35 protein-coding genes and 2 pseudogenes (1 of these 37 running past the window's edge) are annotated in these 57,671 nt (G+C 63.7%); 26 read left to right on the top strand and 11 right to left on the bottom strand.

Going from position 1 to position 57,671, the window contains the following annotated elements:
- Together serS and IT41_RS12385 are read right to left on the bottom strand one after the other, a co-directional pair.
- Positions 1-1,097: the 5' portion of a serine--tRNA ligase gene (serS, locus tag IT41_RS12390; protein ID WP_036741805.1), read on the bottom strand. 196 nt of this gene lie to the left of the window's left edge; only the first 1,097 of its 1,293 coding nucleotides appear in the window; its start codon is at positions 1,095-1,097; its stop codon lies off the left edge, out of view.
- Between the two features lie 67 nt (positions 1,098-1,164).
- Positions 1,165-1,530 (bottom strand): thioredoxin domain-containing protein, encoded by a 366-nt coding sequence (locus tag IT41_RS12385; protein ID WP_036741858.1) that lies wholly within the window; start codon positions 1,528-1,530, stop codon positions 1,165-1,167.
- Positions 1,531-1,680: 150 nt separating this feature from the next.
- Between IT41_RS12385 and meaB the strand changes: the two genes are divergently transcribed.
- Both meaB and IT41_RS12375 read left to right on the top strand, forming a co-directional pair.
- Positions 1,681-2,661, top strand: coding sequence for a methylmalonyl Co-A mutase-associated GTPase MeaB (gene meaB / locus IT41_RS12380; RefSeq protein ID WP_036741803.1), 981 nt, complete (start codon positions 1,681-1,683; stop codon positions 2,659-2,661).
- Positions 2,662-3,227: 566 nt separating this feature from the next.
- Positions 3,228-4,595: a glycosyltransferase 61 family protein gene (locus IT41_RS12375; RefSeq protein ID WP_036741800.1), complete on the top strand. Its 1,368-nt coding sequence runs from the start codon at positions 3,228-3,230 to the stop codon at positions 4,593-4,595.
- Here IT41_RS12375 and mutS read toward each other — a convergent pair.
- Positions 4,584-7,220, bottom strand: coding sequence for a DNA mismatch repair protein MutS (mutS, locus tag IT41_RS12370; RefSeq protein WP_036741797.1), 2,637 nt, complete (start codon positions 7,218-7,220; stop codon positions 4,584-4,586). The two genes, IT41_RS12375 and mutS, sit on opposite strands and share 12 nt — an antisense overlap.
- Positions 7,221-7,377: 157 nt before the next feature.
- Between mutS and IT41_RS12365 the strand changes: the two genes are divergently transcribed.
- The 6 genes from IT41_RS12365 (at position 7,378) to IT41_RS12335 (ending at position 14,437) form a co-directional block, all read left to right on the top strand.
- A complete protein-coding gene (locus tag IT41_RS12365) occupies positions 7,378-8,190 on the top strand; it encodes a 2-keto-4-pentenoate hydratase (RefSeq protein WP_231564743.1) in 813 nt (270 codons plus the stop codon).
- Positions 8,191-8,327: 137 nt separating this feature from the next.
- Positions 8,328-9,434, top strand: a complete 1,107-nt coding sequence (locus IT41_RS12360; protein ID WP_036741791.1) for an ABC transporter substrate-binding protein — start codon at positions 8,328-8,330, stop codon at positions 9,432-9,434.
- Between the two features lie 55 nt (positions 9,435-9,489).
- Complete coding sequence (locus IT41_RS12355) at positions 9,490-10,338, top strand: ABC transporter permease (protein WP_036741789.1); 849 nt, start codon at positions 9,490-9,492, stop codon at positions 10,336-10,338.
- Complete coding sequence (locus tag IT41_RS12350; RefSeq protein ID WP_036741786.1) at positions 10,335-11,117, top strand: ABC transporter permease; 783 nt, start codon at positions 10,335-10,337, stop codon at positions 11,115-11,117. The genes IT41_RS12355 and IT41_RS12350 overlap by 4 nt, the downstream gene beginning before the upstream one ends.
- Positions 11,114-12,148 (top strand): ABC transporter ATP-binding protein, encoded by a 1,035-nt coding sequence (locus IT41_RS12345; RefSeq protein ID WP_036741783.1) that lies wholly within the window; start codon positions 11,114-11,116, stop codon positions 12,146-12,148. The genes IT41_RS12350 and IT41_RS12345 overlap by 4 nt, the downstream gene beginning before the upstream one ends.
- A 720-nt stretch (positions 12,149-12,868) precedes the next feature.
- Positions 12,869-14,437, top strand: a complete 1,569-nt coding sequence (locus IT41_RS12335; protein WP_074948121.1) for a calcium-binding protein — start codon at positions 12,869-12,871, stop codon at positions 14,435-14,437.
- An 82-nt stretch (positions 14,438-14,519) separates the two neighbouring features.
- Here the strand turns inward: IT41_RS12335 and IT41_RS12330 are convergent, their stop codons facing one another.
- Complete coding sequence (locus tag IT41_RS12330; protein WP_036741778.1) at positions 14,520-15,293, bottom strand: WecB/TagA/CpsF family glycosyltransferase; 774 nt, start codon at positions 15,291-15,293, stop codon at positions 14,520-14,522.
- Positions 15,294-15,412: 119 nt separating this feature from the next.
- Here IT41_RS12330 and IT41_RS12325 point away from each other — a divergent pair, with 119 nt between their 5' ends.
- The 5 genes from IT41_RS12325 (at position 15,413) to IT41_RS12305 (ending at position 29,514) form a co-directional block, all read left to right on the top strand.
- Positions 15,413-16,837 carry a hypothetical protein gene (locus IT41_RS12325; protein WP_036741775.1) on the top strand — a complete coding sequence of 475 codons (1,425 nt, stop codon included), beginning with the start codon at positions 15,413-15,415 and terminating at the stop codon, positions 16,835-16,837.
- Positions 16,838-16,935: 98 nt separating this feature from the next.
- On the top strand, positions 16,936-23,232 hold the full coding sequence (locus tag IT41_RS12320; protein WP_036741771.1) for a type I polyketide synthase: 6,297 nt from the start codon (positions 16,936-16,938) through the stop codon (positions 23,230-23,232).
- On the top strand, positions 23,229-24,224 hold the full coding sequence (locus IT41_RS12315) for a glycosyltransferase family 2 protein (RefSeq protein WP_052081493.1): 996 nt from the start codon (positions 23,229-23,231) through the stop codon (positions 24,222-24,224). Before IT41_RS12320 ends, IT41_RS12315 begins: the two co-directional genes overlap by 4 nt.
- On the top strand, positions 24,221-28,888 hold the full coding sequence (locus tag IT41_RS12310) for a MupA/Atu3671 family FMN-dependent luciferase-like monooxygenase (RefSeq protein WP_036741768.1): 4,668 nt from the start codon (positions 24,221-24,223) through the stop codon (positions 28,886-28,888). Before IT41_RS12315 ends, IT41_RS12310 begins: the two co-directional genes overlap by 4 nt.
- On the top strand, positions 28,885-29,514 hold the full coding sequence (locus IT41_RS12305; RefSeq protein ID WP_052081491.1) for a 4'-phosphopantetheinyl transferase family protein: 630 nt from the start codon (positions 28,885-28,887) through the stop codon (positions 29,512-29,514). Before IT41_RS12310 ends, IT41_RS12305 begins: the two co-directional genes overlap by 4 nt.
- Here IT41_RS12305 and IT41_RS12300 read toward each other — a convergent pair.
- From IT41_RS12300 to IT41_RS12275, 6 genes and pseudogenes are all read right to left on the bottom strand, one after another.
- Positions 29,495-30,700: a glycosyltransferase gene (locus IT41_RS12300; RefSeq protein ID WP_036741766.1), complete on the bottom strand. Its 1,206-nt coding sequence runs from the start codon at positions 30,698-30,700 to the stop codon at positions 29,495-29,497. The genes IT41_RS12305 and IT41_RS12300 overlap by 20 nt on opposite strands.
- 393 nt (positions 30,701-31,093) lie before the next feature.
- Positions 31,094-31,753 (bottom strand): sugar transferase, encoded by a 660-nt coding sequence (locus IT41_RS12295; protein ID WP_331435314.1) that lies wholly within the window; start codon positions 31,751-31,753, stop codon positions 31,094-31,096.
- Between the two features lie 666 nt (positions 31,754-32,419).
- Positions 32,420-33,306: pseudogene (locus IT41_RS12290) on the bottom strand (transposase family protein); the annotation flags it as partial.
- A gap of 57 nt (positions 33,307-33,363) precedes the next feature.
- On the bottom strand, positions 33,364-33,825 hold the full coding sequence (locus tag IT41_RS12285) for a redoxin family protein (RefSeq protein WP_197055991.1): 462 nt from the start codon (positions 33,823-33,825) through the stop codon (positions 33,364-33,366).
- A 78-nt stretch (positions 33,826-33,903) separates the two neighbouring features.
- On the bottom strand, positions 33,904-34,599 hold the full coding sequence (locus tag IT41_RS12280; protein ID WP_036741758.1) for a cytochrome c biogenesis CcdA family protein: 696 nt from the start codon (positions 34,597-34,599) through the stop codon (positions 33,904-33,906).
- A gap of 42 nt (positions 34,600-34,641) precedes the next feature.
- On the bottom strand, positions 34,642-35,238 hold the full coding sequence (locus tag IT41_RS12275) for a hypothetical protein (protein WP_139221696.1): 597 nt from the start codon (positions 35,236-35,238) through the stop codon (positions 34,642-34,644).
- 679 nt (positions 35,239-35,917) lie between these two features.
- On the opposite strand from IT41_RS12275, the gene IT41_RS22050 reads away from it, so the two are divergent.
- The 13 genes from IT41_RS22050 to IT41_RS12215 all read left to right on the top strand — a co-directional run bounded on the left by IT41_RS22050 (position 35,918) and on the right by IT41_RS12215 (position 57,545).
- On the top strand, positions 35,918-36,250 hold the full coding sequence (locus tag IT41_RS22050; protein WP_074948119.1) for a PadR family transcriptional regulator: 333 nt from the start codon (positions 35,918-35,920) through the stop codon (positions 36,248-36,250).
- Positions 36,181-36,948: a hypothetical protein gene (locus tag IT41_RS19980; RefSeq protein ID WP_036741753.1), complete on the top strand. Its 768-nt coding sequence runs from the start codon at positions 36,181-36,183 to the stop codon at positions 36,946-36,948. Before IT41_RS22050 ends, IT41_RS19980 begins: the two co-directional genes overlap by 70 nt.
- A 195-nt stretch (positions 36,949-37,143) precedes the next feature.
- Entirely contained in the window at positions 37,144-43,452 is a 6,309-nt protein-coding gene (locus IT41_RS19495; protein ID WP_081967548.1) for a type I polyketide synthase, read from the top strand.
- Positions 43,453-43,454: 2 nt separating this feature from the next.
- Positions 43,455-47,585, top strand: a complete 4,131-nt coding sequence (locus IT41_RS12260; protein WP_052081487.1) for a non-ribosomal peptide synthetase — start codon at positions 43,455-43,457, stop codon at positions 47,583-47,585.
- 62 nt (positions 47,586-47,647) lie between these two features.
- Positions 47,648-48,544, top strand: coding sequence for an SGNH/GDSL hydrolase family protein (locus IT41_RS12255; protein ID WP_074948116.1), 897 nt, complete (start codon positions 47,648-47,650; stop codon positions 48,542-48,544).
- Positions 48,544-49,269, top strand: a complete 726-nt coding sequence (locus tag IT41_RS12250; RefSeq protein WP_074948115.1) for an outer membrane protein — start codon at positions 48,544-48,546, stop codon at positions 49,267-49,269. Before IT41_RS12255 ends, IT41_RS12250 begins: the two co-directional genes overlap by 1 nt.
- Before the next feature lie 66 nt (positions 49,270-49,335).
- Positions 49,336-50,112: an MBL fold metallo-hydrolase gene (locus IT41_RS19975; RefSeq protein WP_081967547.1), complete on the top strand. Its 777-nt coding sequence runs from the start codon at positions 49,336-49,338 to the stop codon at positions 50,110-50,112.
- 672 nt (positions 50,113-50,784) lie between these two features.
- The gene (locus IT41_RS12240) at positions 50,785-51,210 is read left to right on the top strand and encodes a hypothetical protein (protein ID WP_036741742.1); all 426 of its coding nucleotides are present in this window, start codon (positions 50,785-50,787) and stop codon (positions 51,208-51,210) included.
- Positions 51,211-51,219: 9 nt separating this feature from the next.
- Positions 51,220-52,230 carry a type VI immunity family protein gene (locus tag IT41_RS12235; RefSeq protein ID WP_036741739.1) on the top strand — a complete coding sequence of 337 codons (1,011 nt, stop codon included), beginning with the start codon at positions 51,220-51,222 and terminating at the stop codon, positions 52,228-52,230.
- 89 nt (positions 52,231-52,319) lie between these two features.
- Positions 52,320-52,514 (top strand): WGR domain-containing protein, encoded by a 195-nt coding sequence (locus IT41_RS12230; protein WP_331435312.1) that lies wholly within the window; start codon positions 52,320-52,322, stop codon positions 52,512-52,514.
- A 670-nt stretch (positions 52,515-53,184) separates the two neighbouring features.
- A complete protein-coding gene (locus tag IT41_RS12225; RefSeq protein ID WP_036741736.1) occupies positions 53,185-54,522 on the top strand; it encodes a malonyl-CoA decarboxylase domain-containing protein in 1,338 nt (445 codons plus the stop codon).
- A 4-nt stretch (positions 54,523-54,526) separates the two neighbouring features.
- Complete coding sequence (locus tag IT41_RS12220; RefSeq protein WP_036741733.1) at positions 54,527-56,050, top strand: malonate--CoA ligase; 1,524 nt, start codon at positions 54,527-54,529, stop codon at positions 56,048-56,050.
- Positions 56,051-56,111: 61 nt separating this feature from the next.
- Positions 56,112-57,545 carry an amidase gene (locus tag IT41_RS12215; RefSeq protein ID WP_036741731.1) on the top strand — a complete coding sequence of 478 codons (1,434 nt, stop codon included), beginning with the start codon at positions 56,112-56,114 and terminating at the stop codon, positions 57,543-57,545.
- A 29-nt stretch (positions 57,546-57,574) separates the two neighbouring features.
- Here IT41_RS12215 and IT41_RS20740 read toward each other — a convergent pair.
- Positions 57,575-57,671: pseudogene (locus IT41_RS20740) on the bottom strand (IS5/IS1182 family transposase); the annotation flags it as partial.

Raw genomic sequence — 57,671 nt, 5'->3', positions numbered from 1 at the left:
GCGTTCATCCGCCGGGCCTGGAAATCGCCGCAATAGCTGACGCTCGAGATTTCGCGATACTTGCCCTGACCGGGCAGCCAGACCTCGAGGTCATGGGTGATGCGGGCGCCAAAGCCCATATCGCCACCGCACAGGACCATGGTGCGATAGGGCAGGCCCAGCCGTTCCAGCACGGTTTCGGCGCAGCGTGTCATGCGGGCATGTTCCGCCACGCCCGAGGCCGCATCGGTGATCGAGACCATCTCGACCTTTTCGAACTGGTGCTGGCGCAGCATGCCGGCGGTGTCACGCCCGGCGCTGCCCGCCTCGGAGCGGAAACACTGGCTATGGGCGACATAGCGGCGCGGCAGGTAATCGTGTTCGATCAGGCTGCCATTGACGATATTGGTCAGCGTGACCTCGGCGGTGGGGATCAGCCACCAGCCCTCGCGGGTCTGATAGCTGTCCTCGCCGAATTTCGGCAACTGCCCGGTGCCCTCCATCATCTCGGAGAGGACCAGAACCGGGGTCCAGGTCTCGGTCAGGTCGTGCTCAAGCGTGTGCAGGTCCAGCATGAACTGCGCCAGCGCCCGGTGGATGCGCGCGACCCCGCCCGACAGCAGCACGAAGCGCGAGCCCGACAGCTTGGCGGCGGTCTCGAAATCCATGCCCGGGCGGGCGCCCTCGATCTCGTAATGCTCGCGCGGGGTGAAATCGAAGGCACGCGGCGCGCCCCAGCGGCGGATCTCGACATTGTCGTTCTCATCCGCGCCCGGGGGTACGCTGTCCAGCGGCAGGTTCGGGAGGCCCAGCAGCAGATCGCGCAGCCGGGCGTCAAGCGCGGCGGCCTCGGCCTGCATCTGGCCGGTCTCATCCTTCTTGGCGGTGACCAGTTCGCGCAGGCGCTGGAACTCGGCCTCGTCGCCGCGCCCCTTGGCGGCGCCGGCCTCCTTGCTGGCCTTGTTCTGCTCGGCCTGGGCGGCCTCGGCGGCGGCGATGCGGGCGCGGCGATCGGCATCCAGCGACAGGATCTCGGACGAAACCGGCGGCAGGTTGCGCAGCGCCAGGGCTGCGTCGAAAGCGGCGGGGTTTTCGCGAATGGCGCGGATGTCGTGCATGGCTGACCTGTTTCGGTAAGTGCTTACTGGCGCCCCAGATAACCCATGCCCGCCCGGGGCGAAAGCCTCAGCCCGCCTGCCGCGCCTGATCCAGCATCGCCCGCAGGACGCCAAAGAACCTGTCGGCACCGGGATAGCCCTCGAAGCGGGCCATTTCGCGGCCGCCGCGCAGCAGGATGAAGGTGGGCGACAGCCAGGGCCGGCGGGCCAGCGCCAGCCCGTCGGGATAGGGGCCGTCCATATCGACCATGAAGACCGGCGCCGCCCGCCCCTCGGGCCTTGCGCCATAGACGGGGCCGATCTCGCGATCCCATTGGGCGCAATAGACGCAGCCTTTCGCGCGCACCATCATCAGGCGCAGATCCGAGGTTGCCCGCGCCGGCGTGCCCGCCAGGGCCGCCAGCCCGCCCATCACAAAGCCCCGTCTCAGCATGCCGCGCTCCGTCCTGCGTCCCGCCCCGACATAGGCCGCGCGGTCCCCGGCCACAACCGCCCGGCGTTTACATGTCCGTCATGTGCACCTATCCACGGGTTGCGGGGGCGGACGGCCCCCGTGTTACGAACCTGCCATTCCAGAGGCCGCATGGACGACCTGACGCAGCCCCTTGTTCACGGCAATCGCCGCGCCCTGTCGCGGGCGATCACGCTGATCGAAAGCACGCGCGGCGATGACCGCCTGCGCGCCACCGCGCTGCTGGCCGAACTTCCCCACCGGCAGGCGCTGCGCATCGGCCTGTCCGGCACGCCGGGGGTCGGGAAATCGACCTTTATCGAAAGCTTCGGACAGATCCTGACCGCGCAGGGCCTGAAGGTCGCGGTCCTGGCGGTGGATCCCAGTTCGGCCCGGTCGGGTGGCTCGATCCTGGGCGACAAGACCCGGATGGAGATGCTGGCCCGCGATCCCAACGCCTTCATCCGGCCCTCGCCCTCGCGCGCCGAATTGGGCGGCGTCGCGCGCCGCACCCGCGAAACCATCCGCCTGTGCGAGGCGGCGGGCTTCGATACCGTGCTGGTGGAAACCGTGGGCGTCGGCCAGTCCGAGACCCTGGTGGCCGATATGACCGATCTCTTCGTGCTGCTGCTGGCGCCGGCGGGGGGCGACGAATTGCAGGGCGTCAAGCGCGGAATCATGGAAATCGCCGATCTGATCCTGGTCAACAAGGCCGATGGCGCGCTGCGCGACACCGCCTTGCGCACGGTTGCCGATTACGCGGGTGCGCTGCGGCTGTTGCGCAAGCGCCCGCAGGATCCGCCGGGCTATCCCCGGGCGCTGCCGGTTTCCGCCACCACCGGCGAAGGGCTGGACAAGGCCTGGGCGCAGATGACGGAACTGGCCGAATGGCGCCGCGAGCACGGGCATCTTGCCACCCGCAGGGCCGAACAGGCGCGGCAATGGTTCCTGTCCGAACTGCGCGCCGGACTGCTGGCCCGGCTGGATCGGCCCGAGGTGCGGGCGTGCCTGCGCCAAACCGGCGACGAGGTGGCGCGGGGCGCGCTCGATCCGGCGGCGGCGGCGGCGCAGATGCTCGACTGGCTCGCCGCGGCCAGGGCCGCCGATTCCTAGACAGCGGCGCCGCGCGCGACGACAGCGAAAACGATTCGGTCATGCGCGCCGGACGCTTTGCGCGTCGCGGCGCGGATCGACGGAACGCTGACCCGGCCCGGCGGAATATCGCCCAGAACTGCCGCGACCCGCGCCGGCGGTATCGGCGCCGGCGGGGCCGCGCGCAAAGGGCGTCATGCGCCTGCTATCGACCTGTCCCAAAGGCGATCCCAAGGCGCCGAGATGTGACAGGTCTTTCGTGCAACGGCGTGAACATAAATGCCGAAAACCGATTCCGGACCGTGTTGTCAGGTCCCGAACCGGCCCTGCGGATGCGCGGAACCCGGGGCGGTTGTCGATGGGCGCCATGTCGTGCCAGACGCAACCGGCGGCCATGGCGCGGGGCTTTCCCGTCGGCGGAAAGCGGCGAAGGCCGGACCGGCCGGGCGCATGGAATTCTGGACGGACCCCCCGCCTTCATGGCAATCTTGGAGGCGTGTTCCGGTCCGCCAGGCGATAGTTTTGTAAAAGTTTCGATCCGGGCGGCCGCATTTGCCGCGGTCGGGAAGGTTCAGGAGGTTAACGAGATGAAATTGAACTTCACCCGGGCCCCGATGGACATGTTTCATATGCTGGGCATTCATCCGGGGGTGCATTACGTGCCGCCGCGTCCCGGATGGGTGATGCGGCCCGCCGAGCGCGCGAGGATACGCGGATTCGCCGCCAGCGAAAACAACGCCATGCGCGCCATGCAGCAGGAAAGCATCGAAAATCTCGAAGACCGGCTGATGGACGATGTGATGGAAATCAACACCGCGCCGGTCGTGCTGGAGGATGCGCGATTCGTCAAGGACGGCATCCTGATCGCCGGCCGCGCGCTGCTGAACGGCGCCTCGGGCGACCGGCTGCGGCGCAAATACGACCTGCGCAATCCGGGCCAGAAAAAGCAGGACCGGCTCGCCGACGCGTTTCGCCGCGCCAAGCGCCAGGGCGAAAAGCAGCTGCCGGTCTGGAAGGATCCCTGCGACCGGTTCGATATCGCGATAGATGTGAAAAACGGCTTCAACTACTATCACTTCACCCAGGAATCGCTGGGGTCTCTGGCGCATTTCGCGACCGATGACAGCGGCCGGCCGATCAACCTGCATTTCCCCCCGGGCGATGTCCGCAGCTTCGTGATGAACTTTGTCACGACGATATTTCCGCAGCTGGCCGACCGGGTGCGGATCCTGTCCAGGACCAAGCGCTACGATCATGTGCGCTCGGTCTTTTCGCACCGGCATTACCTGTATCAGGTCGCCGATGAGCGTATCCCCAGGGCCGCCGCCGTATCCGGGGAAGGCCGCTGGCAGCGGCTCCGCCACGAGATCATCAGCCGCCGCAAGGTGATGCTGTCCTCTTATGATTCCAACCTGCGGCTGCTGCGCGAACACGCGCTGCGGCATGTGTCGCAATCGCTGGTCTCGTCGATGCCGCGGCTGGTCTGGATGGGGCGCGACGAAAGCGGCGACGCCCGCGCGCGCGGGATCAGCGGGCATCAGGCGCTGCTGGAGGAACTGACCGCGCGCGGCTTCGAGACGGTGGTGTTCGAGCATCTTACCCCGGCCGAGCAGATCGCCGCCATGCAGGCCGCCGATATCGTCATCGCGCCGCATGGGGCGGGGCTGGTCAATATGGTCTACGCGCGTCCCGACACCCTGGTGATCGAGATCGGTTCGCGTCAGTCGCAGCTGCATCGCTGGGGCGTCTTCCATTCCGCCGCGCATGTATCGCGATGCCGCTATGACGCGGTTTTCGCCGACAGCATGGGCGATACCGACCCCGAGCGCGTGCCGCCCATCTCGCAGGGATTGCTGGGCGTGCAGCTTGGCCCGCGCGCCATCGGGCAGATCCTGCAGATCCTGGATCAGGCGATGGAGCCGGCCGTGCTGCAGGCCGCGCATTCAGCCGCCTGAACTCTCCAGCATGGCGCGCAGATCATAGACCAGATCCAGCGCGGCGCGCGCGGTCATCTCGTCGGGGTTCAGCGCGCGCAGCCTGTCCTCGACCGCCGAGACCCGTGGCGCGGCGGGGGGCGGCGCGGGGGCGGCGCGAAACAGCGGCAGATCGTCGAGCAGCGCGGCGGGGCGGCCGGCGCCCTTGTCCTCGCCGCTTTCGAGCTGGTGCAGGATCTCGCGGGCGCGTTCCACCACCACCGTCGGCAGTCCCGCCAGCCGCGCCACCTGCACGCCGTAGGAACGATCCGCCGCGCCCTTGCGCACCTCGTGCAGAAAGATCACCTCGCCCTCCCATTCGCGGACGGCGACGGTGGCGTTCTCGACGCCGGGCAGACGGGCGGAGAGCGATGTCATCTCGTGGTAATGGGTGGCAAACAGCGCCCGGCAGCGGTTCGCGCCGTGCAGATGCTCCATCACCGCCCAGGCGATGGATAGCCCGTCCCAGGTCGCGGTGCCGCGCCCGATCTCATCGAGGATCACCAGCGCATGATCGTCGGCCTGGTTCAGGATCGCGGCTGTCTCGACCATCTCGACCATGAAGGTCGAGCGTCCCCGCGCCAGATCGTCGGCCGCGCCCACGCGGCTGAACAGCTGGCTGACCATGCCGATATGGGCGCGCGTCGCGGGGACATAGCCGCCCGCCTGCGCCAGAATCGCGATCAGCGCGTTCTGGCGCAGGAATGTCGATTTGCCGGCCATGTTCGGCCCGGTCAGCAGCCAGATCGCCGGGGTTTCGCCCAAGGTCAGGGCGCAGTCATTGGCGACGAAAGCCTGACCCTTGCGTTTCAGCGCGCGTTCGACGACCGGGTGGCGGCCGCCCTCGATCAGAAAGGCGCGGCTGTCATCGACCTGCGGGCGCACCCAGCCCTCGCCATTGGCCAGATCGGCGAATGCGGCGGTCAGATCGATCTCGGCCAGCGCGCGGGCCGCCTGTCCGATGGGGCCGGCGCGGTCGAGGACGGCGGCGGACAGGCGGGCGAAAATCCCGCGCTCGATGTCCAGCGCGCGGTCGCGGGCATTGAGGATGCGGGTCTCAAGCTCAGACAGTTCCACGGTGGTAAAGCGGATCTGGTTGGCCGTCGTCTGGCGATGGATGAAGCGTTCGTTCAGCGGCGCGGCCAGCATCTTTTCGGCATGGGTCGAGGTGGTCTCGATGAAGTAGCCCAGCACGTTGTTGTGCTTGATCTTCAGGCTGGAGACGCCGGTTTCGGCGATGTAATCGGCCTGCATGCGGGCGATGACGCCGCGGCCCTCGTCGCGAAGGCGGCGGGTTTCGTCCAGTTCGGGGTCAAAATCGGGGGCGGTGAAACCGCCGTCGCGGGTCAGCAGCGGCGGCTCGGCGACCAGCGCCTGATCCAGCAGGTCGATCAATTCGTCATGGCCGGTCAGGTCGCGCGCGGCATCGGCCAGCACGCGGATATCGTCATCGCCCAGCATGGCGGCGATGGCCGCGCCCTGCGTCAGCCCGGCGCGGATCGCCGCCAGATCGCGCGGCCCGCCGCGTTCCAGCGCCAGCCGCGACAGCGCGCGGTCCATGTCGGGCGCGCGGAACAGGGCTTCGCGCAGATCGGCGGTCAGGCGCGTGTCCTCGACCAGATGCGCGACCGCCGCCTGCCGGGCATGGATTTCGGCCAGATCGCGGGACGGCGCGCCGATCCGACGTTCCAGCAGGCGCGCGCCGCCCGCCGTCACGCTGCGGTCTATGGCGGCCAGCAGCGAGCCCTCGCGCCCGCCCGACAGCGCCTGCGTCAGTTCCAGATTGCGCCGGGTCGCGGCGTCGATCTGCATGGCGCCGCCCAGAGCCTCGGGCACGGGGGGGCGGATCAGCGGCATCCGGCCCTTCTGGGTCAGGTCCAGATAATCGGCGATCGCCCCCATGGCCGACAGCTCGGCGCGGCTGAAATTGCCGAAACCGTCCAGCGTTTCCACCCCGAACATGGCGCAAAGCCGGCGCTTGGCGGCGGTCGAGTCGAAGCTGTTCGCGGGCAGTTCGGTCAGCGCCGCCCCTGCCTCGGCGGCCAGATCGTCAAGCTTTGAGCCCTCGGCCGCCAGCAATTCGCGCGGGGCGTGGCGGGCGAGTTCCGGGGCCAGCCTTGCGGGCGGGCAGGTCATGACGCGAAATGCCCCGGTCGAGATATCGACCCAGGCCAGCGCGGACTCGTCGCGCACACTGGCGAAACTGGCCAGGAAATTGTGGCGCCGCGCCTCCAGAAGCGATTCCTCGGTCAGCGTGCCGGGGGTGACAAGGCGCACCACGTCGCGCGCGACGACCGATTTGCTGCCGCGCTTCTTGGCCTCGGCCGGGTCCTCCATCTGCTCGGCGATGGCGACGCGGAAGCCCTTGCGGATCAGGGTCAACAGATAGCTTTCGGCGGCATGGACCGGCACGCCGCACATCGGGATCGGCTGGCCCTGATGGGTGCCGCGCCTGGTCAGCGCGATGTCCAGCGCCGCGGCCGCGGCCACCGCGTCGTCAAAGAACATCTCGTAGAAATCGCCCATGCGATAGAACAGCAGCGCGCCGGGATTGGCCTCGCGGATCGCCAGGTACTGGGCCATCATCGGGGTCGGTTGGTCGCTCATGCCTGCCCTTGTCGCTTGGGGTCGGACCCTTCTAGGGGATGGCGCGGGCGATGCAAACACGGGTCGCAGAATCCATGTGACAGCCGCCCCGCGTTGCGGCATCGTCAAACTCCGGAACAGGCGAGGCTCGGTTATGAAAATTCTGGCTTTGGCCGCAATGTTGTTGCCGCTTGCGGGGGCCGCCACGGCCGCCTGCCCGGACGCGTCGCTGATGCGCAATGCCGCGCGGGGATGGATCGCCGGACAGCGCCTGCCCGACCCTCTGGTCAAGACGGTGCCGGACGGCGAATGCGCCTATGCCCTGTTCCGCAGCGTGCTCGAGGCGGAGCTGGGCGCGCCGGTGGGCGTCAAGGTCGGATTTACCTCGCGCCCCGCGCAGGAGAAATTCGGCATCGACGCGCCGGTCGCGGGCGCGCTCTTCGCGCCGATGCTGCTGCCCGATGGCGCGCGGGTCAGCATGAAAGGCAGCCGCAACCCGTTCTACGAGGCCGATCTGATCGTCACCGTGGGTGATTCGGCGATCATGCGGGCGACGAGCCGCGAAGAGGTCGCGGCGGCGCTCAGCGATCTGCGCCCGTTCATCGAATTGCCGGATCTGGCCCTGCAACAGGGGGTGGTGCCGACCGGGCCGCTGATGGCGGCCTATGGCGTGACGCCCTGGCGCGGCGTGCTGGGCAGCGGCATCCGGATCGCCGATCTGGAAGACCCGGTGGCCGATCTTGCCGCCCTGACGGTCGAGCTGCGCGCCGATGGCGCAAGCGTCGACAGCGGCACCGGCAAGATGCTGTTGGGCCATCCGCTGGACGTGGTGCTGTGGCTGGTCGAAAAGGGCGGCTATGACCTGAAGCCCGGCTCGGTGATCTCGCTGGGTTCGCTCAGTGCGCTGCACCCGGCGGCGGGGCAGCGGATCGAGGCGCGCTATCGCGTCGGGGGCCGCTCGATGCAGGTTGGTGCCATGCTTGTGCCCTAGCCGCGCGGCCCCTGACCGTTTCGGCAGGTCGCGAGAAAACCTTTGCCGGACCGTGGCATGTGTCGCAGAAATGACATTGGGCGCCGCTAGTTGGCATTCAGCCGCGACGCGGCTTGTTCTGGAACGGAGTTGACCAAATGACCATTCAACCGACCGCCGCCGGCCTTGCCGCCCTGGTCGCTCTGGCCGCCTCGGGCGCGGCGCAGGCGCAGGATCTGGCCGCCCTGGAAGAGGCCGCCCGGGCCGAGGGCGTGCTGACCACCATCGCGCTGCCGCATGACTGGTGCGGCTATGGCGATGTGATTGCCGGCTTCAAGGCGAAATACCCCGAAATCACGGTCAATGAGCTGAACCCCGATGCCGGATCGGCCGATGAGCTTGAGGCGATCCGCGCCAACAAGGACAATACCGGCCCGCAGGCGCCCGACGTGATCGATGTCGGCCTGTCCTTCGGCCCGCAGGCCAAGGAAGAAGGCCTGATCCAGCCCTACAAGGTTTCGACCTGGGACACGATCCCCGCCGATGCCAAGGATGCGGACGGCTATTGGTATGGCGACTATTACGGGGTGATGGCATTCGGCGTGAACAGCGACCTGATCGACGCGGCGCCGACAAGCTGGAAGGACCTGACCAAGCCGGAATATGCCAATGCCTTTGCGCTGGCCGGCGATCCGCGCGCCTCGGCGCAGGCGATCATCTCGGTCATGGCGGCGGGCATCGCCAATGGCGGCGAGCCGGGCGAAGCCTCGGGGCAGAAGGGCATGGAGTTGATGGCCGAGGTGAACAAGGCCGGGAATTTCGTGCCCGTCATCGGCAAATCCGCGACCATCGCCCAGGGCGCGACGCCGATCGTCACCGCCTGGGACTATAACCTGCTGTCCTGGCGCGACGGGTTGAACGGCAACCCGCCGGTCGAGGTCATCATCCCCGAGGATGCCGTTGTCGCGGGTGTCTATGTGCAGGCGATCTCGGCCTATGCGCCGCATCCGAATGCCGCGAAGCTGTGGATGGAATACCTGTATTCCGACGAGGGGCAGCTGGGCTGGCTGAAGGGCTATTGCCACCCGATCCGCTTCAACGATCTGGTCGCCGCCGGCAAGGTGCCGCAGGACATGCTCGACGCGCTGCCCGAGGCCTCGGCCTATGAAAAGGCGATCTTCCCTTCGCTTGAGCAGCAAGAGGCCAACAAGAAGGTCGTGACCGAGGGCTGGGACAGCGTCGTCGGCGCGGCGGTGGCCGAATAACCGACAAGAACCGGGCCCCGCCGCGAAAGGGCGGGGCCATTTGCATGGGGCAGGCATGAAGCAGATCGGCTGGAACTGGCTGGGCGTGGTGCCCTTTTTCGCCTTTGCCCTGCTGTTTCTCGTTCTGCCGACAATGAATATCGTCATCGGTGCATTCCAGAACCCGCAGGGCGAATTCACCCTGCGGAACCTTGCCGGGCTGTCCTCGCCCCGGATCGTGGACAGTTTCGCCATTTCGATCAAGGTGTCGCTGGCCACGGCGATCCTGGGCTGCCTGATCGGTTTCGCCATGGCGGCGGCCGTGGTGATGGGCGGGCTGCCGGGCTGGGTCAAGGCGCCCCTGATGACGTTTTCGGGCGTCGCCTCGAATTTCGCGGGCGTGCCGCTGGCATTCGCATTCATCGCCACGCTGGGCCGCATCGGGCTGGTGACCATGCTGCTGCGGCAATGGTTCGGCATCAACATCTATGCGATGGGGTTCAACCTGCTCAGCTTCTGGGGGCTGACGCTGACCTATCTGTTCTTTCAGATCCCGCTGATGATCCTGATCATCACCCCGGCGCTTGAGGGGCTGAAGCGCGAATGGCGCGAGGCGGCCGAGGTTCTGGGCGCCAGCACCGGGCAATACTGGCGCATGGTGGCGCTGCCGATCCTGTTCCCGTCGCTGCTGGGGACATTCGCGCTGCTCTTTGCCAACAGTTTCGGGGCGGTGGCGACGGCCTATGCGCTGACCGGATCGTCGCTGTCCATCGTGCCGATCATGCTGTTCGCGCAGATCCGGGGCGATGTGTTGCAGGACCCGCATCTGGGCTATGCCATGGCATTCGGCATGATCGTCGTGACCGGGCTTGCCAATCTGGCCTATGTGATCATGCGCAGCCGCGCCGAGCGGTGGATGCGATGAAGCGGTTCTGGTCCTGGGCCGCGATTGCCTTCGGCGCGATCTATTTCCTGCTGCCGCTGATCGGCACCATTGAGTTTTCGCTGCGGATGCGGCGCGGGGAATATTCGCTGGATGCCTATGCCTCGGTGCTGGCGGATCCGAATTTCCGCGCGACCTTTGGCTATTCGGTGGTGATGGCGCTGCTGACCATCCTGCTGGGCGTGCTGATCGTGGTGCCCACCGCCTATTGGGTGCGGCTGCGCCTGCCGCGCCTGCGCCCGGTGATCGAGTTCATCACCCTGCTGCCGCTGGTCATCCCGGCCATTGTCGTCGTCTTTGGCTATATCCGGCTTTACAATACCTCGTCGGTGCTGCCGCTGACCGGCACGGCGACGGGCACCAATATCCTGCTGCTTTGCGGCTATGCCATGCTGGCGCTGCCCTATATGTACCGCGCCGTCGATACCGGCCTGTCCACGCTGGACGTGCGCGCGCTGACCGAGGCGGCGCAATCGCTGGGCGCCGGCTGGGTGGGCATCATCGGCCGGCTGATCCTGCCCAATGTGCTGGGCGCGGTGATGTCGGGGGCGTTCCTGTCCTTCGCCATCGTGATCGGCGAATTCACCATGGCCGCGCTGCTGAACCGTCCGGCCTTTGGCCCCTATATGCAACTGCTCGGCGCCAATCGCGCCTATGAGCCGGCGGCGCTCGCGGTCATCGCCTTTGGCGTGACCTGGGGCTGCATGGGGTTGCTGCAACTGATCTCCCGCCTGCTTGGCGTCAGAAAGACCGCGACATGAGTTTTCTCGTCCTCGACCATCTGCGGAAATCCTTTGGCCCGACCAGGGTTGTCGATGACTTCAGCCTGTCGGTGGACAAGGGCGAGTTCATCTCGTTCCTGGGGCCGTCGGGCTGCGGCAAGACCACGGTGCTGCGCATGGTGGCGGGGTTCGAGGCCCCAAGCGACGGCCGTATCCTGATCGACGGCCAGGACGTGACGCGCCTGCGCCCCAACCAGCGCCAGATCGGCATGGTGTTTCAGGCCTATGCGCTGTTTCCCAACCTGACCGTGGCCGGGAATGTGGGCTTCGGCCTGCGCGTGGCCGGTGTGCCGCGCGCCGCGCGTGCCGATCGCGTGGCCGAGATGCTGGCCCTGATCGGCCTGCCCGATCTGGGCGGGCGTTACCCGTGGCAGCTTTCGGGCGGGCAGCAGCAGCGGGTGGCGCTGGCCCGGGCGCTGGCGCCAAGCCCGCGCGTGCTGCTGCTCGACGAGCCGCTTTCCGCGCTGGACGCCAAGATCCGCCTGTCGCTGCGCAACCAGATCCGCGACATCCAGCAGCAGCTGGGCATCACCACGATCTTCGTGACCCATGACCAGGAAGAGGCGCTGTCGATTTCCGACCGCATCGTGGTCATGCACCGGGGCATTGCCGATCAGACCGGGACGCCCTCGGATATCTACAATCATCCGGCCACGGGGTTTGTCGCCGGCTTTGTCGGCACGCTGAACCGCTTCAGCGCCGAGGTGGTCGATCCGGTGGCCGGTCATGTTCGCGTCGAGGGGGCGGATATCGCGCTTGGCCGCCTGCTGCCGCCGGGCCGCGTCACCCTGGCGGCCCGTCCCGAAAGCCTGAAAGTCGCGCCCGAGGGCATCCCCGCGCGGATCACGGGGGTCGAGTTTCTTGGCTCGGTCCATCGCCTGCGGGCGCGGGCGGGCGGGGCAGAGCTGGTTCTGGACCGGTTCAACGCGCCCGGGGAAGCGCTGCCGCGGCCGGGCGATCATGTCCGCATTTCCGCCGCTCCGGCGGCCTGGCTGGTGCTGCCCGAGTGATTCGGCCCCGCATCACCGCCCTGAACCTGCCGAAAAGGACAGCTGACGCCTAACCGCTTGTTTCGGTTATATCGGCAATATCCCGCTTGTTTTTTGCGCGGGATGTGCGAAGTTTCGCGCGTGTTCATGTGGCTGTTTCATTCGAGGGTCATACAGGTGCTGATTGCCGCCACGACAGGCAGCGACGTTCCGTCTGGAAGGCTACCCCCCGGTCCGGCCGAGGGTGGTGCTGCCGTCGATCGGGTTTTCTTCGTGCATGACCTGCTGAGTTTCCGCTTCCGCGGATCGGCCTTGATCGGCCCGGATCCCTGTCGGGTCCGGGTTGAGCAACTCAGGGTTTGTCATCCTGTGGCGAGGCAGGGCCGGGGGTTGCGTCGGCTCCACTGGTCCGGTCGTCATCGGCAGGGTGCTGTCGGGCGCCTTCGCACCCTGTTCCCCGCGCCGCGCGACGGGTCCCAAAGGACTGTCCGGGTTCCGATTTCCGGCCCGCGCGCGCCGCAATTGATGCCCCGCCACGCCCAGAGCAGAGAGGATCTTGTCGGCTGAATTGAGCAACCATAGGTAGAATTCGATAGGATTTACCCCGCATTTTCCTGCCCGAAAGGACAGGTAACGGATTTTTAGTGCTTTCTCTCTAATCCCGTCCGAGCGAATGTGATTCGGGCGGAGGGTTTCTGCTGTCCCCCGAAATTAACCGAGATTGTAATTCGAGGGACATCTATGGCCGTGCTTTCTGGCAATTCAGCCGCGAACTCCATGTTCGGGACTGCGAATCGCGACAAGATCGCGGGATATTCAGGCAATGACCGGATCAACCCGGGTGCGGGTTCCGATACCGCGATCGGCGGACCGGGCGCCGATGTGTTCTACTGGGACGAGGTCAAGGGCTCGACCCGCAGCATCGACAACTATAGCGGCGGGGACTGGCAGGAAGGTTACGACCCGAACCCCTATGGCACCCTGTCCGGCGGTGACCGCCTGATCATCGGCAGCGAATCCGGCGATGGCGGCTTTCGCGTGGTGTTTCACGACACCGAGGGCGGCCGCGCCCGCGACGCCTATGGCAACCTGCTGAACTTCAAGGGGATCGAACGGATCGAGACCGGCGCCGGCAACGACACGATCATTGGCACGAATGCCGTGATCCTGCCGGGCCGGAATCCCGGCGGGTCCGAAAACCACACGCCGGTCCATGGCCTGACCATCCTGGCGGGCGCCGGCAACGACCTCATCCGTGGCAGCAACGCCGATGATGTCCTGGACGGCGGCGAAGGCAATGACCGCTATTACGGTGGCGATGGCAATGACTTCCTGATGGCCTCGGCCGGCAATGATTACGGCCATGGCGGCGGCGGCGATGACAACATCCGCTGGGGCAATAACGGCGGCACCGGTCCGATCCACGATATCGGCCGCGACACGCTGATCGGTGGCGAAGGCTCGGATCTGCTGAACCTGTGGGCCACGAGCGAAAGCCGTGACAACAGCATCGGGACCGTCGTGACGCTGACCGGCAGCGGTTCGGGCCATGCGACCTTCGCACGCGACAACGGCACTGTCGTGTTCCGGGAGTTCGAGCAGTTCTGGACCCATCAGGGGCAGGACACGGTTTCGGCGGCGAATGCCGATATCGAGCTGAATGGCCGGGGCATCATGTTCAACACCCGCTGGGGTGACGACATGCTGACCGGCAGCGACGGTCGCGACACGCTGGAGGGCGGTGAAGGCGCTGACACGGTCAATGGCGGCCGCGGCAATGACAATATCTCGCTTTACGATTCGATCCATATCTCGAACGGCGCATCCGTGGCGCCCGACGCATCGCGCGACGTTCTGGTGATCGAGGATGATGCCGGCGTGGACCGGGTGCGCGCCTTTCAGGTGGGCGGCCCGAATGGCGACCGTCTGGATGTCTCGCGGCTGCATGACGCGGACGGCAATCTTGTCAATATCAACGATGTCCGCGTCACCGAGCAGAACGGCAGTGCCGTCCTGATCTTCTCGAACGGCGAGCAGGTGATATTCGAGGGGGTCGACTCGTCCAGCCTGACCCGCGATGTGCTGATCGAGATTGGCATTCCGGCCTCGGTCGCGCAGGAGCCGCTGGACCGCGGCCTCTCGCCCGCGCCGGAGAAGCAGGCGGATGACCTTCTGGTTCCGATCAGCGCCGAGATCGACCCTGCCGACGGCCCGGAGCCGGTCGCGGATCAGGCGGGCTACGAGGACGTGCCGGAGGCGGTGCCCGGGGCGTTCTTTTCCGCCGACGCGCTCGAGTTCTTCTGGGGCTGAGCAAGGCGCCCTGTCGCCCGTGATCCAAGGCCGGCGTCCGCGATCTGCGGGCGCCGGTTTTCCATTGCCGGGGTCTGCGCGCTCAGCGCCCGGTCTGGCGGTCCCGGGCGCGGATCGCCCTGGCCTGACGGATATGCCCCGGCAGAATCGTGAAGCCCCTGGCATAGCGCATGAACAGGCGGCGCGGGTTCGACAGCATCCGCCACGCCCATTCCATCTTGATCCGCCGCACCAGCCGCGGCGCGCGGCGCTGATGGCCCGACAGGAAATCCAGCCCCGCCCCGATCGAGGCGAAACCCACATTCTTCAGCGCATCGCGGGCATGGATCGCGAACCGCTCCTGCCGCGGCGCGCCTAGCGCGAGAAAGCACAGCCGGGCGCCGGTCTCGCGGATGCGGGCGATGATCTGCGCCGCCTCCGCGCCTTCCGGGTCGAAGGGAAAGCCGGGGGCATGGGTCAGCGCGATCCGCAGCCCCGGCACGGCGGTGCGCATGCGCTCGGCCGCCAGCGCCAGCGATTCGTCGCTGCTGCCGATCAGCGCCACCGGCAGATCCAGCGCGGCCGCCCGTGCGGCCAGCGGCAGGACCAGATCCGACCCCGGCGCCAGCCTGACCGGGCGGCCCGCGATCCTGGACAGCCAGACGATCGGATTGCCGTCGGCGCAGACCAGATCATGCGCGGCATAGGCCCGGCGAAAGGCGCCATCCTCGGCAAGCCGCTGCAGGTGATCGACATTGATCGTGGCGATCGCGAAGCCCTTGTCAGCCGTTAGCCGCTGCCCGACCTCGCGCAGCAATTCGGCAGAATCGTAACAATTGATCCGAACATCATTGCCGTCGGGAAAGCTGAAATGCATGATAGGTCTCGGGTCCGGCCGGGTTTGCGGCAGGATGTGTTGACTGCCCGGGGAATGCAACGTCCTTCCCGAGCCAAGGTTAAAGGGCGGCATCCGCCGCCAGACGGGAGACTGGATCCTTGCCCATACTGGCGCTGGCGGTGCTGTTGTCCTGGCCCATCGTGGTTGCGATCCTGTTCTCGCGGCAAGAGCGGGCCCAGGCACTGATCTGGTCGATCCTGATCGGCTATCTGATCCTGCCGCCGCTGATCGAGATCGATCTGCCGGCCTTTCCGGGGCTGAACAAGCATATGGTGCCGGCGCTGGCGGCCGGGTTCATGGTCTATTTCGCGGCGCGCGACAGGGCCGCGCCCGAAGAACGGCCGCCGCCCATGGGCGGCTTCGTTGTCCTGCTGCTGGCGATGAATTTCATATCGCCGCTGATGACCGCGCTCACCAATCCCGATCCGCTGATCGACGGCATCAACTATCGCCCCGCGATGACCATCAGCCAGGGCGTCGCCAGCCAGCTGCTGCTGTTCATGCAGTTTCTGCCGTTCTTCATGGGCTACAAGCTGCTGTGGAATGCCCGGGGGGCGCAGCTCTGGCTTCGCAGCCTGATTCTGGCCGTGCTGTGGTACACGATCCCGATGCTGATCGAATTGCGCCTGAGCCCGCAGATAAACGTCTGGGTCTACGGTTTTTTCCAGCATGATTTCATCCAGACGATCCGCTATGGCGGGTTTCGCCCGATCGTGTTCCTGCAGCATCCGCTATGGGTTGCGCTGATGACCATGACCGCCTTTCTGTCGGCCATCGCCATCGCCCGCAACAACCGGACCAGGCGCAATATCCTGATCGCGCTCTACCTTGGCGTCATGGTCGTGCTGTGCAAATCGGCGGGGGCGCTGTTGCAGGCGATGATGGCGGCGCCGCTGGTCGCATTCGCCCGGCCGCGGATGATGGTTCTGGCCTCGGTCATGATTGCCGGACTGGCATTTTCCTATCCGACGCTGCGCACGACCTCGTGGATGCCGCTGCAGGGGATCGTGGACCTGGCCATGTCGATCTCGCCCGACCGGGGGCGCTCGCTGGAATTTCGCCTGATGAACGAAGAGGAACTTCTGGGGCGCGCCATGGAGCGGCCCCTCTTCGGCTGGGGCAGCTGGGGCAGGTCGCTCTATTACGATCCCTATAGCGGCCGACTGACTGCGATTCCCGACGGGCTATGGGTGATCTGGATCGGCTCGAACGGGATTTTCGGCTATCTCGCCCAGTTCCTGCTGCTGCTGACACCGATCTTTGCCATGTACCGGGCCATGCCGCGCGGCAGTCCAGGTGGCAACCAGGCGGAACTGGTGGTTCTGGGCACCGTCTCGCTGATGCTGGCGATGAATCTGCTCGACCTGATCCCGAATGCGACCTTGACGCCCTTGACCTGGCTCACCGCGGGGGCGCTGCTGGGCAATGCCAATCGGCTGCGCCAGGGGATCCCGCAGGCGGACAGCCTGGCCGGGAGCGAACGGATTCTGCCTAAAAAGGCAGGCATCCAGACGGTTTTATAACTTGGTCCCGGACGGCGGATCCGCTATCCCGGATACGCCTGCAAGTTGTTAAAATATTTGGCCCAATCGGGTATTGTTTAAGGTGAAGGAGGGTTGTCATGACCTTCGATCTGACCGACGTCGAAGACAGCGACATTGCCATCGTGGGCATGGCCGCGCAATTGCCCGGTGCTGCCGGCGTGCGCGAATACTGGGACAATCTGTGCAACGGCGTCGAGTCGATCCAGCGCGTCCCGCAGGCCGATCTTATCGCGCGCGGCGAATCGCGGGCGCGGCTGTCGGATCCGAACTATGTGCCCTCGGCGGTGATTCTCGACCAGTATGATGCGTTCGACGCGGAATTCTTTGGCCTCTCACCCAAGGAAGCCGCGATCATGGACCCGCAGCATCGCAAGTTTCTGGAAACCTGCTGGCATGCGCTTGAGGATGCCGCCCATGTGCCGGGGCGGTTCGACGGCAATATCGGCGTCTGGGCCGGCTGCGGCATGGGCAGCTATTTCTACTGGAACGTCTGCTCGAACCGTGATCTGGTCGATGGCGTCGGCCATTTCCTGCTGCGCCATACCGGCAATGACAAGGATTTCCTCTCCACCCGCGCCAGCCATGTCTTCGACCTGAAAGGGCCCAGCGTCAATGTGCAGACGGCCTGCTCGACCTCGCTGGTGGCGATCCACATGGCGTGCCAGTCGCTGCAATCGGGCGAATGCGACATGGCGCTGGCCGGCGGCGTCACCATCGAGATGCCGCATGGCGTGGGCTACCTGTACAAGGAAAACGAGATCCTGTCGCCCGACGGCCATTGCCATGCCTTCGACCATCGCGCGCAGGGCACGGTCTTTGGCAGCGGCTCGGCGGTGGTCACGCTGCGCCGGCTCAAGGACGCGCTGGCCGATGGCGACCATATCTGGGCGGTCATCAAGGGCTCGGCGATCAACAACGACGGCGCGGCCAAGGCCGGCTATCTGGCCCCCAGCGTCGAGGGGCAGGCCCAGGCCGTGGCCGAGGCGCTGGTCATGTCCGGCGTCAGTTCCGACAGCATCGGCTATGTCGAATGTCACGGCACCGGCACCGCGCTTGGCGATCCGATCGAGGTCGCGGCGCTGAATCAGGCCTATGCGCGCGTCTCGGACGGCACCCGGCAGGGGCCGTGCCAGATCGGCTCGGTCAAGACCAATATCGGGCATCTGGACACGGCGGCGGGCAGCGCCGGGCTGATCAAATCGGCGCTGGCCGTGCATCACGGGCGCATTCCGCCCAGCCTTGGCTACGAAAAACCGAACCCGGCGATCGATTTCGACGGCGGGCCGTTCCGCGTCAACGACAGGCTGGGCGACTGGCCGATCCCGGGGTTGCGCCGCGCCGGCGTCAACTCGCTGGGGGTGGGCGGGACGAACGCGCATATCATCCTGCAAGAGCCGCCCGCGCCGCAGGCTTCGGGCGAATCCGACTGGCCGTTTCACATCCTGACTGTCTCGGGCCGCAGCAAGGCGGCGCTGGATGCAAACAGCGCCGCGCTGGCCGAATGGCTGGCGGCGAACCCGGATACGAACATGGCCGATCTGTCCTGGACCCTGACGCAGGGCCGGCGCCATTTCGACCGCCGCCGCGTGCTGATCGCCCATGATGCTGCGGAGGCCGCGGCATTGCTGGCCAATCCCGATGCGCGGGTGGTATTCGATCACCAGCCCGTTGCCGACGCGGCCGAGGCGGTGTTCATGCTGCCCGGCGGCGGCGCGCAATATGCCGGCATGGCGCGCGGGCTTTACGAGACCGAGCCGGTCTTCCGCGAATGGATGGATCGCGGCCTCGATCACATGGCGCAGGCGCATGGCACCGATCTGCGCGCGCTGTGGCTGCCCGAGCCGGGCGCCGAGGCCGAGGCGGACCGGCGGCTCCTGCAGCCCTCGCTGCAACTGCCGCTGCTGATGATCACCGAATATGCGCTGGCGCAGCTGTGGATGGGCTGGGGCGTGCGGCCCGCCGCGCTGATCGGTCATTCCATGGGCGAAAACACCGCCGCCTGCATCGCCGGCGTGATGTCCTTTGAGGATTGCATCGGGCTGGTGCGGCTGCGCGGCCTCGTGATGGATCGGGTGCCGGCAGGCGGCATGCTGTCGGTCCCGCTGGAGCCGCATGAATTCCAGACCGAACTGGAGGAACTGGCGCTGGACCTGGCGGCGGTGAACGGGCCGGCCATGTCCGTGGTCTCGGGGCCCGATGCGGCGCTGGACCGCTTTGCCGAACGCATGGCCGCGCGTGAAATCGAATGCCAGCGCATCGCCATTTCCATTGCCGCGCATTCGCGGCTGCTGGACGGGATCATGCCGGAATTCCGCGCCTATCTGGCCGGCATTCAACTGAACCCGCCGCAGATCCCCATCGTCTCGAACCGCAGCGGGATCGAGATGACGGCCGAACAGGCGACCAGCCCGGATTACTGGACCGCCCATCTGCGCGGCACGGTGCATTTCGCCGATGGCATCACCCATCTGGCGCAGGTGCCGGGGCGGGTGTTTCTTGAGGTCGGGCCGGGCCGCGCCATGCAGGCCATGGCCAAGGCGAATGCGGCGGTCGCGGCCGGGCAGGTCGTCTCGACCCTGCGGCACCGCGACCACGCGACCGGGGACGACACCTATTTCATGGCGGCGCTGGCACGGTTCTGGGCCTGTGGCGGCTCTATCGACTGGGAGCAGATCTGGGGCGGCGCGCGCCGCCAGCGCCTGTCGCTGCCCGGCTATGTCTTTCAGCGCAAACGCTATTTCATCGAACGTTCCTCGGGGCTGGTTCCCGAGGCGGCCGAGGAACTGGCCCGGATCGAGACGCCCGAGGAATGGGGCTGGCGCCCCGCCTGGAAGCTTGCCTCGCCCAATATCGAGATCGGGCCGGACGGGCCGGTGGCGCATGGCGCGCAGACCTGGCTGGTCTTTGCCGATGAGCTGGGGCTGGGCGCGCGGCTGGTCGAAAACCTGCGCGGGCGCGGCCAGCGCGTGGCCGTGGTCACGCCCGGCGATACATTCGCCGACAAGGGCGACGGGCAGTTCGCGCTGCCGCTGGAATCCGACCGCGAAGGGTACGAGATGCTGCTGGCCGGGCTGGCCGGTCAGGATATGGTCCCGACCCGCATCCTGCATCTGTGGTCGGTGACCCAGGGCGCGCATTTCCGCGCCGGCTCAAGCCTGCTCAACAGCCAGCTGGAGCGCGGCTTTTTCGGCCTGTTGCATCTGGCGCAGGCCATTGGGGCGGAACTTCCCGATGCGAAACTGGACCTGATCGCGGTCTGCAACGATGCGCTGCGCGTGGCGGACGAAGCTGCGCCGGTGCCGGAAAAATCGACCGCCGCCGGCCCGATCCGCGTCATGCCGCATGAGATGCCCAATATTTCGGCCCGGCTGGTCGATATCCGCGTCCCCGAGGGGCGGGCGAAGAACCTCGACGCGCTGGCCGGCCAGCTGCTGGAGGAAGCGCTGTCGCCCTCGGGCGCCGCCGTCGCCGCATGGCGCGATGGCCGCCGGTTCGAGCAGCGGCTGGAGCCGGTGGCGCTGGATGACGACGGCATGGCCGCGATCCCGCAGGGGGCAAGCTGCCTGATCACCGGCGGTTTTGGCGGTATCGGTCAGGCGATTGCCCGCGAACTGGCGCAGCGCGGCGGCGCGAAACTGGCGCTGACCACGCGCGGGCGGGTGGATTCGCCCGCTGTCCAGGCCTCGGTCAAACAGCTTGAGGCGATGGGGGCCGAGGTGCTGGCCCTGCGCGCCGATGTCACCTCGCCCGAGGAAATGGCCCGCGCCGTGGCCGAGACGCGGGCGCGTTTCGGCGGCGTCGATGTGGTGCTGCATGCGGCGGGCACGATCCGCGACAGCCTGATCGCGGCCAAGACCGATGACGATGCCTGGGACGTGCTCGCGCCCAAGATGCTGGGCACGCGCGCGCTGATCCAGGCGCTGGCCGAACAGCCCGCCGGGCTGACGGTTCTGTTCGCCTCGACCTCATCGGTGATCGCGCCGGCGGGGCAGGCGGATTACGTCGCCGCCAACGAATATCTGAATGCCGTGGCGCGCAGCGCGCCGCCCGCGCTTGGCCGCGTGGTGGCGGTGAACTGGGGCGTCTGGGCCGATGCCGGGATGGCGGCGCGGGCGATGGGGCTGGACACGGCCTCGGCCGTCGCCGCGCCGGACAAGCGACCGCTGCTGGACGAAAGCCTGCCCATGCCGGGCGGGCGCGAATTCCGCAGCGCCCTGCGGATCGAGGACTGGATCATCGGCGGCCACAAGACCGCCGCCGGTCAGGCACTGATGCCCGGCACCGGCTGGATCGAACTGATCGCCGAGGCGGCGATGGAATCGGGCCTGACCATGCCATTCGTCATCCGCGAGCTGGAATTCCAGCGCCCGGTTCTGGTCAGCGACACCGCCCTTGTCACCACCCGGGTCGAGCCCGAGGGTGACGCGATGCGCGTCCAGATCCTTGAGGATCCGCAGGGCGATCCGAATGTGACGGCCCTGATCGCGCCCCTGCAAGAGGCCGCCCCCGCGCCGCTGGAAGTCGCGGGCGGCTGGGACCATGACGGGCAGGGCGCGGCGCTGGAGTCTGCGCAGGAAACCCAGATGGCCTTTGGCCCGCGCTGGAAGGTGCTGCGCCGCTATCGCCTGAACGGCGACGAAGGCGTAGCCGAACTTTCGCTGCCGCCGGAATTCGCCGGTGACGCGGAACAGGGCTGGCTGATGCATCCGGCGCTTTTGGATATCGCGACCGGCTGGGCCATGGGGCTGATCGGGGGCTGGAAGCCCGATCACCTCTGGGTGCCGATGGGCTATGACGCGATCCGCCTTTACGCGCCCTTGCCGGCGCAGGTGACCAGCCGCATCCGCAATGCCGGCGAGAACAGCGATGCCCAGGGCATGGCGCAGTTCGACATCACGCTGGCCGCGCCCGATGGCACGGTCTGCGCCGAAATTCGCGGTTTCGCCTTGCGCAAGCTGCAATCGGCGATTTCGGCCCAGCCGCAGCGCCGCCAGCAGACCGCCCGCAGCCTGTCGCCCGCCGAACGCCGGCTGCATCACAATATCAGCCAGGGCATTCCCGCCGATATCGGGCCCGCGATGCTGAGCCGGGCGATCTCGACCGGGCTTTCGCAGGTCTATGTCTCGTCGCTGGACCTGCCCTCGCTGATCGCCGAGGCCGGCGTGACCGAGGATGCGGGCCCCTCCGAAGGCGGGTTCGAGCGGCCCGATCTGGACAGCGATTTCATCGAGCCCGCGCCCGGCACCCAGGCCGAGCTGGCCGAAATCTGGTCCGGGCTTCTGGGTATCGCCCAGGTCGGCGCGGCGGACAGTTTCTTTGACCTTGGCGGGCATTCGCTGATCGCGGTGCGCATGTTCGGGCAGGTGCGCAAGAAATTCGGCGCCGACCTGCCGATCTCGACCCTGTTCGAGGCGCCGACCATCGCCGATCTGGCCGCGCTGATCGAGGAACGCACCGGCCCGCGCGAGATTGCCAGCGCCGAGAATGTCAGCGCTTTGCCCGGCGCAGACCGGCCCAAGCGGCGCTTTATCGTCGATATGGGCGGGCGCGGCGACGGGACGCCGTTTTTCATGGTGGCCGGCATGTTCGGCAATGTCATGAACCTGCGCCAGCTTGCGCAGCGCCTTGGCGGCGACCGGCGCTTTTACGGCATCCAGGCGCGCGGACTCCTGGGCGACGACAAGCCGCACGAGACATTTGCCGATGCCGCCCGCGACTATATCGAGGAGTTGCGCGAGGTTCAGCCCGAGGGCCCCTATCTTCTGGGCGGTTTCTCGGGCGGCGGGCTGACCGCCTATGAGATGGCGCGGCAGTTGCGCGCCGCCGGGCAGGAGGTCGCGATGCTGGTCATGCTGGACACGCCGCTGCCGCTGCGCGAGCCGGTCAGCCGTCAGGATCGGCTGATGATCCGGCTGGGCGAATTGCGCGAGGGCGGGCCGGGCTTTGTCTGGAAATGGCTGCGCGACCGCGTGGCCTATGAGTTCCGGCGCCGCAGCAAGGCCCGGGCGGTCGAGGCCGAGGTGGCCTCCGAGGCGACCGGCGCCTTTCACGATCTGGCGATCGAGGCGGCCTTCTATGCCGCGCTGCCGACGCTGCAACTCTCGGTCTGGGACGGCCCGGTGGCGATGTTCCGGCCGCCGCTCGACAAGCGCTGGAAGGCGACCGGCGGGCGCTGGATCAATTCCGGCCGCGACTATGTCATTGAGGATAACGGCTGGACGCCGTGGATGCCCAATCTGCGGGTGATCGAGGTGCCGGGCGACCATGATTCCATGGTGCTTGAGCCCAATGTGCGGCGCCTGACCACGATCCTGCGGGAAATTCTGCGCGAGGCGGATGGCGACGCCCCGGCCCGCGCGAAGGCGGCCGAATGATGGCGACCCCGACCGCAGCCACTGTTCATGTCGTGGTGCTGAACTGGCGCACGCCCGAAATGTCGCTGGACGCCGCCGATGCCGCGATGCGGGAGATCCAGGATATCGACGGTGGCATGACCATCGTTGACAACGATTCCGGCGATGGCTCGTTCGAGAAGCTTCAGGCCGGCGCGCAGGCGCGCGGCTGGCTGGGCACCGGCCGCGTGGCGGTGGTGCAATCGGGCTGGAACGGCGGCTTCGGGGCCGGCAACAATCACGGCATCCGCCAGAACCTGCCCGACGGGCGTCGCGCCGATCTGGTCTATCTGCTGAATTCGGACGCGCTGCCGCAGCCCGGATCGATCCGGGCGCTGGTCGATTATCTGGCCGCGAACCCACGGGCCGGCATCGCCTGTTCGCGTCTGCGCGGCACCGATGATGTGCCGCATGACACCGCCTTCCGCTTTCCCACTGCTGCCGGAGAGTTCGAGGATGCCAGCCGGACCGGCCCGATCTCGCGCCTGTTGCGCCATCGGATCGTCTCCATGCCGCAGCCCGTGACATCGGGTCGCGTGGACTGGTCGGCAGGGGCGTCCATGATGATCCGCATGGATGTGCTGGATCAGATCGGGTTGTTCGACGAGGGTTTCTTTCTTTACTTTGAGGAAACCGACCTGTGCCGCCGCGCCGCCGATGCCGGCTGGGAAACGCATTACGTCGTCGAAAGCCTGGTCCTGCATATCGGCTCGGTCAGCACCGGGATGAAGACCTGGAAGCGCGCGCCGGATTACTGGTATGACAGCCGCCGGCGCTATTTCGAAAAGCATCACGGCCGGCTGGGCGCGCTTTGGGCGACGGCGGCGCATCTGGCGGGGACCGGGATCTACCGGCTGCGCTGCCTGCTGGCGCGGCGCAGGCCCGACACGCCACCCGGCCATCTGGGATACCTTCTGCGCCACGCCCTGCGGGCGCAGCCAAGGCCCGTACATGTCGAAAAGGGTAAGCCATGACGCAGTTTTCCGCGATTCTGGTCGGTAACGAATCTCTCATGCGCCACGCGGCCGAGACGCTGATCTCGCGCGGGCACCGCATTGCCGCCATCGTCACCCGCAACCCCGATCTGCAGGGCTGGGCGCAGGGCGCCGGCCTCACGGTCGAGGATCAGGATGCGCCGATGCCCGCCGATGCGCCGGCGGCCGACTGGCTGTTCAGCGTCGCCAACCTGTCGATCCTGCGCCCGGAAATGCTGGCGCGTGGGCAAAAGGGCGCGATCAATTTCCATGACGGTCCGCTGCCGAAACTGGCCGGGCTGAACGCGCCGGTCTGGGCGATCATCGGGCAGGAGCCGCAGCACGGCATCACCTGGCACATGATCGAGGGCGGCGTGGACGAAGGCGATATGCTGACCCAGGCGCTGTTCGATCTGCGCCCCGACGATACCGCGCTGACGGTCAATGCCCGCTGTTTCGCGCGCGGCGCCGAAAGCTTTGCCGAGGTCGTCTCGCAGCTTGAGGCCGGCGGACCGCAGCGGGTGAAGCAGGATCTGAGCCAGCGCAGCTATGTCGGCAGGGACAAGCGCCCCGAGGGGGCCTCGGTCCTGGATTTCTCGCAATCCGCGGCGCAGATCGGCGCGCTGGTCCGGGGCCTCGATCACGGCGGTTACTGGAACCCGCTGGCCGCGGCCAAGGTCCGGCTGGCGGATCGCGTATTGATCGTGACCTCGTTCATGGGGCAAGAGGCGGCAAGCGCCGCGCCGGGCACGGTGTTGTCCCATGATGGCGATGCGGCGGTGATCGCGGCGGCAGACGGCGCGGTCAGGCTGCAATTCGCGGATGAATTGCCGCCGGTGGGGACGGTGGTCCCGGCCCTGACGGCCGAAGAGCGTGCGCGCCTGACCGAACTGGCCGATGGTGCCGCGAAACATGACGGCTGGTGGCGCAAGCGTCTGGCGGCGATGAGCCCGGCCGTTCTGCCGGGCGAGGGTGCGGGCGCGAGTCAGCGCGTGCAGTTGATGCCCGGCGCCGCGCCGGAACGGATCGCGCTGGCAGCGGCGCTCATGGCGCGGCTGGCGGGGCAGGCTGCATGCGATCTGGCCCTGCGCCCGGCCGATCACCCCGATATGACGGGGCCGGCGGCGGGGATCGTCGCCGACTGGCAGCCTCTCGCGGTTCAGGCGCAGCCCGATCTGACGCTTGCCGATCTTGGGGCAACCCTGGCGCAGCAGATCGCGGATCAGGCGAAACGCGGCTGGTTCATGGCCGATCTGCTGCATCGCGCCCCGGAATTGCGCGCGGCTGCCACCCCGGATATGGCGATCAGCCTGACCGCGCGCGGCCCGGTTCAGGGCGCGGCGCTGACTGTGACCCTGACCGAGGACGGCGCCTGGCTGGACCATGACCCGACGCGGATCGCACCTGCGCAGGCGCAGCGTCTGGCGCGCGCGCTGGATGCCGGGCTGGCGCTGCCCGGCACGACCGCCCTGCGCGACATTCCCCTGATGGACGAGGCCGAGCGTCAGGACCTGCTGATCGCCCGCAACGCCACGCAGGCCGATTTCCCGCAGGCCTGCATTCACGATCTGATCTCGGGCATGGCAGAGGCCGATCCCGATTCGGTGGCGCTCGCGTTCGAGGATCGCAGCCTGACCCGCAGCCAGCTTGAACGCGCCTCGGACGCGCTGGCGGCGAAGCTGGTGCAGATGGGCGTGGGGCCCGATCAGCCGGTGGGGCTGTTTTCCAGACGCGCGCCGGAACTGGTGATCGGCGCGCTGGCGATCTGGAAGGCGGGCGGCGCCTATGTGCCGCTGGACCCCGATTACCCCGCCGAGCGGATCGAGCTTTATATCCAGGACAGCGGCGCGAAGGTGCTGCTGGTGCAGGACGGTCTGGCCGAGCGCCTGCCGCAACACGACGCGCAGGTGGTGACCATCCCGGCCAGCGTGCCGCATGGCATGGTCGCCGGGCCGGATGGCCGGGCTGGGCCGGAAAACCTGGCCTATCTCATCTATACCTCGGGTTCGACCGGGCGGCCCAAGGGGGTGATGGTCGAACATCGCAATGTCGCCAATTTCTTTGCCGGCATGGATGCGGTCATCCCGCACCGTCAGGGCGATGCCTGGCTGGCGGTCACCAGCCTGTCCTTCGACATCTCGGTGCTTGAGATTTTCTGGTCGCTGGCGCGCGGCCTGAAACTGGTCATCGCGGGCGAGGAATCGCGGCTGGCCGTGTCCTCGGCCCCCACGAACGCGCCGCGCCGCGAGGTGCAGGGGGGCATGGAGTTCAGCCTGTTCTACTGGGGCAATGACGATGGCCCCGGCCCCAAGAAATACGAGCTTTTGCTGGAAGGCGCGCGTTTCGCCGATCAGAACGGCTTTGTCGCCGTCTATACGCCCGAACGCCATTTCCACGCATTCGGCGGCCCCTATCCGAACCCTGCGGTCACCGGCGCGGCCGTGGCTGCGGTGACCCGGAATATCGCCGTGCGCGCCGGCAGTTGCGTCTTGCCGCTGCACCATCCCGCCCGCGTGGCCGAGGAATGGTCGGTGATCGACAATCTGACCGCCGGGCGTGCGGGGCTGGCCATTGCCTCGGGCTGGCAGCCGGATGATTTCGTGCTGCGCCCCGAAAACGCCCCGCCGGAAAACAAGACCGCCATGATCGAGGGGATCGGCCAGTTGCGGCGCCTGTGGCGCGGCGAGGCGGTGGAATTCCCGCGCAAGGATGGCGGCATGTTCGGCGTGGTGACGCAGCCGCGCCCGGTGCAGAAGGACTTGCCGCTGTGGATGACCGTCGCCGGCAACCCCGATACCTGGGCCGAGGCCGGACGTCTGGGCATGAACGTGCTGACCCATCTGCTGGGCCAAAGCATCGATACGGTGGAACAGCGGATCCAGGAATATCACGCGGCGCTGCGCTCGGTCGGGCATGACCCGGCGAATTTCACCGTCACGCTGATGCTACATACCTGCCTGGCCGAGGACCGCGAGACGGCGCGCGAAATCGCCCGCGAGCCGATGAAGAACTACCTCGCCAGTGCCGCCGCGCTGGTCAAGCAATATGCTTGGGATTTCCCGGCCTTCCGCCGGCCCGAAGGCATGACCAACCCGATGGCCATCGACCTTGGCAGCCTGTCCGAGGACGAGATGGACGGCATCCTCGAATTCGCCTTCTTGCGCTATTTCGAGGATTCGGGCCTGTTCGGATCGCTTGAGGACGGGATCGCCAGGGTCGAGCAGCTGAAAAAGATCGGCGTGGGCGAAATCGCCTGCCTGATCGATTACGGTATCGCGCCGGCGCAGGTGATCGAGGGCTTTCCCCGGCTGGCCCGTCTGCGGGCCGAGGTGAACCCCCATTCCGACGCGCCCGAGGATGGCGATTTCTCGATTGCCGCGCAGATCCGGCGGTGGGGCGTCACGCATCTGCAATGCACGCCCAGCATGGCGCGGATTCTGGTCTCGGACCCGCAGGTGGCCTCGGCCATGGCGGGGCTGAACTGCGTGATGGTGGGGGGCGAGGCGCTGCCGCCCTCGCTTCTGGCTGAAATCAGGTCGGTGACGAAGGCGCGGGTCCTGAACATGTACGGCCCGACCGAAACCACGATCTGGTCCACGGTGGCCGATCTGACCGATGCGGCTGAGGTCACGCTGGGCCGGCCGATCGCCAATACCCAGCTTTATGTGCTGGATGGCGAGGGTGCGCCGGTGCCGCCCGGCGCGCAGGGCGAATTGTGGATCGGCGGGCATGGCGTTGCGCGCGGCTATTGGCAGCGCGAGGACCTGACCGAGGCTGCCTTCCGGCCCGATCCCTTTGTTCCCGCCGATCGCGCCGCGCCCTGGGGCGCGCGCATGTACCGGACCGGCGATCTGGTGCGCTGGCGCGAGGATGGCGGGCTGGACTATATCGGCCGCGCCGATCACCAGATCAAGCTGCGCGGCTTCCGCATCGAACTGGGCGAGATCGAGGCCGCGCTGGCCAATGAGCCCGGCGTGCGCGAGGCGGTCGCGCTGGTACGCGAGGATACGCCCGGCGACAAGCGGCTGGTCGGCTATGTCACCGGCGGGGCCGACCTGTCCGAAAAGGCCCTGCGCGAGGCGCTGCTGGCGCATCTGCCCGCGCATATGGTGCCGGGCCGGATCATTCGGCTGGACCGGATGCCGCTGACCCCGAACCGCAAGATCGACCGCAAGCAGTTGCCGATGCCGGGGGCCGCGGTGGCAGCGCCGGTCGCCGGGGTGCCTCCGGTCTCCGAGACGGTCGCGCAAACCGCCCCTGCCGATGTCGCGCCGACCGAGGATCTGGCGGCAGCCGTCCAGGCCCTGTGGTCCGAGGTTCTGGGCGTGCCGCAGATCGCGCCGCGCGACAATTTCTTTGCGCTTGGCGGTCATTCGCTGCTGGCGATCCAGTTGCATCGCACCATCCGCGACCGGCTGGCATTGCCGCGTCTGGGGGTGACCGATATCTTCCGTTTCCCGGTCATGGCCGATTTCGCCAGGCATGTGGCGACGCTGGCGCCGGCGGCCAATGGCGCGACACCCGCTGCCAAGGCCGCCGTCGCCGAGCCTGCCGTGACCGACAGATCCGCAGCCCCCGCTGCCGGTGAGGCACCTGCGGCGCTGGCCGAGGATGCGGTGGCCAAGCGCCGCGCGCTGCGCGCGCAGTTGCGCGGATCCCGGTGAGCGCCGACGGCGCGGCGCTGCGCGATCTGGCGCTGCGCCTGTTGCCGCAGGGCTATGGCTGTGCGGTGCAGCCGCTGAGCGCCGCCGCCACCCCCTTGCTGCCCGAAGAGAGCGCGGCGGTCGCGCGCGCCGTCCCGAAAAGGCAGCGTGAATTCGCCGTGGGGCGCATGGTTCTGCGCGCCGCGATCCGCGAGGCCGGGCATGCCCTGCCCGCCGATCGCCCGATTGCCGCCCGTCCGGACCGGCTCCCCGACCTGCCCCGGCAGATCCGCGCCAGCCTGTCACATGGCGGCGATCATTGCATTGCCATTGCCGCCCCGCCGGGCGGGGCCAGCGTCGGGATCGATCTTGAACCGATCAGCCGCGCGCTGCCCGAAGGTCTGGCGGAGATGGTCGCGCCATTTCGCCTGACGGCGGTCCCCGACGATCCGCTGCTGGTGTTCAGCATCAAGGAGGCGCTGTTCAAGGCGCAATATCCGCTGACCGGCAGGATGCTGGATTTTAGTGACGTCCCGGTCGCGATTCGCGATCACAGGTTCCGCGCCTGTCTGGGCAACAGGCTGATCGGCGGGCTGTGGGGGCGGGCGATGGGGTATTACCTCTCGGTCAGCCTGTGCTACGGCTGAACAGTTCGGCCAGCCGCGCGGCGGATGCGTTTATGTCGTGGCGCGCGGTCACGCGCGTCCTGGCCGAGGCCCCCATGCGTTCCAGCTGATCGCGCCCGGTTTCGGCGGCCTCCAACATGGTCCGGGCCAGCGCGTCCGGATCTCCGGCGGGGATCAGCCAGCCCTCTTGCCCCGGCCGGACAAGCTCCGGGATGCCTGCGATATAGGTGGCGATCACGGGGCGGGCGCAAGCCATGGCCTCCATGATGACGACCGGCAGGCCCTCGGCAAAGCTGGGTGTGACCAGCGCATGGGCGGCGTTCATGGCGGCGCGGACGCCGGTTTCGTCCTGCCAGCCCAGAAGGCGGACCGCCCCGGCCATGCCATTGGCGGCGACAAGCGCCTCGATCTCCGGGCGCAATTCGCCATCGCCCACCAGCGACAGGCGAAGCGCGGGATTGCTGCGCCAGGCCTGGGCAAAGCCGCGGATCAGCAGGCCAAAGCCTTTCTGTTCGGCGAAACGTCCGACGGCCACCATGTGAAACGGCCCGTCGGGCAGGGGCGTTGGATCGGTCCAGCGATCGAGGTCCAGCCCGCAATGCACGACCTTGACCTTGTCCCAATCGGCCGTCGCGGCCCAGCGATACATCTGCGAGCGGCCATAGCTGCTGACCGTGGCGCAGAACTCCGCCAGTGCCAGCTTGCCCCCCAGATCCAGCGCTTGCGGATTGTCGAACTCTTCGGGGCCGTGGACGGTAAAGCTGAAGCGCGGCCCGCCAAGCAGCCGGGAATAGGCCGCGACACGGGTGGAGTTGGTGCCGAAATGGGCGTGGATGTGATCAAGCCGCAACTGCTTCGACCGTGCCGCAATGCGCGCGCCCTCGGCCAGGTAGATGATCTGCCGGGCGAGGCTCGATTCTCCGGCCGCCGCGCGGCGCCGGGCCAGCGTCAATGCAGCGGCGAACTGGCCCGGGGTGGTTCCGGCGCGCGCGAGCAGGCCCGCCAGCAGACGCCGGCCGCCGGCCTCCAGCACGCGTTCGGTCCTGCCATGTTCCGCAAGGTCCGCCGGATCGCTCAGATCGGCCGCGTTTCCACGCATGGCAAAGCGGTGAATCGCAAGGTTCCGGGCCTCAACTGCCTTGATTTCACGCCGGATGAAACTGTGTGAGGGGCGGGGATAGGTATTGATCAGATAGCCGATTCGCACGTCGCAGGGTCCAGTCAGCGCTAGAAAACGTCAGGCGGAAAGGTATTGGATTACCAGTTCGGCCGTTTTATGCTCACTTGGTACATGTTCTTGGGCGGATATGCAGTAGCCATGCCGGCTTCTGAAAGGTTTCGCTAGCGATTTACTATATCTTAGGCACTATGTGTATACATGGATTTGGATGATTGATTGAGGAGACTGGAACTGACGGGCATCTTGACCATAGGCATTGCTGTCGCGCTGGCTTGCGCCGCGATTGGGGTTCTTGCTTTCGGCCTGTCAATCTGGGCAGGCGTGTTGCTCTACTCGCTCAGCGGAACGGCCGCCACGCTGTTCGTTGCATGGCGGCGATTTCGTTGCATGGAATATCACGAGAGGCGCGGCTAGCCCGATTCAGTAGCCGGTGCAGCGCAGCACGACCCCGACAGTCTTGGCGATGATGGAAGCATCACCGTTCAGGCTGAGGTTTGCGGCATATTCCGCGTCGAAATTGGCGCGTTCCGCGAAGCTGCTGTTGTTGCGATCCGAAATCTGCCAGAGGCCGGTCACGCCCGGGCGCAGGTGATAATAGTCCGCACCGGGATAAAGCTGCGCCTGGTCGATCATCATCGGACGCGGGCCGACGATGCTCATGTCGCCGCGAAGGACGTTCCAGAGCTGCGGCAACTCATCCAGCGAAGTCTTGCGCAGGAAAGAACCGCTTGAGGTAATCCGCGGATCGTTCTTGAGCTTCTGGGTTTCGTCCCATTCGGCCTTTGCCTCGGGGTTGGTCGCCAGATACTCGACCAGACGCGTTTCGGCATCATCGACCATGGTGCGCAGTTTCCAAAGCCGGAAGCTGCGACCCGAACGGCCGACCCGCTGCTGCGAGTAGAACGGCTTTTCGCCATGGAACAGGATCACCAGCACCAGGATCAGCAGCACCGGCAGGACGATCGGCGCGGAAAGCAGGACCATTGCGATATCGAGGGGACGTTTCAGAAAGCGGGCGTAGAAGGAGCGTACGCCAACCGGCTCATGAGACGGCGCGGGCGTTGCATTCAGCAAAACCATCTCGGCCGTCTCGGCATCAAAGTTAGAAGTGTGCCGCATACCAATTACCCATCACAATTACTATGACGGCAGTATAGACGGGCATTTTAATAAAACTAGAAAGAATCAGTCGATTGACTAAAAGTATAGGTTTCAATGTTATCAATGGGTTGCGGTGGAAATCCTTGGGCGGGCCAAAAGACTACCTTCAGATAGCTTGGCCTCGACTTCGGTTTGGTGCGGCAGAGAATAAATCTTTGATTGAAATAACAATCATAACACATCTTTAGATTGATCTGGAGCCGTGTGGAATTGGTTGCCGCATATGATAAATGCCACAGTAATTCAATTTTAGATCGAGTTACCGGACTGTTGACCTGCCACCAAACTTTCATCCAACCGCGACCGGAGCCCGGTTGGTGTAGCACTACCTACGTTTTTAGCCCCCGACACTGGGGTTCCTGGCACTAGCAACTGTGTTCATGCGCCCGGTTGAGGCTGCCATGGGACGCCCGTTTTGAGGATTGCGTTTGCGATGGTGGCGAGTCTGCGGGCGATCGCGACGATGACGAGTTGTGGGGTTTGCCGCCCGTCCTGGGCCTTTGCGCGATCGGTTTCAGAACCGGGTTGTGACAGGCCGCGGCAAGTGCGGCTTCACAGAGCACATATCGCAGAGATCGCCGTCCTGCGCCTGACGGTGGCCTCCATGATCGTGCGGTTCATCCGTTCGACCTGGCCGTTCGTCGGGAAAACACTCCCCCGGACTGTTTTCCGATCCTCCAAACTCCACGGATGACCGGGTTTGGTCAGTCGGTGTTCGATGCCGCTCGACCATTGTCCTTGAACCGATGGCGGACAAGGTCTCGCCCTCGCAGATCATGTCGAAGCGCATGGGCAGGGAACAGATCGTGTTTCGGTTCCGAGGCTGCTCTGCGGACTGGATCCCGTTATCGGTGAGAATGGCATGGACCCGGCAGGGCACGGCTTCGGGCATGTGCTGAAGGAATTCCCAGGCTGTCTTCCTGTCGGCCCTGTCGACGAGCCGGGTCACGGCGAACCTGCTCGTCCGGTCGGTTCCAACGAACAAATATGGTTTGCCCTCAGCGGCTTGCACCTCGGCGATATCAATTTGGAAGACCCCTGTGGGGTCGCGTTTGAACTGCGACCGCTCCGGCTTGCCGCCCTCCATATCAGGCAGGCGCGAGATGCCCTGTCGTGGCAGGCATCGGTGAAGCGCAGATCGCGTCAGGTGAAGGATTGAGGGCTGCAGGGCATAAAGGCAGTCGTCCAACGGCAGAAGCGCATGAGGCCGGAACGCCACGACCATCGCCTCTTCGGCTTCGCTGAGGACGGTGGACCGAGGCTCCGACGATCCGGTCTTCATATCCTCGACCGTGGCGCGCTTGCGCCACTTCGCCACCGTCTTGGGGTTGATGCCCGGTTCCCGGCTCAGCGCCGCGAGCGAAGCCTGCGATCATCCGGGCCGGCCCCTGGACCGATGGCGGTCAGGCCCTCATCATTGCTGCTCGGACAGCGTGCGTGGTCGTGGCGCTTCCGTGACGAACCTGTCCCATGGGGCATCCTTCCATTCCAAAGAAAGGATCGCACCATCAAACCGTGGGATCAGACAGCTAGACCAGCATCGCGCGCAATTCGTCGCCCAGCTTTTCCATGCCGCGGTCGCCTTCGTGATATTTGAAGATTTTGCCGTCGCGGTCGACGATTACCGAGGTCGGCCAATAGCGCACCTCATAAGCCAGCCATGTGGCATAGCTATTGTCCTGCGAGACGGGATATTCGATCCCGTGCCGTCCGACCGCTTTTTCGAGTGCGCCTAGATCCCGCTCAAACGGGAACTCGGGCGTATGGACGCCGACAATGGTCAGGCCCTTTTCGGCCATCTCGGCATGCCACGCGGTCAGAAAGGGCAGCGTCGCCACGCAGTTCGAACAGCCAAAGGTCCAGAAATCGACCAGAACCACCCTGCCGCGCAGCCCGGCCATGCTCAGCGGTTCGGAATTGATCCAGTTCTCAAGTCCGGTGAATTCGGGCGCGGTATCGCCGGGCCCGGCCCGGACGGAACGGGGCAGCATGGTTGCCACCAGGCCCGCCGCCGCTATCGTCAGAAAATCACGTCGATTGGAAAATCGCATCGTCAGACGTCCCCATGGTCAAAGGCCGACCCGGCCCTCTGGATAGAGTTCGGAGATTCGGGCGATCAGCAAAGTATCGTAGCCCGAAGCGATCAGCGCAGCCGTGCACAGGACCAGCACCCCGCAAACCCGTTGCAGCATTGCCGTGTGCCGCGCCAGTGATCGCACCCGGCCCGACACGAACTGACCGCCATAGGCGATGATCAGCATCGGCACCCCGGCACCGATAGAATAGGCCAGCAGCAACAAAAGCTTGCTGCCCCAATCCGGGCTGGTGGCCACAAAGATCAGGATCGAGGCCAGCACCGGCCCCGCGCAGGGCGCCCAGATCAACCCCAGGCTTGCGCCAAGGGCCAAGGCCCCCAAGCCCCCCTGCCCACCTGCCGCGTTCTGTTCGGGCAGCAGGCGGGTCAGACCCGTCATGACGGCTGAAAATGGGGCAGGCCACAGCAGCGCCGCGCCCATCAGGGCAATGGCCGCCGCCGCGATCAGTCGCAGGTCAAACGCGCTTAACCCGACAAGACTAGTCACCGCGCTGAAGACCAGCGACACCAGCGAAAAGCTGAGCACAAAGCCCAGCACGATCAGCACCGGCCGCAGGGGCGAGCGCTGCCCGATCGAGGCCCCCAGCAAGATCGGCAGCATCGGCAGGATGCAGGGTGCCGCAATGGTCAGGACCCCGGCAAGAAAGGCAAAACCGAAATCAACCGGCATGATCCATCCCCTTTGGTTTCAGCGCCAGACGGTGCCCATGCCTTACATCGGCGGCTTGACACCGTTGGTTTCGGCAATCACGCGATTGGTCGAGAAAGTACCGTCTTCGGCAACCTGAGCGATGGCGAAGATTGTGGCGCCCTCGCTGAGCAGACTTGTGTCGCCCATCCCGAAGGTGACGACCGGAACGCCCTCTGGCACGGTCAGCACGACCGATTCGCCCTCATAGGACATTGTGAGTTTATCGCCCTCTGCCGAGGCTGCGGTACCGCTGATCGTCGCGGTGACCATGACGCTGTCGGGCGCCAGATCATTTGGGCCGCGCCCGACCGGCAGACCTGCGTTCGGTGGCAGGATTGAAACCTGCAGCGCGGTCAGGCCACCTTCTTCGTTCGGTACGGCTGAGGCGCTGACCAGATCCCCAGACCCGATGTCGCTGATTTCTTTCGAGGCGAGGCTGACGACCTGCAGGTTTTCTGGAACCGCGACCGCGACCAGCTCGCGCTCCCGCGTAAGGACGCGTAGGGCGCCCGGTTCGTAGCTTTCGATCGTTCCGCGAATCCGGGTGGACTGAGGTTCTGCAGCGGCAAAATCTACAGATGTCAGCGTGATCAAGGCAGCAGCAATGTATGGCTTCATATCGGAATTCCTTTCCGCTTCAGGTCGAAGGATGGGTCCATATACCTTGTGATTCGATGCATTGTATAGCTGCTTATTGACTGCCGAGCATCAAGAGGCTGTGAAATCACGGCGAGTGACTGATCGCATCGCGACATTACAGAACAAGTGAGTGCCATCGGATACCGTGCTGCTGAGGCAAAAATTGACTTTGGCGTCGCCGACCCAGTCAGCTCACGCCGCGATCATGGGGTCCAGGTTACGGTTTTCGCCACAGCTTCGACTGTCCGCGCGCAGCTAGCCGGCGCATGTCAGGCGAGACAGCGTGCTCCGGCACTATCGGCTTGTACCGGCACCATGCCGCTCGCTCCAAAGGTCCCCAGTCTTCACAAGTAGAAAGCTTGAAATTTGAGCTTTCTGAGCATTCACAACCTAAGATAAAATAAATTTGGAAAATTTCATCTTAATATTGAATTCCGCAGCTCAGGACAGGGGGCGCTGTGCTGCTGTATTTTGTGGGGAGGCCTAAAATATGATATAAACTTAATACTTACAAGTTAAAAAGCGGAAAGTCGCCCAGTTCATAAAACTGCCACTTGCCTTTGATTGCGAGGTATCTATACATAGCGGTGAATAGCAAGGCAGGCTGCTGTCTTGTTTGGGCACGTCCAGCGCTACGAGGTCTATTTTGAATTCCGAAATGCTCAAAGGTCATCTGGACGCAATCGTATTGTCGGTCATCGCCTCGGGCGCGTCATACGGCTATGCGATGATCAAGGAAATCAGAGACACCACCAATGGTGTGTTGGACCTTCCGGAGGGAACTATCTACCCCACACTGCATAGATTGGAAAATCGCGGCTTGATCACCAGCCGCAATGAAGTTGCGCCGTCAGGGCGCAAGCGGAGAGTATATTCGCTGACCGAGACCGGAAGACATGGGCTGAAGGAAAGATGCGATCAATGGATGATTTTCTCCCAATCGATAAATTCACTTCTACGAAAAACAAAGACCACGGCCGCGAACTCATAGAGGCATTTGCCAGCGAGCTCGCCAACGCAGCGTCAACGGATCGCATAATGGCCGAGCGCCTGCGTGACGAAATCACTGACCATCTAACTGAAGCTGCAGCAGAATCAGAAGCATATGATGATTCAGAATCGCGCGCTCGGGACGCTATTTCACGCTTCGGTTCGGTCGCCGAAATTGCCAGCGACTACCGTACAGTCGTCATAGAAACCCGTAGCCGAAGCCTGCGTTGGGTCGTGATTCTCGCAATATTTGTTGTGTTCGCCGTCATGCGGATGCGCGGCTTCATCCTTGAACCCGGTTGGCGCGATGATGTCGTCTCGACCATTTGGGGAACGGTGATGATGGGTGTTGATCGCTATGGCTTCGCCATCGCCAGCATGATCGTGTCGTTGAACTTGCTGATCGAGCGTCGTGAAGCAGCCAGGCTGCGGAATGCGGCACCAGATACCCCGCAACCCTTGACTGGAAGCCGCTTTCTAATGCTGGTGGTGCCAGCAGTGCTGATATTGTCCTCTGCCCTTGCGGGGATAGGTTCACTTTTCTACAGCCACACGGTCGGAACCGCTTTTATTGCACCGTTGGCCTTGCCTCAATCCATTGTTGCAGCCGCGCTTCTGACTATATGCGTTGCCATTGTTATGTCGCTTTTAAAGCTGACTCACGCATATCTCAATATCCGTGCATTAACCTCCGGATAGAGATTATCCCAAATTCCCTGAACCCAACCCCGGCACGTTAATTTTCATAACAAAGCCCACCAATCTCTAGGCCACGTCTGATTAGACGACCTCCAGAGCCTTCTTATTCGTGCCGAAACGTTCTGTTGAACCATTGGCTGCCGCATCCCGAATGCGGCGGACGGATCTTAGTTTGCTGTTACCTAGGAGAGTTCCATGTACCAATCGACAAAAGTGCCTGTAGCCGCCAACGACCGCGAACCGCTTGCAATTGTTGGAATGGCGTGCCGCCTCCCCGGAGCCGTGCTTGGTCTCGACGATTTCTGGGCATTGATGGCTGAGGGTCGCGACGGGGTCATCGAAATACCTTCCGACCGGCTTGATCTGGAAAAATTCTACGACGCTCGCGCCGATGCACCCGGAAAATTCTTCGTTCGTCAGGCCGGCTTTCTTCAGCAACCCCTGGATACTTTCGACGCGGAATACTTTGGCATATCCCCGCGAGAGGCGGCTTATCTGGACCCGCAACAGCGCCTGCTCATGGAGGTCGCATATGAGGCGATCGAAAATGCCGGGATCCCCATAGAGCGGATCACGGGCACGAATGCCGGGGTCTTCATCGGGGGTTTCATGATCGACGGTATGTTGACCCAGTTCAGCCCATTGGGTCGAACGAATATCGGACCGCATACTGCGGTCAGTTCGACCCTCACGATTCTATCGAACCGTCTGTCCTATCTTCTAGACCTGCATGGCCCCAGTTTCACCTTGGATACGGCCTGTTCGTCGTCGCTGGTTGCGATGCATCAGGCCTGTCAGGCCGTCCGGCATGGCGAATGTGATCTGGCCCTGGTCGGTGGTGTCAATGTCATCTTTCGGCCAGAGACTCTGATTGCAATGTGCAAGGGCGGCTTCCTCGCCCGCGACGGGCGCTCAAAAAGCTTTGATGCCCGCGCCGATGGTTACGGTCGAGGTGAGGGTGCGGGGGTCGTGGTTATCAAGCGTCTCAGTCAGGCGCAGGCCGATGGCGACCGGATCCATGCCATCATCCGCGGAAGTGGCGTAAATCAGGACGGCAGAACCGACGGCATCACCGTTCCGAACGGTGTATCGCAGGCAGAGTTGGTAAAGGCCGTCTGCGCAAGAAACGATATCGACCCGGCCTCGGTGACCTATGTCGAAGCACATGGCACCGGAACGGCCATCGGTGACCCTATCGAGTTGAGTGCCCTCGGCGCGGTTTTTGGCAAGGCTCGGACCGAGGATCAGGATGCCTGCCTTGTCGGGTCGGTCAAAGCCAATATCGGCCACCTCGAGGCGGCGGCAGGTATCGCGGCCGTTATCAAAACGGCACTATGTCTGCAGCGGGGCCAGATACCTCCTGTCGCCAATCTTCAGGACATCAATCCGGCGCTTGAACTCGACAGTTGGAATCTTGCGCTACCACGAACGCTGACCGAGCTTCCTTTGACGCCGCAGGGCAATCCTGGCTGGGCGGCGATCAATTCATTTGGCTACGGGGGTACAAATGCCTCGTTGATCATGGAGCCAGCGCCGCCATCCGGTAAAAAGCGCGCTGTCTCTGAAGGTGCCGCCAGCAACCTGCTGCTTCTGTCAGCGCGAACCGTCGACGCGCTGCGTGCGCTCGCTCGTGCATATATCGAACGGATTCACGGGCTCGAAGATCAGGAGTTCGGCGATCTTTGCTATTCGTCAGCCGTCCGAAGGAGCAGCTATGAATACCGCCTCGCCATCGTGGCCGACAATGCGGACGAGGCAAGGTTGGCGCTGCGCGACTATCTGGAGGGGCGCGCCAATGCCGATCTGATCGAAGGCTACGCCGAACATCACGCGATCGAACCGGTCTATGTCTTCACCGGCATGGGTCCGCAGTGGTGGGCCATGGGCCGCGAACTTCTGGACCGTGAGCCGCTGTTTCGTGAATTCGCCGAGCGAGTGGACGAGATATTCACGCCGCTTTCAGGTTGGTCGATCCTTGATGAAATGCGCAAACCCGAGGACGAGTCGAGGGTCTCGCGTACCGAGATTGCACAGCCTGCGAACTTCGTCATTCAAGCTGGATTGGTCAGGTTGCTCGAGGCCTTGGGTGTGCGCCCGGCAGCGATGCTGGGCCACAGCGTCGGAGAGGTCAGCGCCGCATATGCCGCAGGGGTCCTGACACTCGAGGAAGCGGTGCAGGTATCGCATCTGCGCAGCAAGCTGCAGGCGACCACTGCCGGCTCGGGTGCGATGCTCGCAGTCGGTCTGAGTGCAGACAAGGTCGCGCCATACCTTGACGGGTATCAGGCCCTGGTATCCATCGGCGCAGTGAACGGTCCGGCAACCATCACCCTCGCCGGCGATGAGACGGCGTTGGGCGAGATCGCTGAACGCCTGTCCGATGACGGGATATTCAATCGCGCGCTGCAAGTCGAAACGGCCTATCACAGCCCTATCATGGATCCGTTACTCGATCCGCTTGAGCAAGGGTTAAACGGTCTTTCGCCTCAACCTGCCAAGATTCCAGTTTACTCGACCGTTACCGGACTCCCCGTCGAAGCCGATGATTTCGGCGCGGCTTACTGGCGTCGCAATGTTCGCGACTGCGTCAGGTTCGCCGACACGATCGACGAGATAATAAACGACGGGCACGAATGCTTTCTGGAAATCGGACCTCATCCGGTTCTGGGCAATGCGCTGCGCGAATGCCTGCTGGCGGCGAATATTGGCGGGGTCCTTGCGTCTACTCTGCGGCGTCAGCAGCCTGAAGTCAGGTCGATTCTGCGCGGGATTGCGGCGCTCCACGTAGCCGGCTGCGCGATCGATTGGGAGATCTTCCATTCGCGGCATGATCGGGCGTTTGTCGATCTGCCAAGCTATCCTTGGCAGCGCCGCACATATTGGAGCGAAAGCCCCGCAGCCCGTGAGGACCGGTTGGGTACCCCAAAGCAAGGCGGGCTTCTGGGTCTGCAGATGGAAATGCCCGATCCGGCATGGGCAGCAAGCATCAATCGCAACCGCTACAGCTATATTTTGGATCACTGCGTCGAGGATAGCGTGGTTCTCCCGGGCGCGGCCTATTGCGAAATCGGGCTGGAGCTTGCGCAGACGGCGACCGGTACCGGGCAGGTGCGTCTGACCGACCTGACGTTCAGCCAGGCGTTGCTGATTGACGATGACGACGATGTCGAGTTGCTGACCCGGTTCGACCCGCAGACGCGGAACTTCTCGATATACAGCGCGCTGTCATCGGATCGCGGCAATTGGACACGGCACGCAGAAGGGCGGGTTTCACTACTCAACCCTGTGCCAGGCGCGATTGTCGATCTGGCCAAATTGGGCGGTGAGCTTTCTCAGACGGTGTCCGCGGCTGATCATTACGCAGCAATGGCGGCGCGTGGCCTGCAATATGGCCCGATGTTCCAAGGTGTGACCGAACTGCGCTTGTCCGCTGATCGCGCGCAGGTGCTGGCCGAAATTCGCGCGCCCAAGGAATTGCGGCTGGGCGATGAGATCCTCCACCCGGCGCTTTTGGACGCATGCTTCCAATCTCTGATCGTGTGCTTGCCCGACGATGCGCCGCCAGTCGCGTTTGTTCCTGTCCGCATCGATGAAATCGTCATCCATCAGAGCGTCGGGGATCGCTTTTGGTGCCATGGTCGCTTGCTTTCCTACGATGTGCAGCAAATGACAGGCGAGATCAGCCTGATAGCCGAGGACGGAACCATCCTGGCCGAGCTGCGTGGTATCACGGCGCGCGCACTGGGACAGGCAGAGGTCGGACCCTTGCCGGCTGCCACCGTCAACACATTGCTTGACCGTTTCGAGTGTGAACCGCAATCTCTGAACGACAGCGATGCCCTGTCAGGTGGCGCGCAATCCGTGCCCATTCTCGCGGTGATGGATGTTGAGGGGCATGGACATTGGTTGACCAACCGATTGTCCAGCGAAGGCCATCAGATCCAGACCGTCGAGCCGGGTGAAGCGCTTGAAAAGACAGGGCCTTCCTGGACCTATCGCGCCGATCGCCCTGAGGATCTGGCGGCGCTGCTGGCTGATCTGAACGAGGCCCATATTGTCGATCTGCGCGGACTCTCGGCAGGCGCGGGCGACCCGGTCGGCATTAACGACACGCTGGATGCGCTGGCTGTCATTCAGGCGATCCCGCAGGACGGAAAGCGTCGCAGGCTGAGCGTTGTGATGCGTCATTCCGATGAGCAAGCAGATATCGTGACGCCTGCGAATGCCGGGCGTCTTGGGCTGACGCGGGTGGCCGCTAATGAATATGCCGACCTGGACATTCGCATGATCCAGATCGATCACATGCAGGATCGGGCAGAAGCGCTGATGCGGGAATTGCTTTCGCAAAGTGCCGAAGATGATGTGGTTCTGACCGGTTCGGAACGGCTGGTCCGCCGCCTGCGCCCGGTCGAGGCGTCTAAACTTGCGGATGAAGCGCTGGCCTGCCGCAGCTCAGATCCGTTGGCCGACGACGAAGCAGAAGTCGAAGTGATCATTGCTTCGAAGGAACTGCCGCCCGAGGGTGAGACCAAGCCGGTGTCGAACGTTCTGGCTACCGTCGTGGCGACTGGCGCAGGGGTTCATGATCTTGCAGCCGGACAGATCGTCCTGCTGCGACATCCGGGCGATGCCCCTCGTTACCTGCGTGCCCCCGCCGAGGCAATTTTGGCTTGTCCCGAGGATACCGGCTTTAGTGAAACGCAAAGTCTGGCGCTGCTGCCGCTGACGCTTGCGATTGCAATCTTGCGGCGCGCCGGGCTGGCATCGGGCAAGACGCTTGCACTTTATGCGCCCAAACACGGGCTTCTGCAGCCTCTGGCGACGGCTGCGCGTGCCATCGGTGCTACGGTGGCCCTGATTGATCCAACCGATCCGCTGCTTGCTGCAAAAAGCTTGCAGCAAGACCATCCGTCGGGCGTCGATATTGTTTGCCTTGGGACCGATGATGAGCTCGCGGATACACTGGCCTCGATGGTGACGCCATTCGGCACTGTGGTCCGGTTGTTCGCAAACGGCGCACGGCCGCTGGCCGAAGCGGCAAACCGGGTCGAGCTGAAAATCGACCCGGCATTCTTGGCGAGCAGGGCCGATCTTTACCTGCGTCCTGCCTTGGCGGATCTCACGGCGCTTGCCGCAGAGTCGCCAATCTGGCGCATGATCGCTGAACTTTCGCCGGCAGAAATCGAACTGTCTCGCTATGTGCTGGAGCAGCACGATCCTGCCGCTCGGGTCAAGGCAGTCGCGGCGTCTTTGCCAGCGCCTCGGATCCGTGCGGATGGCGCCTATCTCGTCACCGGGGGGCTTGGCGGCTTCGGCTTTGAGATCGCCAAGTGGCTCGCCGATAAGGGGGCCGGCCATATTGTTCTGGCGGGGCGCAAAGGCCCCAAAACGCCTGGCGCGCAAGAGATGATGGCGGAATTGCAGCGGCGGGGCAGCGGGGTGACGGCGCTCTCGGCCGACATTGCCAACGCGCAGAATGTCAGTGAGATGTTCGCAAAAATCGGCAAGCTTGATCAGCCGCTCCGGGGCGTATTCCACGCGGCGGGCATTCTGGACGATGCTCCGGTTTACTCGCTGAGCGAGGATCAGATTGTCCGGGTCATGCAGCCAAAGGCGGTGGGGGCATGGCACCTGCATCAAGCCACGCGCAACATGCCGATAGATGCCTTTGTGATGATCTCGTCCATCGCCGCGCTTCTGGGGAGCCCGGGACAGGGTGCCTATGTCGCAGCCAATACATTCCTGGACAGTCTGGCCAACCATCGGCGCAAGAGCGGCTTGCCCGCGATCAGCATCAACCTTGGTGCCCTGGCCGAGGTCGGGATGGCGGCGCGTCACGAAGGGGTGGAGAAACACTTTGGCCGTGTCGGTGTCGGCTCGCTGAACCCGGCCGAAGCAATAGGCATGCTGGAGAAAATCTTTGGCTGGAACCCGGTGGCCATGGCGGCTGCACGCATGGATTGGGCGCTGTGGGGCGGAACTTATGCGAAATGGGCGGCATCGCCCCGCTATAAGCACCTGATGCCTGAAACAGGGCAAGCTACCGCAGCTGTCCAGAATGACGGGTTTGCGACCATGAGCGCCGAAGAACGCGCGGCCCTGGTCGAAAAGGTCTTGATCGACCTTGTCAGTGGTGTGCTGCGCTTGCCAGCGGACGGCATCGACATGAACCGCTCGCTGCTGAACATGGGCGTCGACTCGCTCATGGCGATGGAGTTGCAGGTAGGGGTAGATCGGGGTCTCGGTCTGCGTGTCCCCACACTGGAGTTGATGAAGGGCGTGTCCTTTGCGGCGCTGATCCGCAATATCACCGCGCTTTTCGAAAAGGCTCAGGACTCTGCAACGCCCAGCGAAAGCAAAGCCGCAGGGCCAGCGCCTAAAGTCAGTGCCGTAGAAACTGCGCCGCTGGATCCGGGCGAGCTGTTGTCGCGTCTGGACGGGATGACACCCGAGGAAATCGAGCAAACGCTGGAAACCTACAGTAACCTTGAGCGGAGCGCGTGATCATGGCCTTTGTCAGCACTTCGCCCGATACGGATACCGTGTCGCGAAAGGAAGCTCTTGCCCAGTTGCTGCGCAACCACGGCAAACAGCATATGAACATCCATCCGGTGTCACGCGGGCAGCAGGCCCTGTGGTTCTTGCACCAGTCCAGGCCCGACAGTCCAGCATACACCGTTGTCTTCGCGCTGCGCATCCGGTCAGCCCTGGACAAAGCGGCGCTGCGATCGGCTTTGCAGGTCGTGGTAGATCGTCACCAGCAACTGCGCGCCAACTTCCGAATGGGCGAAGATGGCAAGCTGGTTCAAATGATCCTTGGATATCGCACGGTCACCCTGCCCGAAACGCAGGTAGGGGCCGAGCAGGATCTGGATGCAACGCTGAGAAGAGCGGCCGCGGCGCCCTTCGATCTAGAGACTGACCCGCTTTTCAGGCCACAGCTGTTCACGCTTGGTAAGGCTGACCATGTCCTGCTGCTCTGCGTCCATCACGTCATTTTTGACGGCTGGTCGCTATGGTTGACACTGGATGAACTGCGCATTGCCTATGAGGCCGCAGTGCATGGTCGACAGCACGGCCTGCCGGTACCGCAAAAGGGCTACATCGAACATATCGAGCGGCAAGAACGTATGATCAATGGCCCCCGCGGGGCAGAGCTGGCGACCTATTGGACGAACAATCTGCAAGCCGCGCGTGGCACGCTGGACTTGCCATTTGACGCTCCTCGCCCTCCGGTGCGTCAGCTTGGTGGCGCGAGCCATTCGTTCGCTTTGTCGCCGGAGCTGACCGCACAGTTGCAGGGCCTGGCGCGCGAACTTGGTATCACACTGTTTTCGCTTTTGCTTGGCGCCTATCAGATATTCATCGCCCGCTATTCCCGGCAGCAAACGATTCCGATCGGCACACGCTCTGCCGGGCGTAACGACCCGGAAATGATGGGAGTCGTCGGATACTTTGTGAACCCGGTCGTGGTCGTTTCTGATCTGCAATGGGATCAACCTGTCGGTGAGGTCCTTCGGAACGCGCATGAACAGGCGACCGAAGCATTAAGTCACGACGAATTGCCGTTTCCGGTGATCGTCGAAAAAATGAAACTGCAACGCGATCCCAGTGTGACGCCGCTGTTTCAGACATCTTTTGTTATGCAGAAGGCGCAGCGCGCGGGCGGAGCGATGGAAATAATGGCCGCCCATCAGAATGGTCGCCGTGCGCTTTGGGCGGGCCTGGAGGTCGAATATATCGACCTTCCGCAGCAAACAGGCCAGTTCGATCTGGATCTGGAAATGTTCGAGGTGGGCGAGCAGCTTCAGGGCGTGCTGAAATACGATACGGCTTTGTTTTTGCCCGAAAGCATTACAAGGCTTGCCGATAATTTCACGACCATGCTGCAGGCGCTCGTCGTCAACCCCGACCAGCAAGTGGACGATCTTCCGATTGTCAGCGCCGCATCGCGCGAGTTGATCGAGCAGTTCAGCAGGCCGGGCGCTGCGGCGATCGAAGCAGTCGAGTGCGTTCACGAAAGCTTTCAGAGACAGGTCGCTGCCGACCCCGAAGCGCCCGCGCTGACCTGCGAGGGTGTGACGCTGAGTTATGACCAACTCAATCGCCGAGCGAACCGATTGGCTCATCGCCTGATCGCGGCGGGTGTGCTGCCGGGTGATCTTGTCGGGTTCTGCACCGACAGGTCGTTGGAAATGATGATCGGGCTTCTGGCGATCCTGAAAGCTGGGGCGGCCTATCTGCCGATCGATCCATCGCTGCCAGCCGAACGCGTGAACTTCATCATGCAAGACAGCAAATCATCGCGGGTTCTCATTCAGAATGGGCAGGCGGCGGTTGTCGAGACGGCGGGTGCCGAACTGATCGAGATGGGCCCGAACGGAGAGATTGAAGGCGACTGGCCAGAGGCAGATCCGGAAAACCGCGCCAGTCTGGATGGCCTGATCTATGTCATGTACACCTCTGGCACCACCGGGCGGCCCAAAGGCGTTCAGCTGACGCACCGCAATGTGGCGCGGCTCTTTCTTAACACGCAGTGCTGGTTTGAATTTAACCGCAACGATGTCTGGACGCTCTTTCACTCTTTCGCATTCGATTTCTCCGTTTGGGAAATGTGGGGTGCGCTGATTTATGGGGGGCGGCTTGTTGTTGTGCCCTATCTGGTGTCCCGTTCACCTTCGCTCTTTGTTGATCTGGTGCGGCGCGAAGGCGTAACGATCCTCAATCAAAGCCCCTCGGCCTTCAAGTTGTTCGTCGCCGAAGAGGGGCGCAGCGGGGCACCTCAATCCTTTGCTTTGCGCGCCGTCGTTTTCGGTGGGGAACCGCTGGATCTGCAGAGCCTCCGTCCTTGGGTCTCGCGCCACGGTGATCAGCAGCCTTTGCTGGTCAACATGTACGGGATCACCGAAATCACGGTCCACGCTTCTTATCGTGTCATTCGGGCGGCGGATCTGACGCGAACGCGTAGCCCCATCGGCGTGGCAATTCCGGATCTGCGACTGGACCTTCTGGACCACCGTCTTCGTCCGGTACCCATCGGCGCCACCGGCGAAATTCACGTCAGCGGCCCGGGCCTCGCGTCGGGTTATCTTGGCAGACCGGAACTGACCGCCGATAAGTTTGTAACCGGTTCCGACAAGGTGCTTTATTATCGGTCCAGCGATTTGGGACGTTATCTGCCGGATGGCGACATCGAATATCTTGGCCGAAACGACAAACAGGTGAAAATTCGCGGCTTTCGCATCGAGCTTGGCGAAATCGAAAGCTCGCTTTGCAGGCATCCGGGTGTGCGCACCGCGGTGACCGTAACGCAAGACCATCCTTCATTGGGCAAGCGGCTGGTGTCGTATGTCGTTCCCAAAGGCAACTGGCAGATGGACGAGCGCGATTTGCGCAACCATCTGGCAGACAGCTTGCCGGATTACATGATCCCGGCGGTCTTGATGCAGATCGACGAAGTCCCCCTGAACGGCAACGGCAAGGTAGATCATGCACGTTTGCCCGAGGCAGAAACAAATCGCGACGAGACCCAGGCTTTTGTCGCGTCACGCAATAGCGAAGAAGCCGCTCTGACCTCCTTGTGGGAGCGTGTGCTTGGCATGTCGCCCATCGGCGTGAACGACGACTTTTTCCGTTTGGGTGGTCAATCACTTCTGGCCGTCCATTTGATGTCCGAAATTGGAACTGCCTATGGGCGCAAATTGCCAACTGCGCTTTTGTTCCGCAATCCGACCATCGCACAGATGGCGCAGGCTTTGCGCCAAGGCAGCGGTGATGAATGGTCCCCGCTGGTCCCGATGAATGACGCAGCCGATCACCTGCCGGCGATATTCTGCGTCGCCGGAGGCGGTGGCAGCACGCTTTATTACCAGTCGATGGCTGCAGCTCTGGAAAAGAACTTCAGGTTCTTTGGCCTCCAGCTGCGAGGTACTGACGGGCTGTCTCGACCTCATGAAACGGTCGAGGACGTGGCCGACGAATTGGTCCGCGCGTTGACTGATATTCAACCGCAGGGACCTTACCGCTTGGCCGGGCACTGCTTTGGCGGTGTGGTCGCATTCGAAATGGCCCGCAGGCTTGAAGCGCGGGGAGACACGGTCGAACGCCTGGTCATCATGGACGCCCCGGCACCTGTCGAATGCGGCGGCCAGCTCAACAATATCGAGCATGACGATATCGATGATGCCGACTGGCTGGCGAAAATCGCCGAAGTTTTGGCCGAAAGCGCCGAGATGGATCTGCGCATAGCTGCGGATCAAATTCGCCAATCGGCCGACCCACTGACCTTCACCGCAGGAAAGATAGCGTCAGCGGGCCTGCTGCCGATCGACGCGGCACGGGACCACCTGAAGGGCTTTATAAATGTATTCCAAGCCAACAGCCGTGCGCGCTATCGACCTGCAAACTCTATTGCTGCCGACGTAACACTACTTCGTGCAGCGCAAGCCCATCCTGACTACGACTATTCTGCAAGCGAGGTATTCAGGGATCCCGCAGCAAAATCAAGTCTGGGTTGGAACGGGCTTTCAAGCGGGCATTGCCAGGTTCATTTCGTTCCCGGGACACATCTGACCATGCTCTCGTCAGGCAATACAGCCTCGATTTCCGAGGCGATGCGTCTGGCAATGGAAAGTTGAAGACCTTCGGCGGGGCCTTCTGCCGGCGGAAAAATCGATTAACCATTCTAGGAAAGATCACCATGCGTAAACATGTACTTGCGTTGTCTTTGGTCGGCATTTTGTTCAGCACCTCCGCTTCTGCCGAGAGGTTCACTGAACTCGTAACCTTCAGCGCGGCATTTTCGGATATTGGGAACTATTACACCGAATCCGGCACCACGCGACCGGAGCCGTTCTACCAAAACCGCTCGACCAACGGTCCGGTGGCTGTGGAAGTGATGGCTGATCTGATGGGCCTTAGTGCAGCACCATCGCTGCATTTGACCCAAGAGGAAGGTGGATCGAATTTCTCTGTTTTCGATGCGACGGCAAGCGGTAATGGACCGCACGATGTTCCGGCACAGGTAGATGCATTCCTATCGCGAAACGATGGCAAGGCTGATCCCGGCGCCCTGTACTTCATCTTTCTTGGCGGCAACGACGTCATCAAAGCCTTTGCCGAGCCCGACCCGGCGGTCGGCCAGGAAATATTGAACGACGCCGTAGCGACCATTGAGACGCAGATGCACCGCCTTGCGGACGCTGGCGCAAAGACGTTCTACGCTCCCGACTTCGTGGATGTCGGCAAGTCTCCGGCGGCAGTCAATCGTGGTGCCGAAGCGGTCGCATACGGAACCAAGCTGTCCGAGCAGTGGAACCGCGATTTCGACGCGATGCTGGATCGCGTTGAACAGCGTGATGGCATCGAAATCATCCGCTGGAGCTTTAATGATTTTACCGAAAACGTGCTCCGCAACGGTGACGAGTTCGGGATCATGAACACAACCGAATCCTGTGTCGCAAAGGGCCGCGACTGCGACTTCGAATCGTACGTCTACCTTGACGACGTGTATCCCACCGCCCGGGTGCATCGCTTGCTGGGCATCGGTCTGGCAATGGGGCTGCTTATGCGTGAAAAAGAAGGAGCAGTCCAATAATGTCACATATGCTTATGCTCGCCCTTGCGGCCGGCACGTCGCTGGCCGCGGGAGCGGTGGCTCAGGCTGAAACCACCCCCGGCCCTTATGTTGGATTATCTCTCGCCTATAGCGTGCCAGCCGATCAGGATATCGACGGAGTCGACACCCCGTTCGGGCGCCAACCCGGCGGCTATATGAGCAGCGATCCCGGCGCAGGTGTGACGTTCAGTGCCGGTTGGCGGTTCGATAACCGTATCCGCGTCGAAGTCGAGTACAGCTATCGCCGTTCGGACCTCGATCGCGGCTCGGCTGGCGGAGCTTTGAGAAATGCAGCGACAACGGGCCATCTGCGACAATCGTCGATCTTTCTGAACGGATACTACGATTTCGCCAAGGTCGAGCAGGGGCCCGCGCGCGGCATATCGCCTTATGCCGGTGCGGGCATCGGCGTTACGCATATGAACTGGGATAATGCCCGGACCTCCAACTCGGATGAGGTGGCTTGGCACGACACCAGCGACGATGCGACTGCGGCCCAGATCATGGTGGGTTTCGCTTATGAGCTCCCGCAAGCTCCGAACATTGTTCTAACTGCCGAGCTTCGGCACACGCGCTTGTTGGAGAGCATCACGTTTGACGGTGACATTCTGGTCAACCCGCGCCGTGGTGCTTTTCCGATTTCGACCGACGTAACCGACAAGGGCCGTACCGATCTGCTTATCGGTATACGGCGTCAGTTCTGATCACATCCGAAAAAGCAGGAGCAGCGTGTGTTCTTTTCTGAGCCAGAGCCGCCTCGCGGGACACCAATGCAGGTCACCGATCGCATTCAGCGATTGGTGGCCGGCAATGGAGGCGCGATGACACATCACGGAACCAATACATATCTGGTCGCGGTCGAGAGGGGGTGGGTCGTCATCGACCCCGGACCCGATGATCAGTCCCATTTGGACGCGATCATGTTCGCGACTGGCGGCAAGATAGGTCGGATCCTTATTACGCATGATCACCGCGATCACGTCGAAGGTGCGGCATGGCTGGCTCGTGAAAGCGGCGCCAATCTTGCCGCCGCACGTGCCAGCCTGGCACAGGGCGACCAAGTGGATCAGCGCCTGTCCGACAACTCGGTGATCGACGGCTTCGTTGTGATCGCAACCCCCGGACACGCGGCAGATCATCTTTGTTTTCAACTGGGGGATGTGATCTTTACCGGAGATCATATTATGGCCTGGGCACCGACATCGGTCCTGCAGCCTGACGGCGATGCGCGCAGTTATATGGAAAGCCTTGGCAAACTGCTTCAGATACGCAGCAAGCTTTTTTTGCCGGGCCATGGACCGGCGATCCGCAATCCGCGAAAATTCGTCGGCGCTCTGATAGCACGAACCAGAGAGCGCGAGCAGGCCTTGTGGGATCAGATCGCCAATGCCCCTGCAGATATCGACCATATCGTTACCGAATCCTATGGAACGCTGAGCCCTGAAATGCGTGGCATCGCGCATCGCACGATCGGGGCGTTGCTTCTTAAACTGGCGGGCGACGGTCGGGCAGTCTGTGACGGAGCCCGATGGAGAGCATTGCAATGATCCGAAACTTTTTGCCAAGGACCGGGTTGGCAATTCTTGCTGCATTTCTTTTGATAATGCCCGCTGTCAACGGCGGAGCAAATTCGGTCAGGGCGTGACCTGCTTGCAAGAATTTGGACCGTTTGAGGTGAGAAAATTCTCGTAATGTCCCTGGCAGGCAAAGCGAGGAAGAGTGATGAAGACGTCCAGGTTCAGCGAGCAGCAGATCGCATTCTTCTGAAGCAGGCCGATGACGGGCTGAGTGTTGAGGAGGATTGTCGAAAGGTCGGAATTTCGCAGCTTCTCGGCGTTGTTGCAGAACTTTACGCTGGAAGGATTCACGTTTCGAACCCGATAAGTTAGCAGGCTGCTGAAAAACTCCTGCCTCGACGCCCATCTCGGAACATGATTCACTGTAGCCACTGCAGGTGCGGAGGTGGCGATGCGCTGATCAGACAAGGTGACGGGATCGCTGTTCAGCTACATCAATCTCGAAGAGCGCATCCCGGCGGAGCCTCCGCTTCGCAAGATCAGGACCGTCGTCAATGTGTCCACTTAACCTTCTTTCCGTGCTATTTTCGGGAAGGAGGAAGACCCGATGGGACGATCACCGACAGCGAAGAAGGCGGCGCCACGTGATGCCATCAGCAAGGTGGCCCACCCACGCAGGACAATATCTTCAAGGTTGTCGAGATGAAGTTCGGAACGGATGATTGGGGGTCTGGTCAGCTTGACGATTATAGCGAGATTGCCGGAGATGCTGACGATGTTGAAGAACTGAATCCCAAAGAATGCGAATGCAGCGATGATAACAGGACCCAGGAACAGGTGGCTCTCGTGACCGCCGCCAAGACCGTCAACGATGCGCATATCTCTTTGGGGGACCGCGCTCTTGCGGTGGGCGGAACCATTCTGGGCGCATTGGGAACCGCCGTGGCGATTGCCTCGCCCTTTGAAGGGCCTGCCGGGGAAATCGCCCTTGGTGCGCTCACGGCGGGCATGGCGGCGCGGGTCTTTGGATCCTCGGCGCTCAGTGCCGCCGCGAGGCAGGCTCTGGCGCGTGGAGCGGCGGCTTCATGGGCGCGGATTTTCCAGTCCGGCGCACAACTGGCACATTGAGGAAAGCCTATGGAACTCAGTCTTTTTCAGGGATTTGACAACATCCGTTTTGAACGCGCACGCGGCGACATAACCCGGACCTTCGCGCGGGTCGTGTTCGGAATGATGTTTTTTCTCCGCCGTTCGGACAATCCTGAACATCGCAAGCAACTGATGCAGGCAGAGGAATATTGCCGGAATCTGGTACCGACTGATACCTATAACTGGGCCGTTGTGGAGACGCCGGACAATCTGACCTGGCTGGACCTTCGGAAAGCCGGGAACGATGCCAAGGCCTATGAGCTTTGGCAAAGGCAGGCCATGAACGATGACCTCTGGTTCGGTCTTTTCGATTTCACGAACAAGGATGGCGAAGCGGCGGGACATGCTCTCGAAATCCGCGCATTGGGCTTGCGATTTCCCGCAAAAGAGCAGGATTTTTTCCAGTTCAACTTCCCGCTGCCTTGGCTGGAACGGCAGGACAGACCGGGGCTGGCGCAGAAGATTTTCAGGGATCTGGCAGATATCCTGCAGCCGCTTCATGCGCAGTCAGGCCTGTGCATGACAATGACCGGGAACCCTTCATGGACACAAGGTGAAGGCGCGGAATCGCTTTACCCGCTTTTGCGCAAATATCCCGGCCTGATTGCGGGCCGCGCCGCCGATATGACCTTCTCCATCGGCGATGACATGCTGCCGATCAACTGGCTGAACGCGGTCCATAACGATCTTTTGGATCGCTGCGGCGGGCGTGAGGCGGTTCTGGCACAACTCGGTCTGACCGGCTTCGAGTTCTGGGATTATGACAACGGGATCGTGGTGCAGGCCGGTCCTGCGCCCCTGCTCGGCAATCGAGAGACCGGTGAGAAAATGCCGCATTACGGGGCGCTGGCACGGGCGCTGAAACCGGCGCGGATCTCGGAATATGGGGGGAAGGGGAAATGGAGCATCGTGAATTATCGCCGCCCCAATGACAAATATGACAAGGACCAGCGCCGCGAAACACTACACGAATACCTCACCCGCTTTGACGATATGTGACCGCTTGTCCCTTCGCTGCCGGCAGATCCCGGACGAATGGAGTTTTTCTCCGACCGCGTCCTGCTGCGCCGGGTGGCCCGGCGCGCAACATGCGCCGCTTCTACCTGATGATCGTGCAGCGCTACCCGCTCGGCGGTGCCTCGCTGGTGCGAGCATGGAGCCGGATCGGCAGTCCGGGCGAGATGCAGGTCAGCCATCACCGTGACGAAGGCCGCGCCATCGATGCCCCGGACGAAACAGCCCGCCTCAAGCAGCGCCGGGGCTATCTCCCCAACAAATTCTGACGGCAGCCCCTTCCCTGCCCGGAGCGCGCCGCCAGGGAATTTCCACAGCATTCGCGAAACGACCCGTGGCAGGCGCAGCCTGGTTCATCGATATTCTCGACAAGATTCGGGCAATAGCGCCATCATTGGAACCCGCTCTGGTACTTGTGAGGAACGGCTAGTTTTCAAACTCATCTCCACCGCCCCTTCCAGACAGATTCGGTGGAGGTGATATCTTGTGGAAAGACTGGCAGATGAAATCTTATAATCAAAAGCGACCTGTTGAGCTTCTCAGCCTTTATGACGGAGATGGGTAATCCGCCCCATTTTAGCGGGTGGTTCGGTCGGCAGCGTCGGGGATTCCCATGACGACGCCATGGCCGAAAGCATCATGGGGCTGCGCAAAACCTTGGGTAGCAAGCTCTTCTGCCGCCCGCACTTCCTGAGCGCGTGACTGTAGCTGGACCAGTTCGTCATGCGGTGGCGGGCGGGGCATGACTTATTCATGCCGCCCGCATAACCGCATGGATTCACGTCGTTAACCCTGCGCCGCCGGGGTTTTGCAACAACGCCGTCATGGTGCGGTCTCGATCAGCAGACAGGATGCCGTGCACAGTTGGAAATGTCCATTCTATGTTTTGTTATATACAACATGGTATGTCTGGAGTACAACAAATCCCGGAGGTGAGACATGGTAAAGCAACGATTCGCACTTCTTTCGGATTTCGTCGATGCGATCATGCGCCGCGACGGCCGGCGCACCGGTGGAGGGTCGGCAACGCAGGAGGCGCTGTCCCGCCCGGCCACCGAACGGATATCTGTCGCGTGCAAGGTGCTGATGGCGCGGATCGGCGACGCCGCCCGGGTCGCCGTGGCCGAACAGGCGCTGGCCGCCTATGCCGAACTCGACGAGCCTGAGAAGCGTGCCTTCTTTCGCATGCTGCTGAACGATTACGGCGTCGATCCGGCGGATATCCGCAAGGCCTATCAGGAATGGGACCAGAAGCAGGATGACACCGCCGCATCCGCATTGTTTCAGGCGGTCGAGCCGAAACGGCAATCGTTGCTGCGCCGTCTGAACCTGGCGCCGGGTGCAACGCTGAAACTGGTCAGGATGCGTTCCGACCTTTTACGGGCGATGCGTGACGCCCCGGAACTGGAGGCGGTCGATCTGGATTTCGCGCATCTGCTGTCGTCCTGGTTCAACCGGGGCTTCCTGCGGATGCAGCGCATCGACTGGAACAGCTCGGCCGCGATCCTGGAACGGATCATGCGTTACGAAAGCGTCCACCCCATGCAGGGCTGGGAGGATCTGCGCCGCAGGCTGAATCCGCATGACCGCAGGATGTTCGCCTTTTTTCACCCCGCGACCGGCGACGAGCCGCTGATCTTTGTCGAGGTGGCGCTGACGCAAGGCGTGCCGGACGCAATCTCGACGATCCTGACGGCGCCCGAACCGGACGCCCCGGTCGAGGCGGATACGGCTGTTTTCTATTCCATCAACAACAGCCTTCCGGGCCTGAAAGGCGTGTCGTTCGGCAATTTCCTCATCAAGCAGGTCGCCAGCGAATTGTCTGCGGAACTGTCGGGGCTCACCCGTTTTGTGACGCTGTCGCCCGCACCCGGCTTCGCCCGCTGGCTCGAGGCGCAGGATTCGGAACGGGCCAGGGCGCTCAAAGAGGCGCTCGACCGTCGGGACTGGATCACGGATGAAAAGAACATCGAGCGGCTGCGGCCCGAGGTCGAGGCCTTTGCCGCAAGATATTTCGTCACGGCGCGCAACAAGGCCGGGGCGCCGCCCGACCCGGTCGCACGCTTTCATCTGGGCAACGGCGCCTCGGCCTGGCGTCTCAACTGGCCCGCCGACCGATCCGAACATGCGCTGAAGGCCGCGCATGGCCTGATGATCAACTATCTTTACGAACTTGCCGCAATTGAGGCCCAGCACGAACGTTTCGTGCGCGACGGCACGGTGACGCATGGCCCGTCGCTGGCCGACGCCTTGCGGCGCCTTTCCGGGGAGGACTGATCCGATGCAGACGATTTATGAACAATTCCTTTCGGGGGCCGAGATATTGCAGGGCAAGACCCTGTTCGAGCGGCCCGGCAAAGCCGATATCAGCTATTCCCGCATGCGAATGCTGGTCGAAAGTATTGCGGGCGCCCTGACCCAGATCGGCGTTCAGCCGGGCGACCGGGTTGCCGCGCAAGTGCCCAAGAGTCCCGAGGCCATTGCTCTTTATCTGGCGACGCTGCAATGCGGCGCGGTGTTCCTGCCGCTGAACACGGCCTATACTGGACCGGAAATCGACTATTTCATCGGTGACGCCGATCCCCGCCTGTTCGTCTGCGCACCGGAAACGCTGGATCAGCATCAGGGCAGAGCCTCGGACGTGCTGACGGTCGAGACCCTGGGGGCCGAAGGCGACGGCTCGCTGCTGGAGCGCGCGGCGCGGGCGCCGGCGCGCGAGGATCACCACCCTTGCGGGCCTCGGGACCGGGCTGCGATCCTTTATACCTCTGGCACCACCGGCCGCTCGAAAGGGGCCGTGCTGACGCATGGAAACCTTGCCTCGAACTGCGAGGCGCTGATCGATTGCTGGCGCTTTACGGCCGATGACCGGCTGATCCACGCGCTGCCGATCTTTCATACCCATGGCCTGTTCGTTGCAGCAAACATGGCCATCTGCTCTGGCGCCACGATGGTCTTTCTGACCCGCTTTGACGCCGATGAGGTGATATCGCTTATGGCGCGCGGGACGGTGCTGATGGGGGTCCCGACCTTTTATACCCGCCTGTTGAAATCCGATGGGCTGACGCATGAGGCCACCGCGGCCATGCGGCTTTTCGTGTCGGGTTCCGCCCCGCTGCTGGCCGAGGATCATCGCGCGTTCAGCGAGCGCACCGGCCACGCGATCCTCGAACGCTACGGGATGACCGAAACCTGCATGATCGCATCCAATCCCTATGACGGCGATCGCAGGCCGGGCGCGGTCGGGATGGCCCTGCCGGGTGTGACGGTCCGCGTTGCCGACGCAGAAACCGGCACGCCCATGCCCGCCGATGAGATCGGGTCGATCGAGGTCAAGGGGCCGAATGTCTTCGAGGGCTATTGGAACATGCCGGAAAAGACCGCATCCGAGTTCCGTCCGGACGGCTTTTTCATCACCGGCGATCTGGGCCTGATCGATGCCGAGGGCTATCTGCATATCGTCGGGCGCAGCAAGGATCTGGTGATCTCGGGCGGCTACAATGTCTACCCCAAAGAGATCGAGGCGCTGATCGACGAACTGCCGGGCGTACTGGAAAGCGCGGTCATCGGTGTGCCGCATCCCGATTTCGGAGAGGGTGTCGTCGCGCTTGTCGTGCCGAAGCCCGGCGCGAAACTCGACGAGACGGCGCTGCTGTCGGCGCTTGGCGGCACGCTGGCCCGCTACAAGCAGCCCAAGCGCGTGATCCTGATTGATGAGTTGCCCCGCAACGTCATGGGCAAGGTCCAGAAGGCCGAATTGCGCAAGACCTATGCCGGGCTTTTTTCATCCGCAGAAACCCCCTGATGCCGCGCGCCGGAGGGCCAGCGCGACATCAGGATTACCGACCAACTGGAGGAGTAAGGTCATGAATAGTAAACCCGACAACGCAGATGAACTGATCCGGATGAGCGCGACCGACGTCGTGGCCGGATTGAAAAAGGGGGAGTTGTCGCCGCTGGATCTGCTCGACGCGCTCATTGACAGAACGGAAAAGGTCGAGCCGCATGTGAATGCCCTGCCGATCCGGTTCTTCGAAGAGGCCCGCAAGGAGGCGGCGCGTTTCGATCCGCGCAGCCATGAAAACCGGGATCGCCCCGGATTTCTGGCCGGTCTGCCCGTCGCGATCAAGGATTACAACAGCGTCGCCGGGCAGTTGACCACCTATGGCTCACCCATCTTCGCCGAGAATCGGGCCGAGACATCCGACAATATGGTCGCGACGATTCAGGACAGCGGCGGCATCGCCTATGCCAAGTCGAACGTTCCCGAAATCGCCGGCGCGAATACCTTCAACCCGGTATTCGGCGCGACCCGCAACCCCTGGGATCTGCGGATGACCGTCGGCGGCTCGTCCGGCGGCTCGGCGGCATCGCTGGCATCAGGCACCGCGTGGCTGGCCACCGGCAACGATCTGGGCGGCAGCCTGCGCATTCCGGCAAGCTATTGCGGCATCGTCGGCCTGCGCCCCAGCGTCGGCCGCGTCCCGCGTGTCGCCGACCTGCCTTACGATGCATTATGGGTCGAAGGGCCGATGGCGCGAAATGTTCCCGATCTGGCGCTGATGCTGGATGCGATGGCCCATGCGCATCCCGCCGATCCGCTGAGCTTTGAGGCCCCCGCGCGCCCCTTTGTCGAGGCGGTCCGCGATCCGAAGGCCCCCACTCGCATCGGCTTTACCCCGAATCTGGGGCTGTCGCTGGTCGATCCCGAGGTCGAGCGGCTTTGCCGTGAGGGCGTCCAGGCCTTTGCCGGTGCGGGCAGCACGGTCGATGAAACCTGCCCCGATTTCTCGGGCGGCATCGATGCCTTCCAGACCCTGCGCGCCGTGCTGATCGCCAGCCTGCGGGGCGAATTGCTGGAAACCGAGCGCGAGCGCATCGCCCCCGAGATCATCTGGAACATCGAAAAGGGACAGAACGTCACCGCCGATCAGATCCTGGCGGCCGAGCGCAGCCGGGCCCGCATCTTCGGTGCCATGGTCAAGTTCTTTGAAACCCACGACATCCTGGCATGTCCCACGGTTTCGGTGCCGCCCTATCCGGTCGAGCAACGCTTCCCGACCCGGATCGGCGATCAGGAACTGACCACCTATATCGACTGGATGTATCTGACTTTCGTCATCACCCTGACCGGTTGCCCGGCGATTTCCGTACCCTGCGGCTTTACCAGCGATGGCTTGCCCGTCGGCCTGCAACTGATCGGCCGGCCCAAGGGGGATTTCGACCTGATCTCTGCCGCTGCCGTGCTCGAGCAATCGCTTGGCCTGAGCAAGCAGCTGCCGATCATGCCGAAAACCTGAGAGCCAGATTCAAAACGAGATGAATGATTTCAATCTGTTGCGATTGCCCTGGTCATGCGCCTGATATGTGCGATGAGAACCCATGCCTCTGCGCTCTCGATGGATTTCTCCCAATCCTTTGCCAGC

It is taken from the genome of Paracoccus halophilus, from assembly GCF_000763905.1.
Lineage (GTDB): Bacteria > Pseudomonadota > Alphaproteobacteria > Rhodobacterales > Rhodobacteraceae > Paracoccus > Paracoccus halophilus.
The sequence above is the reverse complement of the archived record's forward strand: the minus strand, read 5'-3'. Positions and strand labels throughout refer to the sequence as shown.

What these genes read in the sequence shown, in the direction of transcription:
- IT41_RS19980 (WP_036741753.1), top strand. Translation starts at nt 36,181, where the DNA reads ATGGATGATTTTCTCCCAATCGATAAATTCACTTCTACGAAAAACAAA.
- IT41_RS12360 (WP_036741791.1), top strand. Translation starts at nt 8,328, where the DNA reads ATGACCATTCAACCGACCGCCGCCGGCCTTGCCGCCCTGGTCGCTCTG.
- IT41_RS19495 (WP_081967548.1), top strand. Translation starts at nt 37,144, where the DNA reads ATGTACCAATCGACAAAAGTGCCTGTAGCCGCCAACGACCGCGAACCG.
- IT41_RS12350 (WP_036741786.1), top strand. Translation starts at nt 10,335, where the DNA reads ATGAAGCGGTTCTGGTCCTGGGCCGCGATTGCCTTCGGCGCGATCTAT.
- IT41_RS12355 (WP_036741789.1), top strand. Translation starts at nt 9,490, where the DNA reads ATGAAGCAGATCGGCTGGAACTGGCTGGGCGTGGTGCCCTTTTTCGCC.
- IT41_RS12295 (WP_331435314.1), bottom strand. Translation starts at nt 31,753, where the DNA reads ATGGTTTTGCTGAATGCAACGCCCGCGCCGTCTCATGAGCCGGTTGGC.
- mutS (WP_036741797.1), bottom strand. Translation starts at nt 7,220, where the DNA reads ATGAGCGACCAACCGACCCCGATGATGGCCCAGTACCTGGCGATCCGC.
- IT41_RS12230 (WP_331435312.1), top strand. Translation starts at nt 52,320, where the DNA reads ATGCGCCGCTTCTACCTGATGATCGTGCAGCGCTACCCGCTCGGCGGT.
- IT41_RS12240 (WP_036741742.1), top strand. Translation starts at nt 50,785, where the DNA reads ATGAAGTTCGGAACGGATGATTGGGGGTCTGGTCAGCTTGACGATTAT.
- IT41_RS12235 (WP_036741739.1), top strand. Translation starts at nt 51,220, where the DNA reads ATGGAACTCAGTCTTTTTCAGGGATTTGACAACATCCGTTTTGAACGC.
- IT41_RS12335 (WP_074948121.1), top strand. Translation starts at nt 12,869, where the DNA reads ATGGCCGTGCTTTCTGGCAATTCAGCCGCGAACTCCATGTTCGGGACT.
- IT41_RS12330 (WP_036741778.1), bottom strand. Translation starts at nt 15,293, where the DNA reads ATGCATTTCAGCTTTCCCGACGGCAATGATGTTCGGATCAATTGTTAC.
- IT41_RS22050 (WP_074948119.1), top strand. Translation starts at nt 35,918, where the DNA reads ATGCTCAAAGGTCATCTGGACGCAATCGTATTGTCGGTCATCGCCTCG.
- IT41_RS12275 (WP_139221696.1), bottom strand. Translation starts at nt 35,238, where the DNA reads ATGAAGCCATACATTGCTGCTGCCTTGATCACGCTGACATCTGTAGAT.
- IT41_RS12225 (WP_036741736.1), top strand. Translation starts at nt 53,185, where the DNA reads ATGGTAAAGCAACGATTCGCACTTCTTTCGGATTTCGTCGATGCGATC.
- IT41_RS12260 (WP_052081487.1), top strand. Translation starts at nt 43,455, where the DNA reads ATGGCCTTTGTCAGCACTTCGCCCGATACGGATACCGTGTCGCGAAAG.
- IT41_RS19975 (WP_081967547.1), top strand. Translation starts at nt 49,336, where the DNA reads ATGCAGGTCACCGATCGCATTCAGCGATTGGTGGCCGGCAATGGAGGC.
- IT41_RS12310 (WP_036741768.1), top strand. Translation starts at nt 24,221, where the DNA reads ATGACGCAGTTTTCCGCGATTCTGGTCGGTAACGAATCTCTCATGCGC.
- IT41_RS12320 (WP_036741771.1), top strand. Translation starts at nt 16,936, where the DNA reads ATGACCTTCGATCTGACCGACGTCGAAGACAGCGACATTGCCATCGTG.
- IT41_RS12385 (WP_036741858.1), bottom strand. Translation starts at nt 1,530, where the DNA reads ATGCTGAGACGGGGCTTTGTGATGGGCGGGCTGGCGGCCCTGGCGGGC.
- IT41_RS12375 (WP_036741800.1), top strand. Translation starts at nt 3,228, where the DNA reads ATGAAATTGAACTTCACCCGGGCCCCGATGGACATGTTTCATATGCTG.
- IT41_RS12285 (WP_197055991.1), bottom strand. Translation starts at nt 33,825, where the DNA reads ATGCTGCCCCGTTCCGTCCGGGCCGGGCCCGGCGATACCGCGCCCGAA.
- IT41_RS12250 (WP_074948115.1), top strand. Translation starts at nt 48,544, where the DNA reads ATGTCACATATGCTTATGCTCGCCCTTGCGGCCGGCACGTCGCTGGCC.
- IT41_RS12220 (WP_036741733.1), top strand. Translation starts at nt 54,527, where the DNA reads ATGCAGACGATTTATGAACAATTCCTTTCGGGGGCCGAGATATTGCAG.
- IT41_RS12345 (WP_036741783.1), top strand. Translation starts at nt 11,114, where the DNA reads ATGAGTTTTCTCGTCCTCGACCATCTGCGGAAATCCTTTGGCCCGACC.
- IT41_RS12315 (WP_052081493.1), top strand. Translation starts at nt 23,229, where the DNA reads ATGATGGCGACCCCGACCGCAGCCACTGTTCATGTCGTGGTGCTGAAC.
- IT41_RS12365 (WP_231564743.1), top strand. Translation starts at nt 7,378, where the DNA reads ATGTTGTTGCCGCTTGCGGGGGCCGCCACGGCCGCCTGCCCGGACGCG.
- IT41_RS12215 (WP_036741731.1), top strand. Translation starts at nt 56,112, where the DNA reads ATGAATAGTAAACCCGACAACGCAGATGAACTGATCCGGATGAGCGCG.
- IT41_RS12255 (WP_074948116.1), top strand. Translation starts at nt 47,648, where the DNA reads ATGCGTAAACATGTACTTGCGTTGTCTTTGGTCGGCATTTTGTTCAGC.
- IT41_RS12280 (WP_036741758.1), bottom strand. Translation starts at nt 34,599, where the DNA reads ATGCCGGTTGATTTCGGTTTTGCCTTTCTTGCCGGGGTCCTGACCATT.
- meaB (WP_036741803.1), top strand. Translation starts at nt 1,681, where the DNA reads ATGGACGACCTGACGCAGCCCCTTGTTCACGGCAATCGCCGCGCCCTG.